Below are 52,207 nucleotides of genomic sequence, written 5' to 3'. Positions count from 1 at the left end.
CACGGTCGTGCTTGGCATCGCGCGCATGGAGAATATGCGTGAGCTCGGAAGAGTCGGTGCCAAGGCTCTGGCCTATTTCGAAATTGCTTCGACTCTGGCCCTTATTATCGGGATGGTGGTGGTCAATATCGTCAGGCCAGGCACAGGCATTCATGCTGATCCTCTTACGCTCGATGCGGAGTCCATCAGCCAATATACCAAGGCCGTCGCCGAACATGCGGGGCTTGTAGACTTCCTCGTTCACATCGTTCCCTCCAACATCGTGGAGAGTTTCGCCAGCGGCAACATCCTGCAGGTGTTGTTCTTTAGCCTGTTGCTCGGGATCGCTTTGGCCAAGGCGGGTGACGCTGCGCGTCCCTTTGTTTGCACGCTCGAAAGTCTGCTTGATGGTATATTTCATATCGTCAGCATGGTCATGCGCTTCGCCCCGCTTGGCGCACTGGGAGCAATGGCATTCACGATCTCGAAATACGGTTTGGGAAGCCTAGCTTCCATGGGGCTCGTGCTTGTATGCGTCTATGCGACCTGTTTGCTCTTCGCGATCCTTTCCTTTGGATTGATCGCGCGTCTGGTCGGTTTCTCCGCCTTCCGTTTTCTCCGCTACATACGCGACGAGATCGTCACGGTCTTTGGAACCTGTTCTTCTGAATCAGTGCTGCCGCGCCTGATGCAGAAATTGGAGATGGCGGGCGTCCCAAGAACAGTTGTGGGTCTCGTCCTGCCGGGCGGTCTCACATTCAACGCCTGTGGCAGCGCGATCTATTTCACGATTGGTGCTCTGTTTATCGCCCAAGCCACCGACACGTCCCTCTCGATGGTTGACCAACTCGCGATCCTGGGCGTTCTCATGCTGACCAGCAAGGGATCGGCGGGCGTCGCGGGCGCCGGCTTCGTGACCCTTGCCGCGACGTTGGGCGCCCTCCACAAGATCCCGGTTTCCGGTCTTGTTCTGCTGCTGGGCGTTGATCGCTTCATGGCTGAAGCGCGGTCAGTCACCAATACGATCAGCAACGCTTTCGGTGCCGTCGCTGTTGCTGCATGGGAAGGTGTCCTCGACCGAGAAAAGCTCGCGGCGGCCCTGCGCGGCGAGCTGGAACCCGAAGTCCTGACGACGACGGAATTGGTCGATCACCCTGTCACACCCATCACAATCGTTCAGTGAATCCAGAGTTCAGTGAATTCCAGCGAAGCCGGGTGCGCTTGTGCTCACCCGGCGCGGATTTTTTAGAGAAACGCGTCCAGCGCTTCGAGCAGTGCCTCTGGCTTTTCCTCCTGAGGGCTATGCCCGCAATCAATCGCATGGCCTCGCACATCATGCGCTTTCTCGCGCCAGGTCTCGAGCACATCGTAAAGGGCTCCGACCGTGCCACGGCCGCCCCAGAGGGCTAGGAGCGGGGCATTGATTTTCTTGTCGCTATCGGCGGCATCATGCTCAAGGTCGATGCTCGCGGCGGCCCGGTAGTCCTCGCAGATGGCGTGGCGGGTCGCTGGGTCCGCATAGCACCGCCGATATTCAGCCATCACACGCGGATCGGACGCCCCCTCAATCTTGATCTGACCGGCGATGTGCGTCTCAAGGAAAAAGTCCGGATCGGCATTGATCAACCGCTCTGGAAGCGGATAGGGCTGAATCAGAAAGAACCACCAGAAATAGCGCTTTGCGAATTCCATGTTGGTTCGCGCATACATGGTGGCCGTGGGGGCGATGTCGAGCAGCACCAGCTTGCTCACCGCCTGAGGGAAATCCAGAGCCATCCGGTGCACGACGCGCGCGCCCCGATCATGCCCCACGACGGCAAATCGTTCATGGCCGAGCGCACGCATCACCGCCACCTGATCCGACGCCATCGCCCGCTTGGAATAATTCGCGTGGCCAGGCCCTCCCTCGGGCTTTGCGCTATCGCCATAGCCGCGAAGATCGGGAAGAACGACCGTGAAGCGCTGCGCGAGCCGCGGCGCCACCTTGTGCCAGGTCAGATGCGTCTGCGGATGCCCATGAAGAAGGAGAAGCGGCGGACCGCTTCCCCCCACGGCGGTCCGAATACGAATGCCATCCGCATTGATGTCATACCAACGGAAGTCAGGTAAAATGTCCGAGTGACCGGTTACAGTCTTCACGCCGCGTTCTCCTCGTTCAGCCATGGATTTTCGGCGAAATAGCCGGCTTCGAAGGCGCGGATCAGGGTCGCATGCTGCAGTGTTTCACCAATCCGATCGAGACCTTTCAGGAGTGCCGTACGTCGCGCGGCCTCGATGGGGAAATGGATTAGCAAGCCGCCTGCGCTGATCGTTTGCTGCTCGAGATTCACTTCAATCTCTGGCTGCCCATCGGCGATTGCCGCGAAAAGCCGATTGAGATCCTGCGGGTCAAGCGAGATCAGCAGCAAGCCATTATTGGCCGCATTATCGGCGAAAATGCCGGCGAATGACGTGCCGATCACAGCGCGGATACCATATTGCAGCATGCCCCAAACGGCGTGCTCCCGCGAGGAGCCACAGCCGAAATTCGGGCCGACGAGAAGAAACCGGCAGTCTGCCATGCCGCTCCGATTGAGAATAAAATCCGGCCTCGGTTCCCCCGTCTCGTCGAATCTGAGATCGTGAAACAGCCCTCGGGCGAGCCCGGATCGGTCAATTCCCTTCAGGAACTGCTTGGGCATGATGACATCGGTGTCGATGTTGGCCGTCGGCATTGCCGCTGCAATGCCCCTAACGCACAGAAAGCGTTCCATAATCAGCCTCTATGATCAAGCTTCGAGGAGAGAGAGGGAGCGGACATCGGCGAGATGTCCAAAGACGGCGGCGGCGGCCACCATGGCGGGGCTCATCAGATGCGTCCGCCCGGCTGTGCCCTGCCTGCCCTCGAAATTGCGGTTCGTGCTGGATGCGCAGCGCTCGCCTGGAGCCAGGACATCATCGTTCATGGCAAGGCAGAGTGAGCAGCCTGACTGCCGCCATTCGAAACCCGCGTCGATAAAGATTCGATCCAGGCCTTCGGCTTCGGCCTGCCGCCGAACCGTACTGCTGCCAGGCGACACCATCGCTCGTACCCTGGGCGCTACGCGGCGTCCCCGCAACACTTTGGCGGCATCCCTGAGATCCGAAAGCCGCGCATTGGTGCAAGACCCGATGAATGCGCGGTCGATCGGGATCGCCGAAAGAGGTGTTCCCGGCAATAACCCCATATATTGCAACGCATGTTCCGCATCCCGCTGTTTCTCGGGCAATAAGGTTGCGGGATCAGGAACCGCATCGCTGATTGTGGCCGCTTGATCCGGGCTCGTCCCCCAACTGACCATGGGAGCGATATCGGCGGCCTGGATCGTCACCTCTCGTTCGAACACAGCCCCTTCGTCAGTTTGCAGAGCACTCCAGATGCCTTTCGCACGCTCGATCATCGCCACTGAGGGCGCGCGTGGACGGCCAGCGATATAGGATAGGGCCTTGTCGTCGGGCGCCATCAGCGCAACACGCGCACCGCATTCGACCGCCATGTTGCAGATTGTCATGCGCGCTTCCATATCGAGTGCCTCGATCGCTTCGCCGGCAAATTCCAGAGCGTGTCCGGCGGCGCCGGCGGCGCCAATCTCGCGGATCAGCGCCATCACCAGATCCTTGGCTGTCACGCCAACGGACAGACGACCTTTCACAAGGGCCCGCATACGCTTGAGGCGGACATAGGGCAGGGTCTGCGTCGCGAGCAGATGCTCGATGTCGGATGTCCCGATTCCGAAGCCAACCGAGCCGAACGCCCCATAGGTCGTGGTATGGCTGTCACCGGCGGCAATCACCAATCCCGGCAGAACCCATCCGAGATCAGGAAGCACCACATGTTCGATGCCTTGCCGCGGATCGAGCACGTCGAACATCTCGATGCCGAAATCTTTTCCGTTCCGGGCAAAATAGTCGATCTGCCCCTGGGCACCTGGATCATCGACTTGGCCGGTCCGGTCCGGCGCGGTTGAATTGACATGGTCCACCACACCCAGCGCCGCTCGCGGCCGCCAGACCTTGCGGCCTGCTTCGCGCAGCCCGCTGAACGCCTGTGGGCTCGTATATTCATTGAGGACCGTGCGATCGATATATAGCAAGAGCCGTTCGCCCGGCCCCTGTCCCCCATCGAGCGACATGACTTTGTGCTGGTCGATGATCTTGTCATAAAGCGTGCGGGCGCCAAACATCGCGAAAGTCCTTTTCTAGCTTATAAAAGCTATCTAACGCGAAGGCCGTGGCACCGGCCAATGCCGGCTTTCGATCAAATCATGCGGCGGATGGGATGCGATGGATACCGGGTGGATCGAGGATTTTCTGAAACTCGCGGAGGAGGGTAACTTTTCCCGTGCCGCCGAAGCACGCAATCTCAGCCAACCCGCCTTTAGCCGTCGCATCAAGGGGCTTGAGGAATGGGTCGGCACCGTCCTGATTGATCGGGACACGCACCGGATTGCCCTGACTGAAGCCGGGGTCGCGTTTCGGGCTGTCGCGGAGGAAGTCCTGCGCCGCCTCGCGCTTGGGCGAGATGAAGCGCGAGAGATTGGAACCACGCAGGCAAACACATTGCGCTTTGCGGCGACCCACGCCCTCTCGACAACCTTCTTTCCGGATTGGCTGCGCACATTTGAAGATCAGGAGGACGTCGGCACCATTAGTCTGATTGCCGATAATATGCAGGCCTGCGAGCGTCTCATGCTTGAAGGACGGGTGGATCTGCTGCTTTGCCATCACCATCCTGCCGCATCGCACAAGCTTGACCAAAGCGGGTTTCGATCGATGGCCCTTGGCGAAGACATCCTTATCCCTGTCTGCGTGCCGGATGCCCAAAACAGGCCCCGTTTCCCCCTTCCAGGCAGTGACCGGGAGCCGCTGCCGTTTCTCGAATTCGACGAGCGGTCCGGAATGGGGCGTATCCTTGCGGCATCCGAGGTCATCACCCGCAGCGATGCGTCACTGCGTCCCGTCTTTCGATCCCATCTGGCCAGCGCGTTGTTGAGGATGGCGCGCGATGGCAAGGGGGTCGCGTGGGCCCCTCTCAGCCTCTGTGCTCCTGACCTCGCGGCGGGCCGGCTCGTGCGCGCCGGCGGCGAACAATGGAGCGTTCCGCTTGAAATACGGCTTTTCCGCCCTCGTGCGCGTCGAAGCGCCGTCGTCGAAGCTTTCTGGAACCGATTGCCCGCTGCCGCTCCTCTCGCAGAGACATGATTGGACTCGAAAGAATGATTATCTCAATGATCTGTCATTATGATCCAGTGAATAGTCTAATTTAATGATAAAATTGGACTGTAGTCTGGTCCAGACAGGAGTACGCGCCATGCAGGTGTCTGTGACGGAAGCCAAAGGGCAATTAACGGAACTCGTTCGGCGGGCTGAGGCAGGAGATGAAATCATCCTGACGCGGCACGGCCGTGCCGCCGTGCGCCTGGTGCTGGTCAAGCCTATGCCTGACAGGAAATCCCGCCGGGCTCTGCTCCATGCGGTACGGGTTTCTGCTGCTGCCAAGGCGGCTGCAGGGTCGAGTGCGACGCACAACCAGGACTTTCTCTACGGCAATGATGGCATGCCGGAATGATCGCAGTTGATACGTCGGCCCTGATAGCGATCGTGTTGAATGAACCAGAAGCGGACGCCTGCGTCGCATACTCATCGGGATTTGGTCTTACGTCGATGATGGAGGCGCCGTTTCGCTCCCTTTTGCTGGACCAGGGGCGTTCTTGATCATTTCGTGGGCCAGTGTTGTCATGCCGGCCATGCTTCCAAGCTGCATGGTTTCGACCGCAGTGCTGGGGACGACGACAATGGTCGCGTTCTGCTTCAAACCCTCATAGAGCATATTCATCGCCCTCAAATGGAAGGCGGTGGGATCGCGCCCATAAGTCGCCGCAGCTTCGATGAACTTGTCGGCGATCTGCCGTTCGGAATCGCCCAGGATCACGCGGGCCTGGCGTTCCCGTTCTGCTTGCGCCTGCATCGACATGGCATTTTCCAGGGCTGGTGGAATCAGGACATCCCGGATCTCCACCGAAATCACATCGATGCCCCATGGCGTGGCGCGCTCGTCGATGATTTTTCGTATCTCATCGCTGATCTTTTGCCGGCCTTCCAGCATATCCGCCAGCGGCGTCTTGCCGATGACATCGCGCAAAGCTGTTTGTGAAGCCCATTCTATGGCTCCCTGATAATCGGCGACATCAAGCGCGGCTCTTTGTGGGGCGACGACTTTCCAAAAGAGCACGGCGTCAACATCGACCGGGACCGTATCCTTGGTCAGAGTCTTTTCCGCGTTGAACGAGGCCGTGATCACGCGTGTGTCGATCCAGTAGGGGATCGTATCGATGATGGGGATGATGAAAAACAGGCCTGGCCCGGCAATCGTGTGGAAACGGCCTAAACGGAGCACAACCGCCTTGTTCCACTGATCGGCGATCTTGGTTGCGGACGAGATTAGGCCTGCCAAGATAACACTGATTATGCCGATCCAAAAACTCTGATTGTAAGCGACAAAACTGTATGTCGAATAGGCGAAGCTCAGGCCAATCGCGGAAAGTACGATGAAGATGAGCAGAGGAAAGGGATTGGTCATCCTATAATGCTCCTGGATCCTGATCGCCAAGGTTACGCCAGATTGCTATAGCAATGCACAAGGGGAACACTCAGACGGAATTTTGAGGCGTTCCAGCATCCTATAATGCACGAGAAGGCGAACGGGATGCGGAGGCTTTTCCGAAGTGCGATCGATCGCCGAATCCCGACACGCCACCGCTTTGGACCCTTTGGAGGCAGGTGGATCTCACGGACATTCAATGCGGCTGCGGCCTTATGCAATACGGTGTCTATACAGCCGCCAAGAGTGATGACGCTGTCCATGGTCATCATGCTACGGCGCATCTCCTTCTGAACACCAGGGTATCAGACATTCAAGGCTCTCATGTCTGATCATGACAGGATATGAAGGTCGCTTTTGTAACCTTCAATATTACGCTGCTGTTGCGTGTTTATCCCGGCCAAGACCACCCTGAATTAGGGCACGTATGGCCTCGATCCATTGATGGACGGTTCTGCGCACCCATTTCCAAAGGCGGCGCCAACTCCAGCGCTCTTCCAGTTTCTTGATCGCTGCTAAGGCTTTCTTGCGTTGCTGCGCCAGAAGCTGCCGGATCTGCTCCTCTTTCATCCGGCACTCTTCCAAGGAAAGATCCAGACGGCGACGCAAATCGGAAATCGTTTCTTCCATCCCACGGCGTTCGTGGAGCCGTGCTTCCTTTTCACGGTCGCGATCGAGGCGTACGTCTTCCAGCTCTTGCCTCAGCGTGGCAAAACGGGACTCCGGCTTGCGCCGCCGTGGCGCATCGGAAGAGGGCTCAAGGCGAGCGGATGTTTTGCGGTCGGTATCCGCATCGGTGCGAATCATGGCTTTGGCCCTCGCCTGCTCCGGCGCGGCGGCCGCTTCCGGCATGGGCGGGAAAACCATGAACAAGTCGATGGGCTCGATCAAAAGACGCCCATGGGCGTCTTTTCGTGCCGAAAATTTTCCATCCTTGACCGCCCTTGTGATGGTCGATTTGTGCACACCGGTCAGTCTGGCGGCTTCTGCGGCGGTGATGGCGGTTCTGGTGGGCATCAGTGCAAATCCCTCTCTTGGGCCAGCCATGAACCGGTGCTCGACGCGCCTGTATCATGAGATCAGGCTCTGTTTCCGTCCTGTCTGGCATCCGACCCAAAGAGGGCGACCCCTTTAGGGCATTCCAGTCCATTTTCAAAAGCATAAAGCATGACTGCAGAGCCGGTCAAAGAACTCTGATCCGGCGCGGGCGGGCCTGTTCAAGGTCAGGTGAAAATCCATTTTTCGGAAAAATGGAAATTCAAATTAAAATGGCATTATATCAAGACCTTAAAAATAGGCGGGACAATCTGTCTAGCTTAAGGACAGCAGCTGAAGTACTATCCTTGGAAAAATCTCGGCGGCTTTCTCGTCGGGGCGAGCGACGAGACCGGTCGCGATCAGGGAGATGATAATGACAACCACCCTCAACGAGCATCGGGCGGCGAGCGGCGTGCCGGATCAAGGCAATGAGATCTTGATCGCGACATTGAAAGGCATTGTCGGAGACAGCCATGTTCTGACGAGCCCTGAAGCCACTTTGCGATTTCGCACTGGCTTTCGCTTCGGTCGTGGCTCCGCGCTGGCGGTGGTGCAGCCGGGCAGCCTCGTCGAGCAATGGAAAGTGCTGCAGGCCTGTGCGGCAGCGGACAAGATCATCATCATGCAGGCCGCCAATACGGGGTTGACCGGCGGCTCGACCCCGGATGGCGATGATTATGATCGTGAGATCGTCATCATCAGCACTTTGCGGATGGCCAAGGTCTATCTGATCGAGGAGGGGCGGCAGGTAGTCTGCCTGCCCGGCGCGACGCTCTATCAGCTTGAACAGGTTTTACGGCCCCTCGGCCGCGAGCCGCATTCGGTCATTGGCTCTTCCTGTATTGGCGCTTCGGTGTTTGGCGGTGTCTGCAACAATTCCGGCGGCGCCCTGATCCAGCGTGGACCAGCCTATACACAAATGACGCTCTATGCCCGCATCGACGAAACGGGCAAGATCGAATTGATCAATCATCTTGGCATTCGTCTCGGCAATGATCCCGAGACGATCCTGAAAAGGCTCGATGACGGCGATCTCAAAGATACGGATGTCGATCATGATCCGAGCCGTTTCGCCTCGGATCATGATTACATTCATCATGTCCGTGATATCGAGGCGGATACGCCGGCGCGATTCAACGCCGACCCCAAACGATTGTTCGAAGCCTCGGGGAGCGCCGGCAAGGTCATGCTGTTCGCGGTCCGGCTGGATACATTCGAGCGCGAGGAGAAAACAGCCGTTTTCTATATCGGGACCAATGATCCGGCGGAATTGACCGAGATTCGCCGGCATATTCTGGCGCAATTCAAAACCCTGCCGGTGTCGGGCGAATATATGCATCGCGACGCCTTCGACATTGCCGAAACCTATGGCAAGGATACGTTTCTCGCGATCCGCGCGCTCGGCACGGATCGATTACCCAAACTTTTTGCCTGGAAAGCCAAGTTCGATGTGTTCGTGCAGAGATACAGGTTTCTGCCCCAAGATCTCAGCGACAAGATCATGCAGGCGGTGAGCCGTCTCTTTCCGAGCCATCTGCCCCCGCGGATGAAAGACTATCGCGACCGGTTCGAGCATCATCTGATGCTAAAAATGGCCGGCCCCGGCATCGAGGAGGCGCGCACCTATCTGCGATCCATTTTCCCCTCGGCGAAGGGACATTTCTTCGAATGTACGCCGGAGGAGGGCGTAAAGGCTTTTCTGCATCGTTTCGCGACCGCCGGTGCGGCGATCCGTTATCGCGCGATCCATCGCCAGGAAGTGGAGGATATTGTCGCTCTCGACATAGCGTTACGCCGCAACGATCGCGACTGGATAGAAACCCTGCCGCCCGCCATTGACGCGCCAATCCTCCATAAACTCTATTACGGCCACTTCTTCTGTTACGTCTTCCACCAGGATTATATTGTGAAGAAGGGCCATGACACGCTGGCGCTCGAACACGAGATGTGGACGCTTCTCGATGAGCGCGGCGCGCAATATCCAGCAGAGCATAATGTCGGGCATCTTTATCATGCCAAACCAGCCCTGGTCGGGCATTATAAAAACCTCGACCCCTGCAATACGTTCAATCCGGGCATTGGGCATACATCGAAACATGCCCATTGGCGGTGATAGGCGGCGGGTTTGCAGGAAGCAACAGACCCAAAAGCGGAGACCGCGTTTGGGTTCAAACAATTAGTGCGGGACCCAGAAACGGGGGGCATTGTTATCATGAATGCCGCCTGTCGTCGCGCCGATGGCGACCATATCGTTGATGCCTCCGGTCGAGGCACCGAGCATGGTGCCCCTCAAGCCGCCTGTATAGGCGCCACTGTAGACACGGTCTCCGATACCGCCGCTTCCGACGCGAAGGCCTAGCCCGCCACCGAGAACACCGCCGGTCAATGTGCCGTGGTAGAGGTAATCTCTGGTGCCGCCGCTGAAGACACTCACGGCGAGATTATGGAGGCCACTTCCTGCCGCATTGCCGATGGCCTGGCTGGTGCCGCCGGTGCCCGCCCCCCTGTGGCCGATACCGAGGCTCTGATAGGCATTGGTCGTCGTAATATTATTGGTGTTGGGCCCCGTGCTGGGGATGGTGCCGGCAATGGGACCTTGGGCATTGAGCACCGGTGCGGTCGCCGGAGCGATGAAAGACGGCAACTGCTGCGCCATCGCAAATGAAGGAATGACGGCCAAGCTGGAAATCATGATCAGGGATGAAAACTTCATGGGCCAGCCTTTCGACTAATGACGCTCACGCCTCAAAACCTTTTTAAGCCTTTTTCGAGCGCGATGAAATGAAAACTGGTTGTTTCACGGTTTTGCATCAATGCCAGCGCCGATAATGGCGCCAATAGGGGCTCCCCAAGAGATGTTGATGGGGGGTGCGTTCTATGGCCTTGGGATTGCCGAGGGCATTCGGACCGAGGCTTTGGGGAATCGGATCATCAAGGAGATGCTGATGCTTCCCCTGCCGAAAGGGACGGCCGATCTCCGCCTGGCCGCCAAGCATGTTCGGATAAGGCACCGGGATGAGCATCTGCTGCGCGGCCTGAGCGCGTTCGCGTGGCATTGGCACCAGGGTCACAACCAGGACCGGCGCGAGAGCCAGGGCAAAGAGGAAAGGCGGCATGGGAAACCTTTCTTCCCTGTCTGACAAGCCGCGCCGCTCGATCGATCGTGACCATCATTCGGTCATCGAGAAAACAGGGCGGGCACCGTTTGAGCGGGGAAGCTGCATCGGGCCACTGTTCGCAACACCGTGCCCGTCAATAATAATACCAAAGGTCGTAAAGGACGACCTTTGGTTCCTTTCTTGAATTTTCGCTTTTTTAAAGCGAGAGCGAAAATTCAAGAGTGGTCCAACGGTCATTGATTATGACCGTTGGTATAAGAGGAACGGTCAAAAGAAAGGACCGTTCATCTGCTTTTGAAAAAGCAAAAATTCGAGAACCAGGAGTCGCGTTTATTACCCTTGGGTATGAGCGCTGCGGCCCTGAAGGAGGACTCCTTCAGGGCCGAGAGCATTAAATAGGGTCAATGGAAACGATGCGCGATTCTATCAGTGGGTCTCAATTGAGATGTCGGGCGGAGCGGTCGATGACCTGGACTGCTCCCGGGGAGGGATTGCGCGCCGACAGATCCTCTTTTTGCATGGCCGCAGTCATGAAACGATCCGTGGCGGGCGCGTCGGCCGTGGCGTGGAAGGAGGAGACATAGCCGGCCGTGAGCGTTTTAGACAGGGTCGGCGTCGCGATCCGTGCCGCGGTGCGCAGACCGCCGATGGCGGGTCCAAAGGCCGAGGGTGCGACGTTTTTCATGGTCGTCGCTCCAGTCATGACCCAGAAATTCGATGGATCGAGCCGGGCAGGGATAATTTCGGCGTGCTGGCTCGCGGAAATCGAAGAGTTGAGAGATTTTGACTGTGGGATGAAGGCGGTTTTGAGCGGTGCCTTGGCCACAGTCGCTTTCGTGCTGGCGGCGGACCGTAACCCCTGCATTTGCGCCGTTGGCGCATAGGCCAGGACGGTATCAGCAGGCGTCGGCGCGGGATTTGCGGCAAGGCCGGCGGAGTCTTTCATGCCCTGTGTGATCATGTTCGGCAAGGCAGGCGCTTGCACTTGCGGATCACGCGACGGAGGAATAGGGGCGGGGGCGCGCGTGGCGAGGGCTTGAGCCGCTGTTGTCGAGGACGCCACGGGATCCACGGCCGCGATCCGTTCCGGCCGTGGAGGCAAGACCGGTTCTTGGGGCAGATTCGCGGGCGCGGGAGCAGGAGAAGGAGGCGTCAAGGCCGCCAGCAGCATGGGACGGCTGGGAGGGACCGGGACAGGAGCGGTGAGGGTGGCAGCAAGCTCACTGGGGCGCCGGGGTGGGCTTGGGAGGAGCACGGCCGTCTCGATCGCCTTCTCGCTCACACTTTTGTCTGTGAGCTTATCGGCATTTTTGTCGGATTTCCCAGACGTGATGCTTGCGGTCGGCTGGCCGCGATCCAGGAGATCACGTGACGGCGGCAGGGCAGCAACGACGGTGCGGACAGGGGCTTCCGGCGCCCGAGGCGTCGGCGTCTGAGGCGGGGTGGGCGTTGGAGCCGGCACGGATGATGTCGTCGCCAGCGGCCCGGTGGTGAGCGGGCTGGCGGGAAGACGCCTGTCGCGCCGATCCGTCCAGACCATCCGGTTCGAGGAGCCCGGAAGCTCCTGCTCCGTGCGGGAGGCGACACGGGTCGGTTGCGGGGTGGCGCGCGGAACATAGCGCGGCGGCGGCGCTTCGCCCTCATCCTCCTCATCGTGACTGCCAAACAGCCAGGCGAAGAGGCCCTTGGATTTCGGCTGCTCCGTATAGACGGGAGCTCCGCCACCATTGGCTTCGATTTCCGCGCGGGCTTCCTCGAAACGTGGCATAGCGCGGCCATTCGAGGCGAGATGCACGGTCTTGCCATCCGGGAACAGGCGGGCGAGCTGCTCATAGCTCATTCGTGGCCAGGACCGCACATGGCCGACATCGAGATGGACGAAATTCGAGCTGGGATAATAGCCGACCCCGCCTCTTTGCATCCGCATGCCGATCTCGCGAATTCTCTCCATGGGCATGCCGGGCATGGTCGTATCCATGGCTTTGCCGAGCATATGCTGGGAAAATTCGGCGACCGCGCGCGAGCGGCGGCGCAACATGGCGTTGGTTTCGGGCGAACGATAGGCGGAATAGACGACGATCGGCTGATTAGCACCGGCCGCGCGATAGGCTTCCCAGATCACATCGAACAGGCGCGGATCCATATTGGTCTGTTCGTCGCGGCGAAAATCACGCAAGAACCAATTGAGCTTGTGCAGGACGGACGGATCATAATGGCCGTTCACCCTGAAGGTTGCCTCGATCGATTCGCCCGTGTGTGAATGATAGAGGCTGATCGTGCGTGTATCGCCATTGGCCTCAGCCGTCTCCGTCGAGCCGGGGAGCGCCAGACTGATCATGAGGGCAATGGCGCCTGTCGCGAAAGACGGACAGAAACCTCTGAGGGCAACGACGGGACGGCCTTGCTGCGGACGCAATCGATCTCTCTCACGGTCTCAGGGCATCAAACCCGAAAGGGAGCTACCTTTCCGGGCGATTGATGCGCTTTTAAAAAATTGGGGCATGATGCCGGATCCGCATAAATCCGTCATGCTCCAGGCCATGGTTACAAAACCCGCTTTTAGACTCGAAAGGCGCCGGTCGCATAGGCTTGACTGGCCATTCCGGGTCCGGTCGTGAATCGACCGTATGGAATCGACCCTTTGGGTTTTGTTTACGATGACCGAATTTTTAACCAAGAACCGTTAACGTCTCGTACATGCCGACGTAACGCGTCCCCCATTTCCACCTCGCAGCGTTCCCTTCCGACGTGAAACGGTGGGAAAGAAACGTTGCCGTCAACTAAGGCGGGAAATGTGGCAAGGCTATGTCTTCACCGGTCGAGCGACCGGGCCCCTTTGGTTGTCTCATACCAAGGGTTGCTCGAAGCGATGCCTGTTTTCGTTCTTGATTTCCCTGTTTCTTCACCGTGGTGGGACAATTCAGGACGGGCCCACCAGCGAGGCGCATCATTTTTGGAAACTTTGGCCGAAGGGCATAAAAAAAGCGTCTTAGCGTGCGAGAGCAATTTCTATGACCAATAAGACCCTGCAAAGGATGCTGCCGGGATAAAGAAACGCATCAAAATTTATCCCCAAAGGATGCTTAGTGTGTTGGCCTGATGCTTTGAGGCGCGATGAAACGGGCAGATCCGCTTAATTTAAAATATGATTTATAATTTTGGCGAGGCATGCGCTCGTGGCAAGGGTTATGGTCGGCGCGACGTTCACTGGTTTAAAAAGTGACGTATCGAGAATCTGTGATCCTCGATACTAGCGCGTCACTCCCTCCGCGTGAACTCCAACGGTTTGACCCGTTGATGATTTTGATGCTCGCGCGGCCCCTGGTTTTTTGAATTCTGGAGGGCGAGATGAACAAAACTCTCACCAAGACAGAACCAGACGATTTGCCGCCAAATTTCAAAGGCGGCCTATCCAAGGCGCGGCCTCTTGGCACTCTGCCCCCGCGCGAGACCGCGAAGCGGCAGAAGTCGGACAAGGTGAAAATCATTCAGACGCAGAATGGCAAACCGGTTTCGATTCTCCTCGTCGAGGACGAAGCCGACATGGCCTCGGAAATCGCCGCGGAGCTGACCAAGCTTGGTTATCATGTGCAGATCGAAGAGACGGGGCCCGCTGGGCTTGCCGCCGCGCGCTCGCAAGCCATGTCCCTGTTGATCATCGACCGCATGCTCCCCGAAACCGATGGTCTCACGCTCATTGAGACTTTGCGGCAGGAAGGGATCCTGACGCCCGTCCTCGTGGTCAGCGCGCTCGGATCGGTCGATGAGAAAATCCGTGGCCTCAAGGCCGGGGGCGACGATTATCTGACCAAGCCCTTTGCCATGGGCGAACTCGCCGCACGCGTCGAGGCTCTTCTGCGCCGGCCTGCCGCCGAAGCCCGCAGCGCCATTCTGCGCGTCGGCTCGCTGGAAATGGATCTGATCGAGCGCACCGTGCGGCGCAATGAACGCCTGCTCGACCTGCTGCCACGCGAATTCAAGCTGTTGGAATATCTTATGCGCCGGCCGGGCCAGACGGTGACACGGGCCATGCTGCTCGAGGATGTTTGGAATTATAACTTTTTGCCGCAGACCAATCTGGTCGATGTGCATATCGGCAAGCTGCGCAAGAAGATCGATCAACCGGGCGAGGTCCAAATGATCGAGAGTGTGCGCGGCGCCGGGTTCCGGCTCAACAATTAAGGTTTTGGCGTTGCCCTATGATCTTCGTCAGTGGCCGCGCAAACTTTTTCGGGCCGCGACCTTCCGTCTGGCCATTCTCTTCGCACTCGCTGTTACCGCTGCGACCTCGATCGTCTTCCTCTTCGTGTATCTGCATGTGGCGGTCTATGACGACAAGCAGGTCAGGGCGCATCTGATCGAGGAAACCGCTGATGCGGCGATCGAGCCGATGGATCGCATCCAGGGTGAATTCGAACGCCGCCTCGCCAGCGATTTGCGGATCGTCGATTTCGCGGGTCTCTACGACAAGGACGGGATGCTGATCGCCGGCAATCTTCCGGTCTTGCCTGCTGATCTGCCGATCGATGGCGGTGCGCACCAACTTGAATCGCCGTCTTTCCAGGATTCCGATGGCTATGGCGGCGGTCCAGCCCTCTTCGTCGGCCGCACGCGCGCGGACGGCACCACTATCGTGCTCGGCCGCAGCCTGTATGAAGTTCATGCCTTACGCCATATCGTGTCGCGGGCGCTCATCGTCGGTGTCGTCCCGACCATTCTCCTCACGCTGATCATCGGTGCCGTCTTCAGCTGGCGTTCGGCGCAACGGCTGCAATTCATCAATCAGCGCATTACCAGCATCATGCAGGGGCATCTGAACGAGCGGCTGCCGGTCAAAGACGGTGTCGATGACATCGATCATGTCTCTCGCGCGGTGAACCGGATGCTCGATGAGATCGTCCGCTTGCTTTCACAGATCAAAAGCGTCGGCGACAATATTGCCCATGATCTGCGTACGCCCCTCGCTCTCATGTGCGCGCGGCTGGAGCGCGGGCTCGACAGCGAGAACGAGGAGGATCTGCGCGAGAATGCACAATTGGCCCTGCGCGATCTCGATCGGGCCTTGATGACCATCACGACCTTGCTCCGCATGTCGGAAATCGAGAACGGCCCCTTGCGCCAGACTTTTGCTCCGGTCGATCTTCGCGAAGTCTGCCAGCAGATTTTTGAGCTCTACGAGCCCTTGGCTGAGACCAAATCGATCACGCTTCAGCTCATCGAAAAATCTGCTGCGCCTATGGTTGGCGATTTTCAGCTGCTCATCGAAATGGTCGCGAATCTCGTCGATAATGCCATCAAATTCACGCCTGTCGGTGGGACGGTGACCTTCGGCGCCTTTCCAAGCCGGCAAGGGCCGGTTCTCCGGGTGGCCGATAATGGCCCTGGCATTCCGGTCAATGAGCGAGAGGATATTTTCAAGCGATTCTATCGCCATGACCGGAGCCGGCATGTACCGGGCAATGGTCTCGGCCTTAGCATGGTCGCCATTATCGCCGATCTACACGGCTACGATTTGACGGTGGGGGACAATCAGCCCGGTGCCATCTTTGATTTCGCGCCTAAACGTATGGATGCAGCAAGGGTCTATCAGGTTGATCCCTGCGAGAAAGATCATTCCCTCATGGGCAGGACGACCATGAGGTCCTTCCAGTCTTCGTGAAGAGTTTCGCTTGTGAAAGCGGGCGCCGTGGGGCGCCCCGCCTGCTTTGATCGTCAGTCTGTAGCAATCTCAGGCCGTAGCAGCCTCGGGCATGACGCCGACTGAGGCGAGATAGTCGGTCCAGCCCTTGATCGTTAGCGTCTCGCGATATTCCTTTTGCATGGGCGGCGTCAGAACCTCGATCATCTGGCTGCCCTCGATCCATAATTCGATGACACCGAAAGCCCCGCCGCGCTTGCGATATTTGGCCGGCCAGCCTTCACGTTGCGCGATCGCGAGAACCTCTTCCTGCGAAAGAGAACTGGCGATCGCTATATGGGTGGCTGAGCGGCGTGATTCACTGCCATGGACGCCATAGCTATCGGCGTCGCCCTCGGCTTCCACCAATTCGGTGCCGCGCGGATAGACTTCGATCAAGCTGTTGCGTGTGTCTCCCGCCAAAGCCACCCAGCTTCCCTCGATCACCGGCGGAAAAGGGGTTGCAATGCCGCCCCAGAGTTCGGCGATGACCTGCGCGATATGGCGTGGATCATCGGCCTCAATAGACACATGAAAAATCATGAGCATTCTCCCTTAAATACCGGCGGTCTTGTTGCTGACCGTCTGGAGGCACCGATTATGGCCCTCTCGGCGCAAGTTCACGTTTTTTTGATGATCCTGCAAGGGCCAATAAATTTGTCACGCTGAGTGATCAAGCCGAGCTGACCAAACTGGGTTAAGGGGACTCCGGCTTCGTCCGCTTTAGGACTGCTGCGGCGGTCGGGCCTTCGGTTCGGCAGGGAGAATGATTTGGACGCGCTTTTGTTCACCAGTCCAAGGCTGGCGGGGCCTCGGATGCGGTCTCTTCGATCCGGGCTCGAGCGGGGCCGCTGACCGTCGCGGGCAGATCCGTTGAGGCATAAAATCGTGCTTCTTCCAGGGCACGACCAATGCGCGGCTCGATGCCGGAATGTGGCCATAAGAGGATATAGCAAGCGACATGGCTCCGCGCGCGCGGATGATGAAAGAGGCCATGGAGCAGCGGGACGTCAGGTATCTGAAAATCGATTTCGGCCTCGAGATGTCTCGCCAGGGCCGAGACGACACTTTCACCGCGATGGACAGGGCCACCCGGCAAATACCATCCGGCTATGCCTTTGCGGCGGACTAGAAGAACACGTGCGTCGTGATCGAAGACCAGGCCACGCACACCAAGGCTCGGTGCCGGATGCTCGCCCCGGTTCGTGCTGGAAGCGGAACCATAAGAACTGCCGGATCGGGCGGCGGATCTCCGCTTTTTGTCGGCAATGGCCGAAAGGATCACCGGAAAATGAGAAAACACCCGCCAAAGTGCGCGGTTCGACATGAATCGAAAACTCCTTGCATCGCCAAATTGGCGGTGAATTCTTGAAATTCGCTGAAAGCATTTCGGAAAAATTGAATGATCAAGGCAGAAGGCTTACAAACCGCAAAGCATGCTTCCCATTTCGAGGCCGCGCATATCTTTGGGGAGAAGAAGAATCGCGTGGCACGCGGACGGCATGTCTAGCCAGGAGAGCCCTCGTCCTATTTTAGTGCGTGAGGGCTGAATAGGGGCGGGATGCGTGAAAAATTTTTCTGAATTGAGCGAACGCGAGATTCTCTGCCTGGCCATTGCGGGGGAAGAAGAAGACAATCGCGTCTATTCGACATTTGCAGAGGATCTTGCCGACCGTTATCCAGCGACGGCGAAGGTTTTCGCGGAAATGGCGCAGACCGAAGCCACCCATCGCGAAATGCTCAATGAGCTTTACAAGGACAAATTCGGTCCCGAACTCGTCCCGATCAGCAAGGGGGACGTCAATTTCTTCATCAAGCGGCCGCCGGTCTGGTTGACCCGCAATCTTTCGCTCGACACGATCCGCCGTGAGGCTGAGATCCGCGAGGCGGAAGCGGCGAGTTTCTATGTCAAGGCGGCGGCCAGCGCCAAGGACCCGGCGGTGCGGCAATTGCTGCGCGAACTGGCCCAGACCGAAATGACGCATGAGGAAATCGCCGCCGATCTCGAGACCAAATATCTGACCGTCGATGCGCGCAAGACCGAGGAAATGACGCATGCGCGTCTCTTCGTCCTGCAATATGTGCAGCCGGGCCTCGCTGGGCTGATGGATGGTTCGGTCTCGACGCTGGCGCCTTTGTTCGCCGCGGCTTTTGCGACGCATAATAATTGGAAGACGTTTCTCGTCGGTCTTGCCGCTTCGCTGGGTGGCGGCGTCAGCATGGGCTTTGCTGAGGCGCTGTCCGATGACGGCACCATGACTGGGCGCGGCGCGCCGCTTCTGCGCGGCCTCGCCTGCGGCCTGATGACGACGATCGGGGGGCTTGGCCATACGCTCCCCTATCTTGTGCCCGACGAATGGCCGAATGCCTTTCTGATCGCCACCAGCATTGCTGGCGTCGTGGTCTTCTTCGAACTCTGGGCGATTGCCTTCATGCGCACCCGTTACATGAAGACGCCCTTCCTCCGCGCCGTCCTGCAGGTCATCGTTGGCGGTTTGATCGTGTTGATCACGGGCATTCTCATCGGCGGGGCCTAAGCAGCCTTGCGTGGTTAAAACCAATGCTGCCAAGAATTTTAAGTGTAAGCAAACTTGGAACAGTTTGCTTAGGATCGAAATCACAGATTCTCGAACCGTCACTTTTTAAACTTATCCACTTGTCCTCATTGAACCGCAACACGTCGCGCTTCAATGAGGGTGGATACTAGAGATATGATCGGGAAATGTCCCTCGTGAGGCTGGCGTGACCTTTCTGCTCGCGCATTTATCTGATCCGCATATCGGTCCCTTGCCGGTGCCGCGCCGCCGCGAATTGCTTGGCAAAAGGCTGACCGGTTATCTGAACTGGCAGCGTGGACGCTCCACCGCTCACGATATGGAGACGCTCGGCCGTCTGGTCGCGGATCTTAAAAGCCATCATCCCGATCATATCGCAGTGACGGGGGATATTTTGAACCTCGGGCTCGCCGCGGAATTCCCGCTCGGCCGGCTCTGGCTCGAAAGCCTGGGGCAACCCGAAAACGTTAGTTTCGTGCCAGGCAATCATGATGCCTATGTGCGCGGCGCTCTGCCGGATCTCGCGCGGACCTTCAAGCCCTGGACGGCTGGAGAGCATCCCCTTGGGGAGTCTCTTCCCTTTGGACAGTCCATGGCGACGGCGCTTTATCCCTATTTGCGTCGGCGAGGGCCCGTCGCTCTCATAGGCCTCGCTTCGGGCGTTCCCATGCCACCCTTCATCGCCTCCGGTCGCCTCGGCAGACAGCAGCTTGCCGGCGCCGAGACTCTGCTGAAGGAGGCGGCGGCGCAAAATTGTATCCGCGTCATCATGCTGCATCACCCGCCCTGGGCGGAAGGCAAATTCGGGCGCGGCCTTGTGGACGCTCGTCCTTTCGCGGAAATGATCGGACGCGTTGGCGCCGAATTGATCCTGCATGGGCATGAACATCGCCCCTCGGTGACCTATCTGACGGGACCGAAAGGCCGGCGCGTGCCCATCGTCGGCGTGCCTTCCGCCTCGCTCGTGCGCGGGTCACCTTATCGCTATGCCGCCTATCATCTGTTCGCGATCGAGGGGACGGGCGCCGAGCCGCGCATCAAAGCCTCGGCCTGGGGCTTGCTGGCCGATGGAAAGACGATTGGTGACCGGGGCGCCGTGCCCGTGTGATCGGGCTGCCAGGCTGTTCGGGATCGTGATGTGCGGCGCGCTTTGAAGAGCGGGGAATAGATATGTCGGATTGTCCTTCGGAAGGACCGGATTACCGCGCCTTCTTTCTCGATGAAGCGGGCAAGATCAAAAAGTCGAAAGTGTTGAAGGCGTGCCAGACCGATGCCGAGGCGATCGCCGCCGCTGAAACATTGCATGATGGGCGAAGGTTGGAAGTTTTCGACGGTTGCCGTCTCGTTGCCGCTTTGCCGGAACGACCAGCCGACGCTTCGTGAAGGCGGATGTCACGCCTTCTCGAGACCGCCGATGAGCCGGGTAATCTTGGCCGCGCCCTGCCGGACTTGTGGCCCCAACACGTCGATCCGCTCATCGGAGAGCCTGGAGGCTGGCCCTGACACGGAGACTCCGGCTACCGCCTCTCCGAATTCGTTGAAGATCGCGGCGGCGATGCAGCGCATCCCGAGATTGCGCTCCTGATTGTCGATCGCATAGCCGCGTTGCTGGATGTTTTCGAGATCGATGAACAGAGACGTGGGATCGGTGATCGTATTTTCGGTAAAGGCTGGCAGGCCCTTCTGCTGGATCACGCGCTCGATGGTCTCGCGGGGCATATGCGCGAGCATGGCTTTGCCGATTCCCGAAGCATGGGCGGAACGCCGCTCGCCGGCGCGAAAAAAGGCGCGAATCGGATCGTAACTCTCGACCTGGGTGACGAAGACCACTTCGCCGCCCTCGAAAATGCCGATATTGGCGGTCTCGCCGGAAAGCTCCATCAATTCCTGCATGACCGGTCGGCCGAGCGTGACGGCATTATTGCGGCGCTGAAACGCCATGCCGGCGCGAAAGGCCTCGACGCCAATGCTCCAGCGTTGATCCTGCTCATGCATTTCGACGAAGCCATGCGCCGCCAGCGTCATCAACAGGCGATGGACGGTGGACGGCGGCATATCGGCGCGTTGCGACAGAGTGGTCAGACCGATACCGTCCGATTGGGCGACGAGTTCGATCAGGGTCAAGGCACGGTCGAGCGATTGCACCACCGAGGCCACAGGCGTTTTTAAAACGGCAGGAGGCCGACCGCGCGGCCTCTTGATCGCAGGACCCAAAGCAAATCTCCTCCCGAACCACAGCGGTGGTTCGTTCCCACCGCTCCCGGTTTCCTCCATCTCATTAAGTCTACAGGGAATCGGCGGCGTTTTTCGCTTTTTTGAAAAGATCGTCGCTGGCGATGATCTTGTCGCCCTCATCCTCATGTACGATGGCGCCGAAATCGCGCGCCAGCGCGGTGCAGACGGCCATGACACAGGCCTGTTCACGAATATCCCCACCCCAGCGAAAGGCGATTGCGGTGTCTTGCTCCCCGAGCGCTGCCTTGAGATTGGGAGCGGGGTCAGCTGGCGCGTCCTGAAAACGGATATCGAAGCCCGCATCCTCGCCATCGAAGGTGCAGGGCAGATAGCTCACCGATTTGAACGGCGCATAGCCATCATCGAGAGTGATCTTGAGCTTGAGGGCATCGAGAGCCTTTTGCAGGCTTTTGCGGTCTGGAACATCCTTGCGGGCCAGATAGGCCGTAAGCGCGCGCGCCATGGGGTCTCCTGATGAGGGTCTCCTGCATGCTTCTCCAAGGCTTGGCAGTGCCACGGCCTACCGGAGGGCATATATCAATCAAACAAGCTTTCCCTCTAGCGTGAAACCGTTTCAAACACCAGTTGCGACAAGGCCCATACAAAAAACCTCGGAGAGCCAAAGGGTGCCCTCAGAACGGGTGATATTGAAAGGCCCAGGTCTCGCTCAGCACTTTGTTGCCGGTTTTGAGATAGAGGCGCATTTCGACGGGATCGTTTGTGTCGGCCGGGGCGCTGTCGGTGAAGTCGAATTGCGCCCGCCAATGGCCCGGCACGTCATCGGGCACGGCTTCGGTAAAAATATAGGAAAAGCCGCCGCGCGAGGCCCAGAGAACGGCCTCTGGCTTTTCACCGGGAAGGAGGTCCTTGAGGGGGCCGCCCAAAAATTCGACCATGAATTTGCGGATGCTTTTCGGCCGTGGTTGGCCAGGCTGCCCGCCATTGCCGAGCCGTGTCGCGATGCAGCGTGCAAGCGGGCTCGGAAAGGGCTCATCGGCCTGCCAATAGAGTTTATAGGCGAGGTTTAATTCGGTTCCGGCCGTCATGGGCTGCTCCGGCACCCACATGACGACGATATTGTCGTGGATTTCGTCGTTGGTCGGAATTTCGACGAGCTGGACCGCGCCTTTGCCCCACTCGCCCAGGGGCTCGACCCAGAGGCTCGGACGGAGATCATAGCGCACCCCGTCCAAGTAGTGATCGAAAATGCGATCCCGCTGCAACAGGCCGAAGCCGCGCGGATGCTGATCGATAAACGAGGAGACCATGGTGCGCGGCGGATTGTTGAGCGGCCGCCAGAGGTGCTCGCCATTGCCCGTGAAGATCGCAAGCCCATCGGAATCATGCACTTCCGGTCGCCAATCGACGGCGGTCGGCTTGACGGTTTCGGAGAACCAGAACATCGAAGTCAGGGGCGCGAGACCGAAACGGGTGACGGGCTTACGGATAGAGAGCGTCTGGTCCACATGCATCGTGACGCCTTTATCGCGCGTCAGGACAAAGCGGCAGGCGCCCGTTAGCGAAGGGCTTTCCAGCAGCGCATAGATCGTCAGGCCGTCGCGGGTCTCATCCTGTTCGATGAAGAAACCCGTGAAATCGGGAAATTCCTCGGCATGGCCGGCGACTGCGACGTCGAGAGCGGCAGCACGCGCCGAAAGGCCATATTGATGCAGGGCGCCGATCGCCCGGAAATAGGACGCGCCGAGAAAGGCTACCCAATCATTATGGCGCCAATCAAGGGCACCATCGCGGGCCTCCTGGATGCGCAGACCGGCAAAGCCGGCGTTTGGCGACAGGCGCCGCGCCGGTGAGTCCGCCGGCATTTGGAAGTAAGAGGGATCATAAAGGATCTCTCGCGCCGTGCCATTTGCGACGACATGCATCGCGACCGATTTGTGGAAGAAATTGCCGAGCGGGAAGAAACTGACCGGAAAGCGACCGGGCCCTTCGGCGAATAAGGCGTGATCCATGTCGAAACTAATCTCGCCCCAGGCGTCATAACCGAGTTGAGCGATGATATCGGGATCGATTTCCGGGGGTGGCGAATAGGGGGCGGCGGCGCGTCGACGCGCCAGATCCTTCAAGAGGGTGAAAGAAAAGGGCTCGGCTGGTCCAAGCCGTAATCCCAGTTGTGAGGGGTTTTTCGCGGGATCAGCGCGAAGAAAAGCCGAACTTTGGGACAGGAGACCGAAAGCCGTCAGGGCTTTCAAGACGTCGCGGCGGTGCCGGCACAAGCCAACGCTCTCGGACTCAAATGATTTTCCGCTCATGCTTCCATTCAATCGGAGAAAGGGAAAGCCTGAGTGATTCTAACAAACTATACTGAATAGTCTCTGACTGCAAAGCGAGAGCTGGAGGCTCAATCGCGAATCGGCTCGTTCTTTATCGCGGTGCGCATAAAATAAAATAAAAGGACGAAACCGCAGAGGGCGAAAAGGATTTCGATGGCACGGCTGATCATTGGATCGAGCTGCAGGAGACCACCGAGTGCCCAACCCGCTGCCCAGGATGCACCCACCATTTCGGTACCGACCAAGATAGCCACGGCGACCAAGGTCGAGACATGCAGCCAGTTGATCGTTTTTGTCGTTTCCGCCGAGGAGGCCAATGCTGATGTCCTTGTCGTTTGATGGAGTGAGGTTACGGCTCACCTTATCCGCCGCGCCGCCCATAATACCAAAGGTCGTGAAGAACGACCTTTGGTTCCTTTCTTGAATTTTCGCTTTTTCAAAGCGAGAGCGAAAATTCAAGAGCGGTCCAAAGGTCATCTATTATGACCTTTGGTATAAGGGGGATCGTTCTTTTTCCAGGCTTGCCGGTATAGAAAAAATTCTGCCTCGTTGAAAGAGGCCCTTCAAGAGGGCCGGACAACAATGAAGAACGGCGCGGATTTCAGGGACATCGAACATCCTGAAAAAAGCACGCCGGCCACAAGGGCGCCATGTAACAGAGGGAACGCTATGGGCAGGCTAGCCATTCAAAAGCGAGACGGCCGAAAACAAGACGATGTCGTCAAGGGCCGTGCTGATTGGAGCAGGCCGAACAAAGGGGAGAATCCCGTCACCACGCCCAATATCACGACACCCTATCACCTCCTCGGCGACATGACCGAGGATTTGGCGCGCCGGCGGGGTGATGCACCGGCCTTTACGACGATTCTGCCCAATGGCATGAGCGCCACGCTCAGCTTTCAGGAGGTCGAGGATCGCTCCAATGCCTTTGCGGCGTTCCTGCGCGGCGAACTCGGCGTGCAGCCGGGGGAGAGGATCATGGTCCTCATGCCCAATGGCCTCGCTTATCCCATTGTAGCCTTCGGGACGTTCAAGGCGGGTTGTATTCTCGTCAATGTCAATCCGCTCTACACCGCGGCGGAAATCTCGTATGTCGTCAAAGACGCGGAACCCTCCGTTGTCGTCGTGCTCGACATGATCGCGGACCGGCTCGAAGCGGCGCTCCAGGGCCTGCCCTATCCGACCGTTATCATTGCCTCGGTCGCGGAGTGTTTTTCCTGGCCACGGAAGCTTTTGATCTCCCTCGTGCAGAAACATATTCGCAGCGAGATCCCGCGGCATAGCCTTGACAGCATGAGTTTCGCCTCGGTGCTGCGGGACGGCGCGGCCTTGATCACCAATGGTGCCGAACGCGCGGCTCACGCGGCAACCTTGTCGCCCGAGACGATTGCCTGTCTGCAATATACCGGCGGCACGACCGGTGTGAGCAAGGGCGCCATGCTGAGCCATTACAATCTGCTCATGAATGTCGCGCAATTCATGAGTTCGGCGGCCTATGATGTGAATGAGGAGGATGTCATGTTGACCGTCCTGCCGCTCTATCACATCTTCGCTTTCACAGTGAATTTGCTGGGCCTGTTCTCGGTCGGCGGCCGCAATATTCTCATCCCCAATCCGCGTCCGCTCGGCAATTTGCGCTCCGCTTTCAAACACCTCCCGATCACCTTGATGACTGGTGTCAATCCGCTCTTCAGGGGACTCGTGAACGAGGCCTGGTTCCGTGATGCGCCGCCTCCTTCCCTTCGCCTTTCCTGGGCGGGAGGCACGGCCTTGCAGGTGGATGTCGCCCGCGATTGGGAAGATTGCGTCGGCAGTCCGGTGATCGAGGGTTATGGGCTGACCGAGGCCTCGCCCGTTGTGACCTTCAATCCTGTCCCACGCCCGAAACCGGGGTCGATCGGCGTCGCCTTGCCGGACACCGAGGTCAAATGCGTCGATGAGAACGATCACGACGTCCCGTGCGGCACGGCCGGCGAACTCGTTCTGCGCGGGCCTCAGGTCATGCTCGGCTATTGGCGGCAAAAGGAGGAAACCGCTCATGCCTTGCGTGGCGGCTGGCTGCATACGGGCGATCTCGCGACCATGGATGAAGAGGGCTATTTCACCTTGATCGACCGTCTCAAGGACATGATCCTTGTTTCCGGGTTCAATGTCTATCCAAGCGAGATCGAGGCGGTTCTTTCTCGATGCCCGGGCGTCGTGGAATGTTGTGTGGTCGGCGTGCCGGATCCGATCGCGGGAGAAGTTCCGAAAGCCTTCGTCGTGCGGTCTACTTCTTTGGTCAATGAGGAAAAGATCCGGCACTGGTGCCGCCGCGAATTGGCAAGCTACAAGCTGCCGCGCCATGTCGAATTTCGAGAGTCTCTGCCGAAATCCATGCTTGGCAAGGTTTTGCGCAAGGATTTACGGGGCTCGGTCGCTGCCAAGTGAAACGTGAACAGACCAGGCGGACAGAGTGAAGGTGTTTGCCGCTTTGGAGCATCGGACATACGAGCCGAACCCTATTCAATTCCATAAATATTTAAAAACGCTTCAGATCCCACCCCATAAGTGGTGTCCACTTCTGGGATGGGTGCTTTAACTTTTCAACGGAGTGAGGCTTCAGAAAGGGACCCCGACCCTGAACATGATTTCATCCCGCGCATGTTCGTCACCGTAAATTCGTCCTCCAACGGACACGGCTCTTTGGTCTTCGTTATAAGTTGCGACCATGGGCAATTGATGCCGCCAAGCCGCCGTCACCCAAAAATCCTTAGTCGCGTAATGCAGGACCGGGCCGACGAAAAAGGCCGAATGTTCCGCAGAATTGAAAGCATAGCCGCTAAATTCGTTGTGTATACGTGCTTCAAAGCCGGCAAACCAATTATCCACGAAGTGATAGGAAGCGCCTACACTCACATCGAGCGGCGAGGCTTTCTCGATCTCTCCCTCCTTGGTGGTCTCACGCTCGATCGTGCCAAAAACATTCGCGGCAAGGATCAGGCGGTCATCGAACAAATTCTTCTGGAGGATCAACTTCCACTCAAGGTCAAATTCGGCTGGCCCAATTTCGGGTTCGGCGTAAAGCGCCAAGCCGATCGGATCGGTGATGGGATTGAGGACCTGATAGATGAATTCTGCGGCGACAGTGTCGAACCTCGCCCTGCTATAGCGCCCGAATGGATCAGCAGAAGAATCTCGAAATTGGCTGACCCCAGGGCCACCTGTCGTGCCATCAATTCCGTTACGGGCTGCGTTCGCGTAAGTCCAGTTCAGATAGCCGGCGAGTTGCAGCCTGTCCGTCACTCCATATTCGATTTCTTCCTGATTTTTGAGGAATGAATAATGGCCGCGCGATTGGCTCTGTTGCAGGAATGATTTGTGTTCGTATTCAGCGGTGCCCGGAGGATGAATCTCGGCCATATAAAGCCAGCCGAAAAGCGATTCACCAGCGCTGGCGCACGTTACATTGCACAGTCCCACTAATGCCAATACGAAAACGAGAAGGCGCGACATTTTCCGCGACATGCATTGGTTGCGAGCCAAAGTCGAGCGTTTCCGCCGCGGCAGATTTGATTGACCAATCATATTGTTCCCCGTGATCCTCCTGCGTCTTCCCAGGACGCAGATATGCGAGGCCGCACGCAGAACAGACCGCGTGGGCTGACGTCGCAAAAGATGTTTGCAAAGAAGTGCGCCGCGATGTTTAAAATCGAAGCGGATTTACCATTAATGTTATTAAGTATTAATGTCAATAAACGATAACTATATTATAATTACTTTAATTAAAACTTGATATTATACAGTATAAATATTTTTATTGCACGGTTGTTGTGGCGATACACTAATGGAAGTGAGCAGATACGCGCGTTTGTGTAAACGCGCGCGCAGAGGATGGGCGGCGTTTGCCGAGTTTCACGTGCAAAATCAGGATGGCGATCGAAGCTAGACCCAAAGTCCAATGAAGGAGGCTGATCCAAGGCCGCGTTTCTTCATCGCCAAAATAATAGAGTCCATAGCCCGTGAGAATCAGAAGCGCCGCAATGCTCAGCATGAGGAAGCCGCTGAAAAGGTTTCGACGCATCGTAAAGGCTCGTCCTATATGGCCCGGAAAAACCGAACCGAGGATGATCAAGGCTCCCATGGCCGCCGCGCCATGGATACGCAGCCACAAGGGCTCGGATGGCGCTGCGGGCGTGCCGAATTCGCTGAATGGCGCAAAGAAATAATGGGCAATCAACCAGCCAAATCCAGACAGAAGCAATAAAATGCTGACCGCATAGATACAGAATTGGTGTTTGCTCCCAAGACGCAATGGAGGCCGCTGTAAAGTCGTCATGCCACATAGTCCTCCCTGAACCATGAGCGGCCGCATGTGTGCGGTCCAAATTTGTCGAAAACGATCGCCTGAGCATCAAACTGCTTCAGTATGAACTGCGCACGCTCCGGCTTGAGACGGATGATTTTCGTCAACGCATCCGCTGCCATGCATGTGCTTGCCGCGACACTGAAACTCCCGTCCCAACGCGTGCAGAGGCCAGTTTTGGGATCGACAAGCGGATCAATCTTACCTTCACCTACCTGTTTGCCGGCAAAATAGCCGGCTGACGTTGCGACAGCGCCATCGGAGAGCCATCCGACGCTCATCAGGACACCCGGCTCATAAGGGTGGCGAAGAGTGATTGGCCAGGCCTCACCGAAACAACGCAAGTCGCCTCCGGCGTTGACCATACCGTTCTTGACACCGTGTATTTGGAGAGCTGCGATAGCGCGATCGACAGCATAACCTTTGGCTATGCCGCCGAGATCGATCTGTCCCTTTCGCTGCCAGCAAATCCGGTGATCCGGCATGAGATGCAAATCACGATAGGTGACAGCCGTTTCGACAGCGCCGTTGGATCGAGGCAGAAAGTCGTGATCCATGAGTATTGACGCGATCGTGATATCGAATGCGCCAAGGGACCGTTTGGAAAGTGTATTCGCAAAGGCAAGCACGCCGTAGGTCTCTGGATCGATCGCGATTGCCTCATCCACCCCGGCGCGATTGATGCGTGACAAATCGCTCTCATGATCATGAAAACTCATCAATCGCTGTACGCGATCGATCGCCGCGAACGCCGCTTCAATTGGCCCAATGTCTTCGATGTCGTTGGCGGTAATCTCGACGATCGTGCCGAGCTGGAGTCGCGCCCGCCTCATCCCTTGCTGTAAGCCTCGAGCAGGCGTCTGACGGCATCGGTAATATGTTTGGCCGATAAAGTCGCTCCGGTAATATTTTTGATATCCGTGTTGAGCTGCAGCGGTGAGGACGCGTTTTTGCCGACGAATTGCGCTCGCCATGCAGGGTCGCGCACTTCATAGCCATAGGACTCATTATATTGCATGATCTCGATCTGCTTGACCGTACCATTGGCATTGATGCCAACAGCCAAACTGATCTGCTCATGCTTGCCAAGGACTTGTTCGACAATGAACGTGCCTCCCGTCGACGTATGCCAGACGTTTGGCTTGCCTGTGCTCGTGAAGGTTGCTCCAGGAAAGATCGCTTTTTGCGCCTGCTCGACGCTGAGATAGGTCGTGGCATGGACCGAGGTCGAAATCGCCGCCACCGGCAGCAGGAGCCACTGATAGGGATGTCCACTCATCGCCTAAACTTCAGAATAGAGAAGCAGAATTGGCACAGATTCATGGGCGATAGACTAGTTCTATACGCCTTTTCTGATCGTCTTGAGCATGTGAACGGCATTTTCCAAAACCTTGAATTGATACTCGCCATAAAAACACAAGTATATTTTCAGTTATGTTTACAAACATTCCAGGCAAAGCTGTAGCGTGGCGCATTTCATGCGCTTATATATATGATTCTCCATATTTTTCTTTATTTATACGCTGTACTGCCACAAGAATATGACAGTCGTCGCTATTTGCTAGAAAAAATACTGTTCACAAAAATTTGTCAATAAGTATATCAAACTCTTTAACTATAGTAATTCTAATAAGGGCTGCGCATTCCGCGCCGGGAACCTGCTCGTTGCCACGCCGGTAGGCAGGAAGCCGTCATAGCGGCAGGAACGAAAAAGCCCGGTGGCAGGGGACGCCATGCACGTGGAGTGGTTACCGCTTTGCCGTGGCTACGGCGCCAAGGTCTGCGCAGTCTCGACATCAAAGACTGCCCTTCACCTCTGCGGCCGCACAATCCTTCCTCTAAACGCTCCGCATCGCCGCACAGTATCGATCGCTGACAGATCCTGGAGCACTCGAAGCACACCAGCGACGAACCCAAATTTCCGATACATCCGAACATTATTGCATTGACACCGCTCTCTGGAGCGGCAATTATGAATAGGTATTAGACATAAATCGCACGAGCCCGACTCGCCACGATAACGTCATGCCACACGAGCCTCTTGGGGCGGAGTCTGCTGCAGGAAAAATAAAATAAATACAATAATATAAACATAAATATAACAGAGGGAGGTCAAAAATTGGGGGACGTGCAGGATCATCACCAGCCTCGTCAATAGAGGCCTTCTGCCTTGCATGGGTTTGGCAGCACACATGTAACCTGCCAAGGCATCGGACAAACATCCTCATCAGCACCGTAAAGGCCGATCGGACCGATGACGTCAAACCAGCGCGCTGGTTTGTACGACAGCAATGAATGTCGCCCAAAATGATGGGCTTGGCGTTGTCATCCTCAAAAATACTGTTTCCGCGAGCAACGCCAATCGTCCATCGAGAACGGCGGCATAAGTCTGTTCAACTGACAACGATAGGATCCGATCATTCAAATCTCCGGCAACCCGGTAGCCGGGAGTGTCCGCACGGCTTTTGTACGGATTGAAACAGATTGGCTGCGCGCTTGAAGAGAGCCGCGCGCCGAATAATTCCTTGCGCGATCCAGCCAAGGACAATCTCCCTTCGTCACGATCGAGAGTGCGAAGGAAATTTCAAAAATAGAGGGAGACGATACCGTGAAATTGAAATGTTTTGCTGCGGCCCTTGCCGTAGCTTCGGCCACCCTTTCCACGGCTCATGCGCAAAGCATCGCGCCTGGCGCGCCGGGCTATAAGCAGGGTTGGAGCCCCGCCAACAAACAGGGCTTCGGCACCTCCACTACCCATGAGAGCAATGTTTGGTTCACACTCGGCGGCAGCGGGCTGACGGATGTTTATTTTCCGAGAATAGATACGCCAAGCATCCGCGATTTGCAGTTCGTCGTCTCGGACGGCCGGACGTTCGCCGAGCGCGAGAGCGAAGCCACGCGGTACCACGTGGAATTGGCCGCTCCTCACAGCCTTGTCTATAGACAGATCAATACCGCCAATAACAAACGCTATCGGCTCACCAAGACTTATTCAACGGATCCAGAGCGCGCCGTCCTTCTCGTTGATGTAACCTTCGAGTCGCTGGATGGCCATCCTTATCAACTCTATGCACTGCTCAATCCAGCTCCCGGCAATGACCAGATGCACACGCATGGCGAGACATTCCATCATGCTCTCGTGGCCAGCAATGGCAATGTTGCCAGTGCCTTCACGGCCGATCCGCCCTTCACCCGTACATCGAACGGCTATCTTGGCGTGAGTGATGGCTGGCAGGACCTGAGCAGCCATCACCATATGGAGTGGACCTATGTGGTCGCCGATCAAGGCAATGTCGTGCAGACCGGACAGACAACGCTCGACGGTGTGACACGCAAGCATTTGACGATTGCCATTGGCTTTGGGAGCACAACGACGCAAGCGGCAAGCCAGGCGCAAGATGCGTTGCGCACCGGCTTCGACCGCATCGCCCAGGCTTATGCCTATGGCTGGCGCCGCTATCTTGCTTCGCTGAAACCGACACCGGCAAGCGCCCACGACCAGAAAGAACTTTATGAAACGTCACTGATGGTCTTGGCCGCCGTTGAGGACAAGACCTACAAAGGAGCGTTTGTCGCCTCTCCCACCATGCCATGGGCGTTCGGCGACGGGCTCGATAATCCATCGGATGCCTACCACCTCGTCTGGTCCAGGGATCTCTATCAGATCGCTTCCGCGCTGCTCGCGGCGGGCGACCGCGGTGCGGCCGAGCGGGCGCTTGCCTACCTCTTCGATCACCAGCAAAAGCCCGATGGTTCATTCCCGCAGAATTCGCTCGTGGACGGCACCCCCATTTGGGGTGGCCTGCAAATGGACGAAGTCGCATTTCCCATTCTGCTGGCATGGCAATTGGGCCGCTTCGACGGAGCGACCTATACAGGCCATGTCAAGAAAGCCGCCGACTTCATCATTGGGCATGGACCTGTCAGTCAAGCAGAGCGTTGGGAAAACCAAGGCGGTTATTCGCCCGCGACAATTGCCGCCGAGATTGCCGGTTTGATCTGCGCGGCCGATATCGCGCGCCGCAATGGCGATGAGGCCTCGGCTCGCACTTATGAATCCACCGCCGATACATGGAAAGGTAAAATCGAGACTTGGACAACCACGCAGACAGGTCCGTTTTCCAAATCGCCTTATTACCTGCGCCTGACCAAGGATGGCCAAGGGAACTCAGGGACCACCTACAATATCGGTGACAGCGGTCCAGATGGTGTCGATCAGCGCGCAGTTGTCGATCCAAGCTTTCTCGAACTGGTGCGGCTCGGCATCAAGGCCGCGGATGACCCCATTATCTTGAATACGCTGCCTGTCGTCGATACACAGCTCGGGACCACGACACCCACGGGGACATTCTGGCATCGCTATAATTTCGACGGTTATGGAGAAAAACGCGATGGCAGCGAATGGAACATCGGTTTCCCCGCCGGCAGCCAAGCAACGATCGGTAGGCTGTGGCCTATTTTCGCGGGTGAGCGCGGCGAATACGACTTGCTGGCCAAGAATCCCGACTCAGCCCGTGCGCGCCTGAAGGCGATGGCGGCGACCGCGAATGACGGGCTGCTCATTCCTGAACAAGTCTGGGACCTCAATCCCCCGTCCGGCCAACCGGATTTCCTTCCCGGTCACCCCACCACTTCCGCCACTCCATTAGCATGGTCGCATGCCCAATTCGTCAGGCTCGCCTGGTCTATCGACCACGGCTATCCCCTGGAGCAGCCCGCGATCGTGGCGTGCCGCTACGCGCATCAATGTAAATAGCTGAAAGGAGGCCGCAGGTGTTTCCTTATCCGGAAAGAAGTGCGGCCCCCATGCGTGAGCATCCCCGGATGGGAGACATTCGGGAATGCGACCGACCCCGCTTGAAACCTGCCAGATGAGTCTGATCATCCTATTCACCGGCTTGACGGCGGGGCGAAAGCGCCTCCACCAGAGCCCGGTTCAGGGCATGCGGCGGCGGTTCCCGCAATGCCGGTTCGGCGCGCTTCTCCCGCAAAATGAAGCGCATTTCCTCGAGCGTAATCCCCAGCGCGCTGATTCTGGCCGGTCCCATCAACTGCACATTGGCAGGCGTCAGCAGCCGGGCGAACAAGACCTCGGTCTCGGCCTCGCAACTATCGAGGACGCCATCGTCATGCGCCAGGCGCGCCTGCATGATGAGATCGAGCAATTTTTGCAGGTCGTCGTCGATGGCATCGATCTTGTGCTGGCGCAAGCGGCCGATCATCGTGGCCATGCCAGTGCCGAACAGGCTCAGCATCATGACACCGATATAGAAGAGATCGCTGTAACGCTGGAAAAAGGTTTCCTCTTCATCCTCGAGATAGGCGAGCGTTCCCGTATGGACGGGCAGGACGGCATCCTTGCGGGGATCGGGCGCCTTGATCTGGTTGGCGATGGGGATATGGGTGGCGAGTTCCGGTTGAGCGGCGAGCAAGAGGCGGGTCACTTCGGCGGCCGTGCCGTCACTGAGCCGCGTTGTCGCGACGAGCCGGGTCGTCGAGCCGAGCGTGTCGAAGTTTTCGGCCGGACGCGGCGGTGTGGCACCGCCAAACACGCCGCGCACGATTTCGATCACATCGAGATTGGGCAGGCGTTTGGCGATCGCCTCGGCTTCGTTGATCGGGAGAAACACAACCTTTTGCGCGGATGATAGCGCGACCGCATTGATGGCGGCCGCCATGTCCGGGGCTTCCTGCGCGTCGACCGCGAGAACGGCATCGATCTGATGCCGGCGCAAGGCATCGGGAATTTCGGCGAGGCTCAGGCGCAGTTTCGTCACCCCGGCGGCGGGCACGTCATATTGAGTGAGGACCAAAGCCAGCAAGGCCTCGGTGCCGGCATTGTCGAGCCGCGCGCCGGCATGGGAAGCCGTGCGCAAAACGCCGATTCGCTTGCCCGCGAGATCGCCGATCTCATGCACGCCGCTCCCATCGGGAGCAAAAATCAGGACGGCATTGCGTCGCATGATCAGAAGCGTGCGGCCGGAGGAGGGCATGGCAATATCGCTGCGCAGGACGGCGAGATCGGCCTTGCCTTCGGCAAGCAAGGTGGATGCGGCTTTGAGATCGTCGGCCGGCACGATTCTCAGATGGATCCCTTCATGATCCTTGGTGAAAATATGGGCCGCGCTATTCATGATTGCTTGATCTTCGCTGTCGCGAACGACGGCGACACGCAGGACCGTGGGCTGAGTATAATAGAGCGTGGTGGCCAGCACGATCAGGCCCGCACAGACGGCCAGCGAAATGATGACGATGAGATTAATCCGCCGCATTCCGTGTCCTCGAAGAGCTCCTGAAGGATCAGGCTCCTGATAACGCCCGGTTCGAGCGCCCGATGCATTGCCGTGACGATTTATAATTTTATGAGTGACCGGCTCTTCATGGCTTTTCGAGGACTAAGAGATGATCAACCATGGCAAGTTCGCTCCGAGAGAAGGATGAACGATCAAGGTTAATGAAATAGGGTGCGGTTTTGGGCCCGATGCCCTCCTTCCTGAAATCCTCCTTGCCCGACGTCTTTTTGAAGGGAAGACGCGACATAGCAAACCCAAAAGCATTTCTGCTTTTGGGTTTGGGCCGCGCCGAAACTGTGATCCGTGGAAAAAGCTTATTCTCCAGGGGCCTTGGCATCGATCGCCAGGGCATGGACGCCAGCGTTCAATTCCTGCTGCAGCAACCCGTTGATGGTCCGATGGCGATCCACACGGCTCTTGCCTTTGAACGCTTCGGAAACCACTTTGACATGAAAATGCGTGCCGCCATGGCCCGTCGCGGTGCCGGGGCGCATGACTGCATGGGCGTGACCCGCATGTTTGTGCGATTCATCGATGACCTCGAGGGAAACCGGATTCAAGGCTTCCTGCAATTTGGCCTTGATGGCGTCGCCCACGAAAATCTCTGCCTGCTCGCTCATCGTTTCATCCTTCTGTGCTCACTATTTTCGCGGGAGGTCCCGCCCGTGCCCAGTCATCGCCGTCATTTTAGCCAGTCGAGATGCTTGCAGCCGTCTCAAAGACCTTCATAATACCCGAACCATGAATCTGAATTCGCGTCTCTTCGATCGTATCAGGGTCAAACCCGACCGCAAGCCGACTCCGGCGACGGACCATGTGCATTGCGATTTTCCCGGCTGCCAGGCTCCTGGCGAATTCCGTGCCCCGCAAGGGCGGCTGCGCGAGGGCCAATATTTCAACTTCTGCCTCGACCATGTTCGAGAGTACAATGCCTCCTATAATTATTTCAATGGCATGAGTGCCGAGGCGGTGGCTCTCTACCAGCGCGAGGATCTGATTGGCCATCGGCCCACCTGGGCCATGGGCGTCAATCGCTCAGGCAAGACCTTCCGCGAGGAGGGTGATGAGCCCACCGGGACACAAGATCCGCTCGGCATGTTCCGCGAGGGCGCCAAAGCGGCGAGAGCCCAGTCGGGAAGAGCCGATGAACGCCGGCGCCCGCGTCATGGGGTGGCCGTCTTGAAGGCCCTTGACCAGCTCGGACTCGACGAAATGGCCGATGCCGCCGCCGTCAAGACCCGCTATAAGGATCTGGTCAAGCGCTTGCATCCGGATGCCAATGGCGGCGACCGGTCGAGCGAGGATCGCCTGCGGGAAATCATTCGCGCCTATAATTATTTGAGGTCGGTCAAATTCGTTTGACGATTTTCCGCAAAGTTCTCTTCCAACGGCCGGGAGCGGCGGACGTCTGCAAGTCCGAGCAGCCTCCGGCTTGCCTCCAGTCTGGGTTGATTTTGCTTGAATTTTTTCGAAATCAATGCTGCCCTGACTGAAATGGGTGGCACATTTCACGGTTTGACCGGAGCGCGTCAAATCGGCGACAGGTCCGGCGCTCCGTTTTTGAAAACGCATCAAACTGCCCCGAAAAATGCTATCCCCTTTTCGGTTTGATGCTCCAGAACCGCGCCGGCTGGCACGGAGGACAGATGCAAAGCATAGCAAGTGATGAAAGCACCAAAGTTCCGCACGGGCTCCCCGACCTGAAAATTTCGGTCCGGCAGGTGTTCGGCATCGACTCCGACATGGAGGTCCCCGGCTATTCCGTGCCCGACAATCATGTGCCCGATCTCGATCCGGATTATCTGTTCGATCGCGATACGACGCTCGCCATTCTCGCCGGCTTTACCCGTAATCGCCGGGTGATGGTGACGGGCTACCACGGCACCGGCAAATCGACCCATATCGAGCAGGTCGCCGCGCGCCTCAACTGGCCCTGCGTCCGTATCAATCTCGACAGCCATGTGTCGCGCGTCGATCTTGTGGGCAAGGATGCGATCGTTCTGCGCGATGGCAAGCAGGTCACCGAATTCAAGGACGGCATCCTGCCTTGGGCCTTGCAGAATAATGTGGCCCTCTGTTTCGACGAATATGACGCCGGCCGCCCGGATGTGATGTTCGTCATTCAGCGCGTGCTGGAAGTTTCAGGTCATCTCACGCTTCTCGATCAGAGCCGCGTCATTCGCCCTCATCCCGCCTTCCGGCTCTTCGCCACAACCAATACGATCGGCCTTGGCGATACATCGGGCCTTTATCACGGCACGCAGCAGATCAACCAGGGCCAGATGGACCGTTGGTCGATCGTCACGACCCTGAACTATCTGCCGCATGACCGGGAAGTGGAGATCGTCCAGGCCAAGGTGAAGCATTTTCAGGGCAAGAAGGAAGGCCGCGACACGATCAGCAAGATGGTTCGCGTGGCCGATCTCACCCGGAACGCCTTCATTGCCGGCGATCTTTCGACCGTCATGAGCCCGCGCACGGTGATCACCTGGGCGGAAAACACCGAAATCTTCAGCGATGTCGGTTTTGCCTTCCGTCTGACCTTCCTTAACAAATGTGATGAACTCGAGCGGACCCTGGTCGCCGAATTCTATCAGCGCTGCTTTGGCAAGGACCTGCCGGAAAGCGCCGTGAATGTGGTCATGAGCTAAAGAGCGCGGCCGAAGACGGTTTCGTTTTCGGCCCGCCCGCACGCGATGGATGGCATGGGTCGGCAGGTCGGCCAAGGCCGGCAAGGACCGGATCACCCCAAAAAAGGGTCAGGAAGCTCCATGAGCTCGAACCAGAAGCCCCCCACCAAGATCGAAAGTCCGCAAGAGCCCTTCAAGCGCGCGGTTGCCAGCTGTATGCGCGCGCTCGCCGGCGCGCCGCAGCTCGAGGTCACCTATGCGCCGGAAAAGCCGAGCCTGATCCAGAGTGGCGCGGTGGTGCGCGCCCGTCTGCCTGATCTGCCGCGCAAATTCGACAAGCGTGAGGTCGCGGTGCTGCGCGGCCAAGCCGATGCCATGGCTTTGCGTCTAGCCTGCCACGACAATGAGTTGCATCGCCGCCTGATGCCGCAATCCTCCTCCGCCCGCGCCGTCTTCGATGCCGTCGAACAGGCCCGTGTCGAGGCCATTGGCTCGCGGCGGATGGCGGGCGTGTCCGCCAATCTCAATGCCATGCTCGAGGAGCGTTTTCAGCGCGGGCGCTATGCTGAGATCACCAACCAGGCCGATGCGCCGATCGAGGAAGCCCTGGCGCTCATGGTGCGGGAACGGCTGACCGGTCTAAAGCCTCCAAAACAAGCGCAGACGATCGTCGATCTCTGGCGGCCCTTCGTGGAAGGGAAGGCTGGAGCCGATCTCGACAAGCTCGGTGATACGATCGAGGATCAGCGCGCCTTCGCCCATTCGATTCACAAGCTCCTGACCTCGCTTGACATGGCTGAGGAAGGCCAGTCCCCGGATGAAATGGACGAGGAAGATTCTAATGAGCAGGAGCAGGACGCCAACCAGGAGAATATGAGCCAGGAAAGCTCCGACGAGACCATGGGCGATATCGGGCAGCAGCAGCAATCCGATGCGCAGCCCCAAAGCATGGAAGAGGGCGAGTTCGAGGAGACCGAGGCGCAGACTGGCGACTTCGAGGAAGAAAGCGATTATTCGGAAGCCGAGGAGGCCGGCGATCCGCGCCGCCCGCCGACGTCCCAGCGTGCCGAGCCGAAGGGCTTCGAATACAAGCCCTTCACGCGGCGTTATGACGAGACCATTGCCGCCGAGGATCTGTGTGAGGCGGAGGAATTGGAACGCCTGCGCGCCTATCTCGACAAGCAATTGCAGAATCTCTCCTCGGTCGTGGCGCGGCTCGCCAATCGCCTGCAGCGCCGGCTCATGGCGCAGCAGAATCGATCCTGGGAATTCGATCTTGAGGAAGGCATGCTCGATCCGGCACGCCTGCCGCGCGTCATCATCGATCCGCAACAGCCTTTATCCTTCAAGCAGGAAAAGGACACCGACTTCCGTGATACGGTCGTGACGCTTCTGCTCGACAATTCGGGTTCGATGCGCGGCCGCCCAATCACCGTTGCCGCGACCTGCGCCGATATTCTGGCGCGCACGCTGGAGCGTTGCGGCGTCAAGGTCGAGATTTTGGGCTTTACCACGCGGGCCTGGAAGGGCGGGCAATCTCGCGAGGCCTGGCTGCATGCGGGCAAGCCGCCGATGCCCGGCCGTCTCAATGATCTGCGCCACATCATCTATAAATCCGCCGACGCGCCCTGGCGGCGAGCCCGAAAGAATCTCGGCCTGATGATGCGCGAGGGGCTGCTCAAGGAAAATATCGACGGCGAGGCTTTGGACTGGGCGCATAAGCGCCTTTTGGCTCGGCCAGAGCAACGCAAGATTTTGATGATGATTTCCGATGGCGCGCCAGTCGATGATTCGACTCTCTCGGTCAATCCGGGCAATTTCCTCGAGAAACATCTGCGCCAGATGATTGAGGAGATCGAGACGCGCTCACCGGTGGAACTGATCGCCATCGGCATCGGCCATGACGTCACGCGCTATTATCGCCGGGCCGTGACGATCGTCGATGCCGAAGAACTCGGCGGCGCCATGACCGAGAAACTCGCCGAATTGTTCAGCGAAAAGGCCGAGCCGAAAAAGTTTGCGTCATCGCCGCGCAAGATGCTGGTGCCGTCTTCTCTTCATTGAAACAAAGAAAGCCCGAAGAGGATCGCTCTTCGGGCTTTATGATCTCTTTGAACAGAGAACGGAACCGCTTAGGTTTCCGTCTCTTATTGGGCTGCCGCGGCCGCCTGCTTCTTGACGATCTCGCGCTTGACGGAAAGAGCGCCGGGCGACAATTGCGCATCGGCGGCCTTCACGAGAAAAGCATCGAGTCCGCCGCGATGTTCAACCGAACGCAGAGTGGCGGCGGCGACACGGAAATGAATGCGGCGCTGCAATGTATCCGAAATCAAGGTCACATTGCAGAGATTGGGCAGGAACCGCGTCCGCGTCTTACGGTTCGAATGGCTGACCAGATTGCCGGTCAGCACGGCTTTCCCGGTCAATTCGCAACGGCGGGACATGGGAGTTTCCTTAAATGGGGCTGTAAGACGGCCAGGGACTGCCAGCAAGGAATGCCGAAGTGCCCGCCTCTATGAACCTTGGCTCATAGGGGAGAAGGCGTTTGGCGTCAAGTCCCGCCTCGGGTGGACGGTGGAAAATGTAATGGCAAGACAGCTTGTCTGGGGAACCGCTTGGCCAGGATAGCCGAACCCAAGGCCGCTTTTGGCGACCTTGGGTCGTGGAGGCATCACACGATAATACCAAAGGTCGTAAAGAACGATCTTTGGTTCCTTTCTTGAATTTTCGCTTTTTCAAAGCGAGAGCGAAAATTCAAGAGCAGTCCAACGGTCATTTATTATGACCGTTGGTATAAGGGGTGATGGTCTCAATCCGGCAATTACATTTTTTCCGTAACAGCCGCTTTCTTGTCGAAGGAAGGAGCCGCCTTCAACTGATCCTTGCTGCGATCCAGAATGAACCGCTCTTTGCCTTCGCGAGCGGCGACTTTCAGATCGGAGAAGGGCACCGCCACATTTTTCTCGCCCATTCCGAGGAAACCACCCACACCGATGACGGCGGTGGTGATTTGGCCGGAGTCATTCATGACGAGATCATCGACAACGCCGATCTTGTTATCGGCCTGGTCGTAGATATCCGCTCTGTAGATTTCCGATGCGAGCCAGGGGTTTGCTGAGAGGGAAGAGGGCGTCGTGGCCACGGACCGTCCGGTTTTTGAAGACGTCGCCAGTGCCGCTTGCTTGTCGAACGGCAGCGCTGCCTGCAATTGGTCCTTGGTGCGGTCCAACACGAACCAATTCTTACCCTCGCGAGCGGATATTTTGAGATCTCCGAAGGGAACGGCTACATCCTTCTGACCCATTCCGAGAAAACCACCGACGCCGACCACCGCCGTCGTGATGTTGCCCGACCCATCCATGACGAGATCATTGATGGTGCCGATCTTGTTGTCGGATGCATCATAGATGTCGGCCTTGTAAACGGTGGATGCGAGCCAGCGGCCCGAACTAGCTGGCGCTGTCGTGACGGGCTGTCCCGTCGTGGGACGCGGATTCGTGGTGGACGTTTGCGCCAGAGCGGTCCCGCTCATCAGAGCAAGAATCGAGGCCGTGATGGCCAGTTTTTTCAGCATAGCCTTCTCCCTTGACTTGAAGCAGGATCAAGGCTTCGACGCGCGAGCGCCTTTCGGACCGAGAGGCATTGAGGGTTTAAGGCCCTCTCTGTTGTTCTTTCCTTGAGACGAAGCCCGTCGGAAACCGCCGACTCTGCCATCTATCTCTTTGTTTAAATGCTCTCTTTCCCTTGAAGACGGTGCCTTCAAAGGGGGTGACACGAAGAGTTGGCTCGCGGCCGAACCGATGAGCCATCCCGCAGGCCAATGTGTGGTGCGTTATTTTCGTTCCCGATCAGCGCGGATTTATCTGACTACCACCAGCCTTTTCGCTTGAACCAAAGCAGGGGCAGGAGCGTAGAAATGAAGATCAGGGCCAAGCCATATTGATAGCCGAAGGCCCAGTCATATTCGGGGATATTCTTGAAATTCATGCCATACATGCTGGCAATGAAAGTCGGCGGTATGCCGACGACCGAAACAACCGTCAGAATGCGGAAAATATCGTTCTGATCGACATTGGTCAGGCCCAAAGTCGCATCGAGCAGGAACTGGGTCTTGTCGGTCAGACGGGTCTCGTATTCGTTGAGGGAGGCGATATCGCGGCCGAGATTGTTCAGCCGGCTCTTCTCATCACTCGACAATTCGATGCTCGGGTTGCTGACGACAAAGGGGATGATACGGCCGACGCCGAGCAGCATTTCGCTGAGTTTCGAGGTGAGATTGCCGATGCGGCCGATGCGCCGCAACACCTCGCGCAGATCCTTTCCGTTCTTGCGACGCGCCGGGCTTTCGGGACCGCTCGAAAAGCCGAAAATATCCTGCGAGATGCAATCGAGATCGGTGCCGATGTGCTCGAGCAAATCGGCGACATGATCGATGATGACTTCGAGAATGGCGACGAAAGCATGGGCGCCGCCTGATCCTTCAGCATCCTTGCGGGTGATGTGAGCCTGTAGATTCTCGAATGATTTCAAAGGTTCAAAACGCAAGCTGATGAGCAGCGACTTCGACAGCACGAAGCCGAGCGGCGTCGTGATCGGAACATTTTCATCGCCCCGGAAGATCGCCGGCATACTGAGAAAAAGATAGCCGCCGTTGCTATAGATACGGCTTGTGCTTTCGATTTCAGAGAGATCCGCGAAAGTGGGAATCCGTGTCCCCAGCACGCGTTCGAGGAATGCCCTCTCGGGCTCCGAGGGACTGACGGCATCAATCCAATTGATCTCGGTCGGCAGAACCCGCGCGTCGAGAGCGACCGGTACGGCTGTGTTCGTAAGGGAGGAATGGAAAGTCAGCATGGTTTTGTGAAAATTGTTCCAAACGAGCGATCAGCCACAAAACCTTATCGCATGGAAGGGTGACAACCATACCGAGCGCGGCCATGGCAATATGGGGGCTTGATCCATTAAAATCGATTGGCCGCATATCTCCCTTTGAAAGGCTACGGAATTATCTCAAAAGGGAGAGGCCTTTTAGTCCATCATTGAGGAATCGTCATGGCCGCCGATCTGTCCCTGATCTTGATGCCGCAGACGCAGGCCGATCAGGGGGCCATCGAAAAACTCGACGAGCGCACCTTCGGACCCGGCCGTTTCGCGCGTTCGGCCTATCGGCTGCGCGAAGGCCAGGAGCCTGATTATGCGCTCTCCTTCGTGGCGCGCGTCGGGACGTTGCTTGTTGGCGCCAATCGGATCACCCGCATCCGCTGCGGTGACACACAGGCTTTGCTGCTCGGGCCCTTGACCGTGGAGCCAGCCTTTCGTTCCGGGGGCATTGGCGAGGCCCTCGTCCTGAAATCGCTGGAGGCGGCGCAAAGCCAAGGGCATGAACTCGTCCTTCTCGTCGGCGACGAGCCCTATTATGCCCGAATGGGTTTTCGCCCCGTACCTCCGGGCCATCTGACCTTCATAGGGCCCGTTGATCCTGCCCGGCTTCTTTATTGTGAATTGCGGGAAGGCGCGCTCGAGCGGGCGCGCGGGCGTGTCAAGCGGTGCTGAGAAAACAGTGTCTCTGCTGTCGCTGTCCTTCAAGATCGCGACAGCAGAGACACGAGACTAGCGCCATGACGGGTGAGCCGGCCTTCGAGTTCGAGAATCAATAGCACGGCTTGAAGTTCACCGGGCGGGCTTGCCGCCGCCCGCGCTAGTTCATCGACGGAAACAGGCGCTGGCCCCAGAAGCGCAATGATCCGTTCCTTGAGGCTTGCTTGATCCGGATGGTCCTGACCGTCCGATGCGATCAGCACGGCTGATTCATCTGAAAAGAGGGCTGCTGCGGGCGTGGGGACGGTCTCTTCATCCCATTCCGCCTTGATCGATTTTCTGAAAACGGAGGCATCCGTCTCCAGAAAATCGATCTCATCCCACAAAAGATCCGCTCCGTCGGACGGCGCGCTGGCCTCGGCAAAGCCCGGTCGCGCGACATGGTTTCTCTGGTTCGCTAGAGCGTCGATGACATCGTCCGGCTTGGTGCAGAAGGTCGCTCCCTCCTGCAAAAGATCATTCGGGCCTTCGGCGCGTGGATCAAGCGGGGAGCCCGGCACGGCAAAGATCTGGCGGCCTTGATCGGCGGCAAAGCGCGCGGTGATCAGCGAGCCCGACTGGCGCGCTGCCTCGACCACGACAAGTCCAAGACTCAAGCCCGAGACGATGCGGTTACGGCGCGGAAAATCGCGGCCGCGTGCCTCCCAATGGAAGGGCATTTCACTGATCGCGGCGCCCTCACCAAGCAAGCGTTCGAGCAGGGGGGCATGTTCTGCCGGATAGATGCGGCCGAGCCCGCCGGCCAGCACCGCAATGGTGCCGGTTTCGAGTGCCGCCTGATGCGCCTTCGCATCGATGCCGCGCGCGAGTCCCGAGACGATGACATAGCCCGCCTTGGCGATTTCCCGTGACAGGCGCTCGGTAAAGACGAGACCGGCGGCCGATGCATTGCGGGCGCCGACGATGGCCACCTTGGCACGAGCGAGGCTCTCGCGCCGGCCACGCACGGCAATGATCGGGGGTGGCGCATCAATGAGGCGCAGAAGTGGCGGATAATCGGGTTCGCAAAGCGCGATGAAGGAACCGCCTGCTGCTGCCAGCGCCTCGCATTCGCGCTCAACGTCGCTCGTGTCGGCGAGCTTGATGGGCCGGCCCTTTCGCCGGGCAAGATCCGGTACAGCAGCGAGAGCGGAACTGGCGCTGCGATAGCGATCGAGCAAGGAGAGAAAGGTTCGCGGGCCGATCATCTCGCTGCGTGACAGACGCAGCCAATCGAAGCGCTCGCGTTCATCCAGCTCTTTCTGGGCAAGGGGGAAGAGCGTCTCGCCGCTCATCCCTTATTGCCGATCTGGGTTTCCTGCCCGGCCCGCAGACGGGCAATATTGCCTTTGTGCTTATACCAGAGAATCAGAGTGAGGGTGAGATAGAGCAGCGCGGCCGCCGGTTCGCCAAGGAGCCAGAGAATGGCAGGCGTGAGCGCGCTGGCGGCGAGCGCCGCCGCCGAGGAATAGCGCGTCAGCGCCGCGACCGCGAGCCAGACCAGGGCGAAGGCGAGCCCCGCCGGCCAAGCGAGGCCGATAAGACAGCCAAGATAGGTGGCGACCCCTTTGCCGCCCGCGAATTTGAGCCAGACCGGATAGACATGGCCGAGAAAAGCTCCTGCCGCGGCAAACAGCGGCAGAGTGGAGTCAGGGCCAAAAAAGCTGCGGGCGATCAGCACGGCGGCGGTGCCCTTCAGGGCATCGAGCAGCAGCGTCAAGGCGGCGAGATCCTTGCGCCCGGTGCGCAGCACATTGGTCGCGCCAATATTACCCGAGCCGATCGAACGAAGGTCTTCCGTCCGCGCGGCCCGCGTCAGCAACAGGCCGAAGGGAATGGCGCCGAGAAAATAACCAAGGAGGAAGGTGGCGAGAGGCACGAACACGCTGGCATCCTTGCTCGATCGGGAACGGACCTGCGAATAGTCTACAAACTCAGCTTAGCAGAGCTTCGCCGGCCCCGGAAACCTCATATACGATTTCACCACCAACCAAAGTGAGTTTGACGCGACCTTCGAGCCGCGCCTGATCGAAAGGCGTGTTGCGGCTGCGTGAATGCAGCTTTTTCCGATCGACGATAAAGGGTTCCTCGGGGTCGAAACGGATAAGATCGGCGGGTGCGCCGATTTCGAGACGGCCTTGCGCAAGCCCGAGAATCTCGGCCGGGCGCGTCGACAGAGCGCGAATGAGTCGTGGCAGGGAGAGATGGCCACTCGTCACGAGGCGGAGGCCCGCCGACAGCATGGTTTCGATGCCGAGCGCCCCATATTCGGCTTCGGCGAAGGGCAGGCGTTTCGTCTCGACATCCTGCGGGTCGTGATCGGAGACGATGACATCGATCACGCCCTCGGCCAAAGCCTCGACGAGGGCCAGACGCTCGTCCTCATCGCGCAAGGGAGGCGCGACTTTCAAAAAGGTCCGGTAATCGCCGATATCGTTTTCGTTCAGGGTCAGATGATTAATGGACGTGGCGCAGGTGACGGGCAGCCCTTGCGCCTTGGCCGCGCGGATGATGTCCACGGAAAGCTTCGTGGTGACGAGCGCCGCGTGATAGCGGGCGCGTGTGAGGTTCACGAGGCGCATGTCGCGGTCGAGCATCACGGCTTCCGCCTCGCGCGGGATGCCGGCGAGGCCGAGGCGCGAAGCGCGTTCGCCCTCATTCATCACGCCATCGCCGACGAGATCGGCGTCCTCGGCATAATGAATGATGAGGCCGTCGAAATCTTTGGAATAAGCCAGAAGCCGGCGCATCACCTGCGCGTTGCGCACCGATGTCCGGCCATTGCTGAAGGCAATTGCGCCGGCTTGCAGGAGGAGGCCGATTTCGGCGATTTCCTCGCCTTTAAGGCCTTTGGTGAGGGCGGCGGTGGGCAACAGGCGCACACGGCCAGTGTCGCGGGCGCGGCGCAAAAGGAAATCGACGACGGCGGCTTCATCGACCGGAGGAAATGTATCGGGACGCGCGAGAACCGTGGTGACGCCGCCAACCGCCGCCGCCGTGGTGGCCGAGGCGATGGTCTCACGATATTCGGCGCCGGGCTCGCCGACAAAGGCCCGCATGTCGATCAGGCCCGTCGTTACCACATCGCCACGGCAATCGACGAGGGGAATCCCGGCCGGAAGAGCCGCCGGCGTCACGTCGGGACCGAAGGCCGCGATCGTGCCGTCGAGCACCAGCACACCGCCCCGAACTTCCTGGTCCCGCGCGCCATCGACCACACGGGCATTGACCAGGGCCAGCGGCGGCGGAACTTGGGGGGAAACACGGTAGGTCAAGGCTTTATCCGTTCGGCAAATGCTGCGACAGGGCCTCGAGCACCGCCATGCGCACCGCCACGCCCATTTCAACCTGCTCTCTGATTCGGCTTTGGGGTCCATCGGCGACGCGGGAGGCGATCTCGACGCCGCGATTCATCGGGCCTGGATGCATGACCAGGGCGTCGGGGCGCGCCAAAGCCAGTTTTTCTTCATCAAGGCCGTAGAAGCGGAAATATTCCTTGAGCGAGGGAATGAAACCACCGTCCATGCGCTCGCGTTGCAGCCGCAGCATCATGACGATATCGGCGCCGACGAGTCCCTCCCGCATGTCGCGGAACACTTCGACGCCCATCTGCTCGATGCCTGTGGGCAGGAGCGTCGAGGGACCGATGACGCGCACCCTGGCGCCCAAGGCCGAAAGTGAGAGAATATTGGAGCGGGCCACACGCGAATGCAGAATATCGCCGCAAATGGCGACGATGAGGCCTTCGATGCGGCCCTTGTTGCGGCGGATCGTCAACGCATCGAGCAAGGCCTGGGTCGGATGCTCATGCGCGCCGTCGCCCGCATTGACGACCGAGCAATCGACCTCCCGGGCGAGAAGATGCACGGCGCCGGCCTGGGCATGGCGCACAACGATAATATCCGGCCGCATGGCATTCAGGGTCATGGCCGTATCGAGCAGGGTCTCGCCCTTTTTGACGCTCGAGGTCGCGACCGACATATTCATGACATCGGCGCCGAGTCTCTTGCCGGCCAGCTCAAAAGAGGACTGGGTGCGGGTGGAGGCTTCAAAAAACAAATTAATGAGCGTACGGCCGCGCAGGCTGGTGCGCTTTTTCTCGACTTGCCGCGAAACTTCGATCGCTTCCTCGGCAAGATCGAGGAGAATCGTCAGATCTTGTGCGGAAAGGCCAGCGATCCCAAGCAGATGGCGATGGGGAAAGGACGGCTTTGAGGAGAGCGGCTGGAACATCGGCGCTTTCTATAGGACCTTCTCCCTTTGCTTCGCAAGCCATCCGCTGGGCAGCCCCCTTGAAATTTACAGGAAAGGGACGGATTTGACAGGCGCGGCTTGCTCCCCCATCTTCCCGCCGCCTGAGCGGGCGGTATGGATCGGATACTTTTGATCTATATGACCGGAATTCACGAGAGCGAGATGCGTCTGGGTTTCAGAAAAAGTACAGCCCAAGGCGACAGGCCTGGCTAAATTTACTTTATCGATTAACTCATCTTTTAACCATTTGTTTGCATATCCTGGGGGCGCCGATCCATGAATGTCGTCATCGTCGAATCGCCGGCGAAGGCCAAGACCATCAATAAATATCTCGGCAAGGATTACGAAGTTTTTGCCTCGTTCGGTCATGTCCGCGATTTGCCGCCCAAGGATGGTTCGGTCGATCCCGACCACGACTTCGCCATGCTTTGGGATGTCGACACCAAATCCGCCAAACGGCTCGCCGACATCGCCAAGGCGGTGAAGGAGGCCGACCGGGTGATTCTCGCCACCGACCCTGACCGTGAGGGCGAGGCGATTTCCTGGCATGTGCTGGAAGTGCTCAAGGCCAAAAAGGTCCTGAAGGATAAGCCGGTCGAGCGTGTGGTGTTCAATGCGATCACCCAATCGGCGATTCTCGACGCCATGCGGCATCCGCGCGCTATCGACATTGATCTCGTCGATGCCTATCTCGCGCGCCGGGCGCTTGATTATCTCGTCGGCTTCAATCTTTCGCCGGTGCTTTGGCGCAAATTGCCGGGGGCGCGTTCGGCTGGCCGCGTGCAATCGGTCGCCTTGCGTCTCGTCTGCGAGCGCGAATTGGAGATCGAACGCTTCGTTCCGCGGGAATATTGGTCGCTCACGGCCTTTCTGCGCACGCCCGCTGATCAGCCCTTTTCCGCGAAACTCGTCGGCGCGGACGGCAAAAAGATCAACCGGCTCGATATTGGCGCGGGCGCCGAAGCCGAAGCCTTCAAGGCGGCGCTCGAAACGGCCAAATTCACGGTGGCCAAGGTCGAGGCCAAGCCCGCCAGACGCAATCCCGCGCCTCCTTTCACTACATCGACCTTGCAACAGGAGGCGGCGCGCAAATTGGGGCTTGCACCAGCGCGCACCATGCAATTGGCCCAGCGCCTTTACGAAGGCATCGATCTCGATGGCGAGACGGTGGGCCTCATCACTTATATGCGAACCGATGGCGTTGATCTGGCACCGGAAGCGATCACTGGCGCGCGGAAAGTGATTGCCGCCGAATATGGCGATAAATATGTGCCGCAGGCACCGCGCCGCTATCAGGTCAAGGCCAAGAATGCCCAGGAGGCGCATGAGGCGATCCGACCGACCGATCTTGCCCGCCTGCCGAAACATGTCGCTCGTTTTCTCGATGCGGAGCAGGCGCGGCTTTATGATTTGATCTGGACCCGCACCATTGCGAGCCAAATGGAATCGGCCGAACTGGAGCGGACCACGGTGGATATTCTGGCCGAGGTTGGTGCGCGCCGGCTCGATCTTCGCGCCACTGGGCAGGTGGTGCGTTTCGACGGATTCCTGAAACTCTATCAGGAAGGCCGCGACGACGAAGAGGATGAAGAGGGTGGCCGCCTACCGGCCATGCAGGTCGGCGACCCCTTGAAAAAGGACAGGATCGAGGCGAGCCAGCATTTCACCGAGCCGCCACCGCGCTTTACCGAGGCGACGCTCGTCAAGCGCATGGAGGAACTTGGCATAGGCCGGCCCTCGACCTATGCCTCGACGCTCGCCGTCCTGAAAGATCGCGAATATGTGCGGATCGACAAGAAACGGCTGATTCCCGAGGACAAGGGACGGCTCGTTACGGCTTTTCTCGAAAGCTTCTTTGGCCGCTATGTCGGCTATGATTTCACCGCCGATCTGGAATCAAGCCTCGACAAGATTTCCAATCACGAGATCGATTGGAAACAGGTCCTGCGCGATTTCTGGGCCGATTTTTCTGGCGCCATCGCCGACACCAAGGATTTGCGCACCACACAAGTCCTCGATAGCCTCAATGAAGTGCTCGGTCCCTATATTTTCCCCGATAAGGGGGATGGCTCCAATCCGCGCGCCTGTCCTTCTTGCGCAAATGGCCAATTGTCGCTGAAGCTCGGCAAATTCGGTTCTTTCATCGGCTGTTCCAATTATCCGGAGTGCAAATTCACCCGCACTCTTTCGGATACGGGGCCGGAGGGAGGCAACGGCGAAACGGATCGTCCGGGTGTCAAGGTGCTGGGGGTCGATGCCGAAACAGGCGAGGAGATTTCGCTGCGCGATGGGCGCTTTGGTGCCTATGTGCAGCGCGGCGAAGGCGAAAAGCCCAAACGCGCCTCCTTGCCCAAGACGATCGCGCCGGCCGATCTGACACTCGACATGGCGCTCGGGCTTCTTTCCCTGCCGCGCGAGGTTGCGCGCCATCCCGAAACCCATGAGCCGATTCTGGCGGGCATCGGCCGGTTTGGTCCCTATGTCCAGCATGGCAAGACCTATGCGAATATCGGCAAGGACGAGGATATTCTGACCCTTGGCGCCAATCGCGCCATCGACCTCATCATTGCCAAAGAAAGCGGGCTCACCGGTCGCCGTTTCGGCAAAGGCGAATCCGCGCCTGCCCGTGTTTTGGGTGATCATCCCGAAGGGGGGCAGGTCACGATCAAGGCCGGGCGCTTTGGTCCCTATGTCAATTACGGCAAGCTCAACGCGACCTTGCCGAAAGACGCCGACCCCACCACATTGACGCTGGAGGAAGGCTTGGCCTTGCTCGCCGCCAAGGCGAGTGGTCAAGGGGGAGGAAAAGGCGCGGTGCAGGGCCAACTCCTCGGCGAGCACCCTTCGGGCGGTCCCATTACCGTGCGGGAAGGCCGTTTTGGGCCTTATGTCAATCACGGCAAGGTCAATGCGACCTTGAAATCCGGTCTCTCGCCGGAAACTTTGACGCTCGAAGAGGCCATCCGCCTGATTGACGAGAAGGCCGGAGCCGCATCCAAAAAGGCCCCTGCGAAGAAGGCGCCCGCAAAGAAAGCCTCTGGCAAGACGACGACCACCGAGAAAGCGCCCGCGAAAAAGGCTGCAAGCAAGGCAGCAACGGCCAAAACCACCAAGGCCAAAGCGGCGAAATCATCGGAGCCGGATGAAGAACCCCCTTTTTAAAGTCTTAGAGTGAAGATCAATCTCGGGCTTGGAGGGATTTAAGGACACGCGCGTGAGGAAAACAGCTGTGCCTCCCTCTTATACCGCCTCCGATGCGGAGACCTCGCCGGGCGCGGGACGCCTGCCGTCGCGCGCCGATCTTATCGCCTTTATCGCGCGTGAGCGCGAAGCGCAGGGCGATAAAGTACCGGCCAAGATTGGCAAACGGGAAATCGCCCGTGCCTTCGATATCAAGGGGGATGATCGCATCGCCCTGAAGCGAATGTTGCGAGAACTCGAAGCGGAGGGCGCGATCGAGCGGCGACGCCGCGTGCTGCACCAGCCGGGACGCCTGCCCGCGGTGGTTCTCGCCGAGATCTTTTCCCGCGACCGCGATGGTGATCTTCTGGCAAGCCCGGTCGAATGGGATGCCTCGCTCGGCCCAATACCCAAAATCGCTATATCGGCGCCGCGCAAGCCGCGCGCCAATATGCCAGCTCCAGGTCTTGGCGATCGCGCCCTGGTGCGGGTCGAGGCGGTTCCTGATCCAGCACCCCATGAGCCTACCTATACCGGCCGCCTGATCAAGCTTCTGCCACGCGCCAGAACACAAGTGCTCGGCCTCTTCCGAGCCGATCCGCTGGGCGGTGGTGGCCGTATCGTGCCGATTGATAAAAAGAGTCTCGGCCGGGGCGAATTACAGGTTTCCGAGGCCGATCGCGGTGAGGCGGAGGATGGTGATCTCGTTGCCGTCGAGCCGCTGCGCTCGGGCCGTCTTGGCTTGCCGAGCGCGCGCGTGCGCGAAAGAATCGGCGCCTTTTCCTCGGAAAAAGCGGTGAGCCTGATCGCTATTCACGCGCATGGCCTGCCGCATATTTTCCCGTCCGAAGTGCTGGCGGAAGCCGAAAGCAAAAAGAATGTTGGCCTTGCAGGGCGCGAGGATTGGCGCGAACTGCCGTTGGTGACCATCGATCCTCCAGATGCCAAGGATCATGACGACGCCGTTTATGCTGACTATGATCCTGATCCCGCCAATGTGGGCGGCACGATTTTGAGTGTCGCCATCGCCGATGTCGCCGCTTATGTCCGCCTTGGCGGGGCGCTTGACAAGGAAGCGCAGGAGCGCGGCAATTCGGTCTATTTTCCCGATCGCGTCGTTCCCATGTTGCCCGAGCGGATTTCCAACGATCTGTGTTCGTTGCGTCCCGGCGAGGATCGGCCAGCGCTCGCCGTGCGCATGGTCATCGCCGCCGATGGGCACAAGCTTAGCCACACCTTTCATCGCGTAATAATGCGCTCGGCGGCGAAATTGTCTTATGCGCAGGCGCAGGCCGCGATCGATGGCGCGCCTGATGATGTGACAGAGCCTTTGCTCGAAACGGTCTTGCGGCCTCTGTATGCGGCGCATGAATGTTTGAAAAAGGCACGCGCCAAGCGAGGGCCACTCGATCTCGATCTGCCGGAACGCAAGATCAAACTCGATGAGGCTGGTCGCGTCGAACGGATTTTTACCCCCGCCCGGCTCGATGCGCATAAATTGATCGAGGAATTCATGATCCTCGCCAATGTATGCGCGGCGGAAACGCTGGAGGCGCATCATCAGCCTTTGATCTATCGCACACATGACGAGCCGACGATCGAAAAGCTCAACGCGCTCGCCGAATTTCTGCATACGATCGATATCAAGCTCGCCAAGGGCCAGGTGCTGCGGCCGGCGCAATTCAATGGTATTCTGGCGCAGGTGCGCGAAACCGAGCACGAACATCTCGTCAACGAGATCGTGTTGCGCACGCAGGCCCAGGCGGAATATGTTACTGAAAATTACGGGCATTTCGGTCTCAATCTGCGCCGTTACGCGCATTTCACCTCGCCGATTCGCCGCTATGCCGATCTCATCGTGCATCGCGCCCTGATCAGCGCCCTGAAATTCGGCTCCGATGGCTTGCCGAATACGGATCCGCATGTTCTTGCCGAAATCGCGGCCAAGATTTCAGCGGCTGAACGCCGTGCCATGGCCGCCGAGCGCGAGACCGTGGAACGGCTGATCGCCATTCACCTCGCTGATCAAGTCGGCGCGCAATTCGAGGGCCGCATTTCCGGCGTCACCAAATCCGGCCTGTTCATCCGCCTCATGGACTCAGGGGCCGATGGTTTCGTGCCCATATCGAGCCTTGCTCAGGATTATTTCCGGCATGATGAAGCAAGGCACGCCTTGATCGGGTCGCGCACCGGCCTCATGCATCGGCTGGGTGATCTCGTCACCGTCCGGCTCGTCGAGGCAGCGCCGCTGGCAGGCGCGCTGCGTTTCGAACTCATCGACGGCGGCGCTCTTGCGCCACGCTCGAAAGGCCGGAATGGGTCCGCCAAGGGATCTGCGAAGCGCAGCTTCGACCCCAAAGCGGAAGAGGCTTTAGCCAAGAAAAACATCAAACGCAGCCGCCGGCGCTGACCGTT

Annotated in this window: 45 protein-coding genes (1 of these 45 only partly in view); 17 read left to right on the top strand and 28 right to left on the bottom strand. The window is 58.4% G+C overall.

Annotated elements, in window-relative coordinates:
* A protein-coding gene (dctA, locus tag BIND_RS17555; RefSeq protein ID WP_012386365.1) for a C4-dicarboxylate transporter DctA crosses the window boundary here: on the top strand, window positions 1-1,162 show its 3' portion. The gene continues 158 nt to the left of window position 1, outside the view; the window shows 1,162 of its 1,320 coding nt (coding positions 159-1,320); the start codon falls outside the window, past its left edge; the stop codon is at window positions 1,160-1,162.
* Between the two features lie 62 nt (window positions 1,163-1,224).
* Here dctA and BIND_RS17550 read toward each other — a convergent pair whose 3' ends face one another.
* From BIND_RS17550 to leuC, 3 genes are read right to left on the bottom strand one after another with little or no spacing between them, the layout of a single operon-like run.
* Window positions 1,225-2,118 (bottom strand): alpha/beta fold hydrolase, encoded by an 894-nt coding sequence (locus tag BIND_RS17550; RefSeq protein WP_012386364.1) that lies wholly within the window; start codon window positions 2,116-2,118, stop codon window positions 1,225-1,227.
* Entirely contained in the window at window positions 2,115-2,732 is a 618-nt protein-coding gene (gene leuD / locus BIND_RS17545) for a 3-isopropylmalate dehydratase small subunit (RefSeq protein WP_012386363.1), read from the bottom strand. Before leuD ends, BIND_RS17550 begins: the two co-directional genes overlap by 4 nt.
* A 15-nt stretch (window positions 2,733-2,747) precedes the next feature.
* On the bottom strand, window positions 2,748-4,181 hold the full coding sequence (leuC, locus tag BIND_RS17540; protein ID WP_012386362.1) for a 3-isopropylmalate dehydratase large subunit: 1,434 nt from the start codon (window positions 4,179-4,181) through the stop codon (window positions 2,748-2,750).
* A gap of 100 nt (window positions 4,182-4,281) precedes the next feature.
* Between leuC and BIND_RS17535 the strand changes: the two genes are divergently transcribed.
* Both BIND_RS17535 and BIND_RS17530 read left to right on the top strand, forming a co-directional pair.
* Complete coding sequence (locus tag BIND_RS17535; protein ID WP_012386361.1) at window positions 4,282-5,199, top strand: LysR family transcriptional regulator; 918 nt, start codon at window positions 4,282-4,284, stop codon at window positions 5,197-5,199.
* A 109-nt stretch (window positions 5,200-5,308) separates the two neighbouring features.
* The gene (locus BIND_RS17530) at window positions 5,309-5,566 is read left to right on the top strand and encodes a type II toxin-antitoxin system Phd/YefM family antitoxin (protein WP_012386360.1); all 258 of its coding nucleotides are present in this window, start codon (window positions 5,309-5,311) and stop codon (window positions 5,564-5,566) included.
* An 87-nt stretch (window positions 5,567-5,653) separates the two neighbouring features.
* Here BIND_RS17530 and BIND_RS17525 read toward each other — a convergent pair whose 3' ends face one another.
* On the bottom strand, window positions 5,654-6,577 hold the full coding sequence (locus BIND_RS17525) for a slipin family protein (protein ID WP_012386359.1): 924 nt from the start codon (window positions 6,575-6,577) through the stop codon (window positions 5,654-5,656).
* 393 nt (window positions 6,578-6,970) lie between these two features.
* Entirely contained in the window at window positions 6,971-7,615 is a 645-nt protein-coding gene (locus BIND_RS17520; RefSeq protein ID WP_012386357.1) for a helix-turn-helix domain-containing protein, read from the bottom strand.
* Between the two features lie 394 nt (window positions 7,616-8,009).
* Between BIND_RS17520 and dld the strand changes: the two genes are divergently transcribed.
* Complete coding sequence (gene dld / locus BIND_RS17515; RefSeq protein ID WP_012386356.1) at window positions 8,010-9,749, top strand: D-lactate dehydrogenase; 1,740 nt, start codon at window positions 8,010-8,012, stop codon at window positions 9,747-9,749.
* A gap of 63 nt (window positions 9,750-9,812) precedes the next feature.
* On the opposite strand, the gene BIND_RS17510 is transcribed toward dld, so the two are convergent.
* The 3 genes from BIND_RS17510 to BIND_RS20300 all read right to left on the bottom strand — a co-directional run bounded on the left by BIND_RS17510 (window position 9,813) and on the right by BIND_RS20300 (window position 13,171).
* Window positions 9,813-10,349, bottom strand: a complete 537-nt coding sequence (locus BIND_RS17510; protein ID WP_012386355.1) for a hypothetical protein — start codon at window positions 10,347-10,349, stop codon at window positions 9,813-9,815.
* 97 nt (window positions 10,350-10,446) lie between these two features.
* Window positions 10,447-10,752 carry a hypothetical protein gene (locus BIND_RS17505; protein WP_012386354.1) on the bottom strand — a complete coding sequence of 102 codons (306 nt, stop codon included), beginning with the start codon at window positions 10,750-10,752 and terminating at the stop codon, window positions 10,447-10,449.
* A 439-nt stretch (window positions 10,753-11,191) separates the two neighbouring features.
* Entirely contained in the window at window positions 11,192-13,171 is a 1,980-nt protein-coding gene (locus BIND_RS20300) for a peptidoglycan L,D-endopeptidase MepK (protein ID WP_012386353.1), read from the bottom strand.
* Window positions 13,172-14,103: 932 nt separating this feature from the next.
* On the opposite strand from BIND_RS20300, the gene BIND_RS17495 reads away from it, so the two are divergent.
* The gene (locus tag BIND_RS17495) at window positions 14,104-14,937 is read left to right on the top strand and encodes a response regulator transcription factor (RefSeq protein WP_012386352.1); all 834 of its coding nucleotides are present in this window, start codon (window positions 14,104-14,106) and stop codon (window positions 14,935-14,937) included.
* Between the two features lie 10 nt (window positions 14,938-14,947).
* Window positions 14,948-16,414, top strand: coding sequence for a sensor histidine kinase (locus tag BIND_RS17490; RefSeq protein WP_012386351.1), 1,467 nt, complete (start codon window positions 14,948-14,950; stop codon window positions 16,412-16,414).
* Window positions 16,415-16,483: 69 nt separating this feature from the next.
* Here the strand turns inward: BIND_RS17490 and BIND_RS17485 are convergent, their stop codons facing one another.
* Window positions 16,484-16,975, bottom strand: coding sequence for a hypothetical protein (locus BIND_RS17485; protein WP_012386350.1), 492 nt, complete (start codon window positions 16,973-16,975; stop codon window positions 16,484-16,486).
* Between the two features lie 244 nt (window positions 16,976-17,219).
* Complete coding sequence (locus tag BIND_RS17480) at window positions 17,220-17,759, bottom strand: NUDIX domain-containing protein (protein WP_012386349.1); 540 nt, start codon at window positions 17,757-17,759, stop codon at window positions 17,220-17,222.
* A gap of 238 nt (window positions 17,760-17,997) precedes the next feature.
* Between BIND_RS17480 and mbfA the strand changes: the two genes are divergently transcribed.
* The 3 genes from mbfA (at window position 17,998) to BIND_RS17465 (ending at window position 20,370) form a co-directional block, all read left to right on the top strand.
* A complete protein-coding gene (gene mbfA, locus BIND_RS17475; protein ID WP_012386348.1) occupies window positions 17,998-18,969 on the top strand; it encodes an iron exporter MbfA in 972 nt (323 codons plus the stop codon).
* 205 nt (window positions 18,970-19,174) lie between these two features.
* Entirely contained in the window at window positions 19,175-20,095 is a 921-nt protein-coding gene (locus tag BIND_RS17470; RefSeq protein ID WP_012386347.1) for a metallophosphoesterase family protein, read from the top strand.
* Window positions 20,096-20,157: 62 nt separating this feature from the next.
* Window positions 20,158-20,370, top strand: a complete 213-nt coding sequence (locus tag BIND_RS17465) for a hypothetical protein (RefSeq protein WP_012386346.1) — start codon at window positions 20,158-20,160, stop codon at window positions 20,368-20,370.
* Between the two features lie 9 nt (window positions 20,371-20,379).
* Here the strand turns inward: BIND_RS17465 and bhcR are convergent, their stop codons facing one another.
* The 4 genes from bhcR to BIND_RS17445 form a co-directional block, all read right to left on the bottom strand.
* On the bottom strand, window positions 20,380-21,201 hold the full coding sequence (gene bhcR / locus BIND_RS17460) for an HTH-type transcriptional regulator BhcR (protein ID WP_012386345.1): 822 nt from the start codon (window positions 21,199-21,201) through the stop codon (window positions 20,380-20,382).
* A gap of 70 nt (window positions 21,202-21,271) precedes the next feature.
* On the bottom strand, window positions 21,272-21,685 hold the full coding sequence (locus BIND_RS17455; protein ID WP_012386344.1) for a hypothetical protein: 414 nt from the start codon (window positions 21,683-21,685) through the stop codon (window positions 21,272-21,274).
* Between the two features lie 169 nt (window positions 21,686-21,854).
* Window positions 21,855-23,492, bottom strand: a complete 1,638-nt coding sequence (locus BIND_RS17450) for an OpgD/OpgG family glucan biosynthesis protein (protein ID WP_012386343.1) — start codon at window positions 23,490-23,492, stop codon at window positions 21,855-21,857.
* A gap of 89 nt (window positions 23,493-23,581) precedes the next feature.
* Window positions 23,582-23,830, bottom strand: coding sequence for a hypothetical protein (locus BIND_RS17445; RefSeq protein WP_012386342.1), 249 nt, complete (start codon window positions 23,828-23,830; stop codon window positions 23,582-23,584).
* A gap of 352 nt (window positions 23,831-24,182) precedes the next feature.
* On the opposite strand from BIND_RS17445, the gene BIND_RS17440 reads away from it, so the two are divergent.
* On the top strand, window positions 24,183-25,943 hold the full coding sequence (locus BIND_RS17440; RefSeq protein ID WP_012386341.1) for a long-chain-fatty-acid--CoA ligase: 1,761 nt from the start codon (window positions 24,183-24,185) through the stop codon (window positions 25,941-25,943).
* A gap of 171 nt (window positions 25,944-26,114) precedes the next feature.
* On the opposite strand, the gene BIND_RS17435 is transcribed toward BIND_RS17440, so the two are convergent.
* From BIND_RS17435 to BIND_RS21460, 5 genes are all read right to left on the bottom strand, one after another.
* On the bottom strand, window positions 26,115-26,915 hold the full coding sequence (locus BIND_RS17435) for a DUF6662 family protein (protein WP_202944761.1): 801 nt from the start codon (window positions 26,913-26,915) through the stop codon (window positions 26,115-26,117).
* 421 nt (window positions 26,916-27,336) lie between these two features.
* Window positions 27,337-27,831 carry a hypothetical protein gene (locus BIND_RS17430; protein ID WP_012386339.1) on the bottom strand — a complete coding sequence of 165 codons (495 nt, stop codon included), beginning with the start codon at window positions 27,829-27,831 and terminating at the stop codon, window positions 27,337-27,339.
* Window positions 27,828-28,691, bottom strand: coding sequence for an FAD:protein FMN transferase (locus BIND_RS17425; RefSeq protein ID WP_012386338.1), 864 nt, complete (start codon window positions 28,689-28,691; stop codon window positions 27,828-27,830). The genes BIND_RS17430 and BIND_RS17425 overlap by 4 nt, the downstream gene beginning before the upstream one ends.
* Window positions 28,688-29,137, bottom strand: a complete 450-nt coding sequence (locus tag BIND_RS17420) for an FMN-binding protein (RefSeq protein ID WP_012386337.1) — start codon at window positions 29,135-29,137, stop codon at window positions 28,688-28,690. Before BIND_RS17420 ends, BIND_RS17425 begins: the two co-directional genes overlap by 4 nt.
* A 981-nt stretch (window positions 29,138-30,118) precedes the next feature.
* Window positions 30,119-30,400, bottom strand: coding sequence for a hypothetical protein (locus BIND_RS21460; protein ID WP_148210681.1), 282 nt, complete (start codon window positions 30,398-30,400; stop codon window positions 30,119-30,121).
* Between the two features lie 66 nt (window positions 30,401-30,466).
* On the opposite strand from BIND_RS21460, the gene BIND_RS17410 reads away from it, so the two are divergent.
* Complete coding sequence (locus BIND_RS17410) at window positions 30,467-32,614, top strand: glycoside hydrolase family 15 protein (RefSeq protein WP_012386336.1); 2,148 nt, start codon at window positions 30,467-30,469, stop codon at window positions 32,612-32,614.
* A gap of 130 nt (window positions 32,615-32,744) precedes the next feature.
* On the opposite strand, the gene BIND_RS17405 is transcribed toward BIND_RS17410, so the two are convergent.
* Both BIND_RS17405 and BIND_RS17400 read right to left on the bottom strand, forming a co-directional pair.
* Window positions 32,745-34,130: a TAXI family TRAP transporter solute-binding subunit gene (locus BIND_RS17405; RefSeq protein WP_012386335.1), complete on the bottom strand. Its 1,386-nt coding sequence runs from the start codon at window positions 34,128-34,130 to the stop codon at window positions 32,745-32,747.
* Between the two features lie 335 nt (window positions 34,131-34,465).
* On the bottom strand, window positions 34,466-34,771 hold the full coding sequence (locus tag BIND_RS17400) for a BolA family protein (protein WP_012386334.1): 306 nt from the start codon (window positions 34,769-34,771) through the stop codon (window positions 34,466-34,468).
* 121 nt (window positions 34,772-34,892) lie between these two features.
* Between BIND_RS17400 and BIND_RS17395 the strand changes: the two genes are divergently transcribed.
* The 3 genes from BIND_RS17395 to cobT all read left to right on the top strand — a co-directional run bounded on the left by BIND_RS17395 (window position 34,893) and on the right by cobT (window position 38,845).
* Complete coding sequence (locus BIND_RS17395) at window positions 34,893-35,513, top strand: J domain-containing protein (RefSeq protein ID WP_012386333.1); 621 nt, start codon at window positions 34,893-34,895, stop codon at window positions 35,511-35,513.
* Between the two features lie 284 nt (window positions 35,514-35,797).
* The gene (gene cobS, locus BIND_RS17390) at window positions 35,798-36,802 is read left to right on the top strand and encodes a cobaltochelatase subunit CobS (RefSeq protein WP_012386332.1); all 1,005 of its coding nucleotides are present in this window, start codon (window positions 35,798-35,800) and stop codon (window positions 36,800-36,802) included.
* Window positions 36,803-36,922: 120 nt separating this feature from the next.
* Entirely contained in the window at window positions 36,923-38,845 is a 1,923-nt protein-coding gene (gene cobT / locus BIND_RS17385) for a cobaltochelatase subunit CobT (protein WP_012386331.1), read from the top strand.
* Between the two features lie 83 nt (window positions 38,846-38,928).
* On the opposite strand, the gene rpmB is transcribed toward cobT, so the two are convergent.
* From rpmB to BIND_RS17370, 3 genes are all read right to left on the bottom strand, one after another.
* The gene (gene rpmB / locus BIND_RS17380; RefSeq protein ID WP_012386330.1) at window positions 38,929-39,225 is read right to left on the bottom strand and encodes a 50S ribosomal protein L28; all 297 of its coding nucleotides are present in this window, start codon (window positions 39,223-39,225) and stop codon (window positions 38,929-38,931) included.
* 377 nt (window positions 39,226-39,602) lie between these two features.
* Entirely contained in the window at window positions 39,603-40,355 is a 753-nt protein-coding gene (locus tag BIND_RS17375) for a PRC-barrel domain-containing protein (protein WP_012386329.1), read from the bottom strand.
* A gap of 293 nt (window positions 40,356-40,648) precedes the next feature.
* Window positions 40,649-41,635 carry a magnesium transporter CorA family protein gene (locus BIND_RS17370; protein WP_012386328.1) on the bottom strand — a complete coding sequence of 329 codons (987 nt, stop codon included), beginning with the start codon at window positions 41,633-41,635 and terminating at the stop codon, window positions 40,649-40,651.
* A 198-nt stretch (window positions 41,636-41,833) separates the two neighbouring features.
* Between BIND_RS17370 and BIND_RS17365 the strand changes: the two genes are divergently transcribed.
* The gene (locus BIND_RS17365) at window positions 41,834-42,334 is read left to right on the top strand and encodes a GNAT family N-acetyltransferase (RefSeq protein ID WP_012386327.1); all 501 of its coding nucleotides are present in this window, start codon (window positions 41,834-41,836) and stop codon (window positions 42,332-42,334) included.
* Between the two features lie 29 nt (window positions 42,335-42,363).
* Here BIND_RS17365 and dprA read toward each other — a convergent pair whose 3' ends face one another.
* From dprA to BIND_RS17345, 4 genes are read right to left on the bottom strand one after another with little or no spacing between them, the layout of a single operon-like run.
* Window positions 42,364-43,653, bottom strand: a complete 1,290-nt coding sequence (gene dprA, locus BIND_RS17360) for a DNA-processing protein DprA (RefSeq protein ID WP_012386326.1) — start codon at window positions 43,651-43,653, stop codon at window positions 42,364-42,366.
* Window positions 43,650-44,243 (bottom strand): glycerol-3-phosphate 1-O-acyltransferase PlsY, encoded by a 594-nt coding sequence (gene plsY, locus BIND_RS17355; RefSeq protein ID WP_012386325.1) that lies wholly within the window; start codon window positions 44,241-44,243, stop codon window positions 43,650-43,652. Before plsY ends, dprA begins: the two co-directional genes overlap by 4 nt.
* Before the next feature lie 49 nt (window positions 44,244-44,292).
* A complete protein-coding gene (pyrC, locus tag BIND_RS17350; protein WP_012386324.1) occupies window positions 44,293-45,633 on the bottom strand; it encodes a dihydroorotase in 1,341 nt (446 codons plus the stop codon).
* Window positions 45,634-45,637: 4 nt separating this feature from the next.
* A complete protein-coding gene (locus BIND_RS17345; RefSeq protein ID WP_012386323.1) occupies window positions 45,638-46,591 on the bottom strand; it encodes an aspartate carbamoyltransferase catalytic subunit in 954 nt (317 codons plus the stop codon).
* Between the two features lie 297 nt (window positions 46,592-46,888).
* On the opposite strand from BIND_RS17345, the gene topA reads away from it, so the two are divergent.
* Window positions 46,889-49,774, top strand: a complete 2,886-nt coding sequence (gene topA / locus BIND_RS17340) for a type I DNA topoisomerase (protein WP_012386322.1) — start codon at window positions 46,889-46,891, stop codon at window positions 49,772-49,774.
* A 52-nt stretch (window positions 49,775-49,826) separates the two neighbouring features.
* Window positions 49,827-52,202 carry a ribonuclease R gene (rnr, locus tag BIND_RS17335; RefSeq protein ID WP_012386321.1) on the top strand — a complete coding sequence of 792 codons (2,376 nt, stop codon included), beginning with the start codon at window positions 49,827-49,829 and terminating at the stop codon, window positions 52,200-52,202.
* The last annotated feature ends 5 nt before the right edge of the window (window positions 52,203-52,207 follow it).

Source organism: Beijerinckia indica subsp. indica ATCC 9039, from assembly GCF_000019845.1.
Classification (GTDB): domain Bacteria; phylum Pseudomonadota; class Alphaproteobacteria; order Rhizobiales; family Beijerinckiaceae; genus Beijerinckia; species Beijerinckia indica.
This window is presented reverse-complemented; position numbering and strand designations above follow the sequence as displayed.

Excerpts from the sequence above, each read along its gene's own strand:
- leuD (WP_012386363.1), bottom strand. The coding sequence starts at position 2,732 with ATGGAACGCTTTCTGTGCGTTAGGGGCATTGCAGCGGCAATGCCGACG.
- leuC (WP_012386362.1), bottom strand. The coding sequence starts at position 4,181 with ATGTTTGGCGCCCGCACGCTTTATGACAAGATCATCGACCAGCACAAA.
- BIND_RS17535 (WP_012386361.1), top strand. The coding sequence starts at position 4,282 with ATGGATACCGGGTGGATCGAGGATTTTCTGAAACTCGCGGAGGAGGGT.
- BIND_RS17530 (WP_012386360.1), top strand. The coding sequence starts at position 5,309 with ATGCAGGTGTCTGTGACGGAAGCCAAAGGGCAATTAACGGAACTCGTT.
- BIND_RS17525 (WP_012386359.1), bottom strand. The coding sequence starts at position 6,577 with ATGACCAATCCCTTTCCTCTGCTCATCTTCATCGTACTTTCCGCGATT.
- BIND_RS17520 (WP_012386357.1), bottom strand. The coding sequence starts at position 7,615 with ATGCCCACCAGAACCGCCATCACCGCCGCAGAAGCCGCCAGACTGACC.
- dld (WP_012386356.1), top strand. The coding sequence starts at position 8,010 with ATGACAACCACCCTCAACGAGCATCGGGCGGCGAGCGGCGTGCCGGAT.
- BIND_RS17510 (WP_012386355.1), bottom strand. The coding sequence starts at position 10,349 with ATGAAGTTTTCATCCCTGATCATGATTTCCAGCTTGGCCGTCATTCCT.
- BIND_RS17505 (WP_012386354.1), bottom strand. The coding sequence starts at position 10,752 with ATGCCGCCTTTCCTCTTTGCCCTGGCTCTCGCGCCGGTCCTGGTTGTG.
- BIND_RS17495 (WP_012386352.1), top strand. The coding sequence starts at position 14,104 with ATGAACAAAACTCTCACCAAGACAGAACCAGACGATTTGCCGCCAAAT.
- BIND_RS17485 (WP_012386350.1), bottom strand. The coding sequence starts at position 16,975 with ATGATTTTTCATGTGTCTATTGAGGCCGATGATCCACGCCATATCGCG.
- BIND_RS17480 (WP_012386349.1), bottom strand. The coding sequence starts at position 17,759 with ATGTCGAACCGCGCACTTTGGCGGGTGTTTTCTCATTTTCCGGTGATC.
- BIND_RS17465 (WP_012386346.1), top strand. The coding sequence starts at position 20,158 with ATGTCGGATTGTCCTTCGGAAGGACCGGATTACCGCGCCTTCTTTCTC.
- BIND_RS17455 (WP_012386344.1), bottom strand. The coding sequence starts at position 21,685 with ATGGCGCGCGCGCTTACGGCCTATCTGGCCCGCAAGGATGTTCCAGAC.
- BIND_RS17450 (WP_012386343.1), bottom strand. The coding sequence starts at position 23,492 with ATGAGCGGAAAATCATTTGAGTCCGAGAGCGTTGGCTTGTGCCGGCAC.
- BIND_RS17440 (WP_012386341.1), top strand. The coding sequence starts at position 24,183 with ATGGGCAGGCTAGCCATTCAAAAGCGAGACGGCCGAAAACAAGACGAT.
- BIND_RS17435 (WP_202944761.1), bottom strand. The coding sequence starts at position 26,915 with ATGGCCGAGATTCATCCTCCGGGCACCGCTGAATACGAACACAAATCA.
- BIND_RS17430 (WP_012386339.1), bottom strand. The coding sequence starts at position 27,831 with ATGACGACTTTACAGCGGCCTCCATTGCGTCTTGGGAGCAAACACCAA.
- BIND_RS17425 (WP_012386338.1), bottom strand. The coding sequence starts at position 28,691 with ATGAGGCGGGCGCGACTCCAGCTCGGCACGATCGTCGAGATTACCGCC.
- BIND_RS17420 (WP_012386337.1), bottom strand. The coding sequence starts at position 29,137 with ATGAGTGGACATCCCTATCAGTGGCTCCTGCTGCCGGTGGCGGCGATT.
- BIND_RS17405 (WP_012386335.1), bottom strand. The coding sequence starts at position 34,130 with ATGCGGCGGATTAATCTCATCGTCATCATTTCGCTGGCCGTCTGTGCG.
- BIND_RS17400 (WP_012386334.1), bottom strand. The coding sequence starts at position 34,771 with ATGAGCGAGCAGGCAGAGATTTTCGTGGGCGACGCCATCAAGGCCAAA.
- BIND_RS17395 (WP_012386333.1), top strand. The coding sequence starts at position 34,893 with ATGAATCTGAATTCGCGTCTCTTCGATCGTATCAGGGTCAAACCCGAC.
- cobS (WP_012386332.1), top strand. The coding sequence starts at position 35,798 with ATGCAAAGCATAGCAAGTGATGAAAGCACCAAAGTTCCGCACGGGCTC.
- cobT (WP_012386331.1), top strand. The coding sequence starts at position 36,923 with ATGAGCTCGAACCAGAAGCCCCCCACCAAGATCGAAAGTCCGCAAGAG.
- rpmB (WP_012386330.1), bottom strand. The coding sequence starts at position 39,225 with ATGTCCCGCCGTTGCGAATTGACCGGGAAAGCCGTGCTGACCGGCAAT.
- BIND_RS17375 (WP_012386329.1), bottom strand. The coding sequence starts at position 40,355 with ATGCTGAAAAAACTGGCCATCACGGCCTCGATTCTTGCTCTGATGAGC.
- BIND_RS17370 (WP_012386328.1), bottom strand. The coding sequence starts at position 41,635 with ATGCTGACTTTCCATTCCTCCCTTACGAACACAGCCGTACCGGTCGCT.
- BIND_RS17365 (WP_012386327.1), top strand. The coding sequence starts at position 41,834 with ATGGCCGCCGATCTGTCCCTGATCTTGATGCCGCAGACGCAGGCCGAT.
- dprA (WP_012386326.1), bottom strand. The coding sequence starts at position 43,653 with ATGAGCGGCGAGACGCTCTTCCCCCTTGCCCAGAAAGAGCTGGATGAA.
- BIND_RS17345 (WP_012386323.1), bottom strand. The coding sequence starts at position 46,591 with ATGTTCCAGCCGCTCTCCTCAAAGCCGTCCTTTCCCCATCGCCATCTG.
- topA (WP_012386322.1), top strand. The coding sequence starts at position 46,889 with ATGAATGTCGTCATCGTCGAATCGCCGGCGAAGGCCAAGACCATCAAT.